Consider the following 56,189-nt stretch of genomic DNA (forward strand, 5'->3'; position numbering starts at 1 on the left):
CGCCCGACACCTTCGGCGCGCTGTACCAGGGCGGTGGCGGCATCGGAGACGCGGATGCTTCGCCCGCGGCCGAGGCGCCGCTGGTCCTTCCGCGCGGTCCGCGCACCGTCGTCGTCGCGGGTGCCGATTCGGGTCCGGCTGCGGAAGACCTCGCGCACCTCGGCGGCTGGCCGCTCGTCGCCGAGATCGTCAGCGGCGCCCGGTTCGGCCGGTACCTCGTGCACGGATACCGCGGGTTGCTGCGCGACCCCGACCTCGGAGGCGCGATCGAGCGGGTGGTCGTGTTCGGCCATCCGACGCTGAGCCGCGAGGTGACGCAGCTGCTCTCCCGCACCGACGTCGAGGTGGTGGCGCTGCGCGGACCCGGCGAACCTCTCAACCTCAACGGCGCGACGGTGACGGTCGACGCCGTCGGCGTCGATGCCGGCGACGCGGATCGCGAGTGGCTGGGACTCTGGATGCGCGCGTCCCGCGACGCATCCGTCGATCTCTCCCCGGCCGCCCCCGATGCCGAAGCCCTCGCCTCCAGCGTGCCGAGCGAACGGCGCGGCGCCCTCGCCTCCGAGGTCGCCGCGCTGCGCGCCCCCCTCGACAGGGAGGCGCTCGTCGATGCGGTGTGGCGCGCGACCTGGCCCCACGACCGCCTGATGTTCGGCTCCTCGCGGCTCGTGCGGGTGGCCGACGCGGTGCTCGGCGGAAAGAAGGTGCCGGTGCACGCGAACCGCGGTCTCGCGGGGATCGACGGCACGATCGCGACGGCCACGGGAATCGCGGCGGCGAGTCAGGCCGACGGACGACCCGGCGTCACCCGCGTGCTGCTGGGCGATCTGGCGTTCCTCCACGACGTCGGGGCGCTGCTCCTGCCTCCCGGCGAGACGGAGCCGCGACTGCAGATCGTCGTCGGCAACGACGGTGGAGGCACGATCTTCGACGGGCTCGAGGTGGCCGGAGTCGCCGAAGCGGAGGCGATGGAGCGCGTGCTGTACACGCCGCAGGCGGTGCGTCTCGAACAGCTCGCCCTCGCGTACGGGTGGGAGTACCACCGCGTCACGACCCGCTCTGCGCTCGACCAGCTGCTCACGGCGCCGGCCGGTGGACGGCAGCTGATCGAGGTTCCGCTCGCGCGATGACGAGGTGCCCGGACACCTCGGGTGTTCGTGTTGCGTAGTACTCTCCATTACGCGGTAGCATCGACTGCGCGTTAGGTAGCGTGCGAGAAGCGAACCGGTCCGAGGGGGACGACATGGGTGTTGCCAGGCGATGGGTCTTTCCCATCCTCCGAATCGTGCTGATCGCGGTCATCGCGATCGCCCTCGCGAAGCTCGCGTTCTTCCCGGACCGCGCAGTGGAGGCCGATTCCGCCATGCCGACCGGCGCCGTCATGGAGCCGACGATCCCCGTCGCCGTCGGGACGATCACCAACGACGTCGTGCTCGACGCGACGGTGTCGGCCGACCCCGCCGTCGCGGTGAAGTCGACGGCCGAGGGGACCGTCAACAAGATCTACACAGAAGTCGGGGCCACCGTGAACGCCGACCAGGCGATCTTCGACGTCAAGGTCGAGATCGTGCGCGACCCGTCGAAATCGGTCGACGCCGAGGGCAACCCCCTGCCGCCGATCTACCGGTACGTCGAGGTGACCGCCCCGACGTCGGGCACACTCAGCTCCCTCGACGTGATCGCCGGGCAGGCGGTGTCGATCGGCCAGGCCGCGGGGCAGGTCGCCCCGCCCACCTACTCCGTCACGGGCTCGCTGCAGCCCGCCCAGCAGTACCGGTTGCTGAATCAGCCCACCGAAGCATCCGTCGCCATCACCGGCGGCCCCGCGCCCTTCAGCTGCACGGGATTGCGCATCGTCACCCCGCTCGCCGGCGCGAACGCCGACGCCTCGACGGCGACGGGGGGCACGGCCGATCCGGGCTCCGGAACCACGACGACCGTCAGCTGCCCGGTGCCCGAGGGTGTCACGGTCTTCCCCGGCCTCGCCGCCGAGATGACGATCGCGGGCGGCCGCGCCGAAGGCGTGCTCGTGGTGCCGACCACGGCGGTGCGAGGAGCGGCGCAGAGCGGAGCGGTGTGGGTCGTCGCCGCCGACGGCGCCGTCGAGGAGCGCGCCGTGGGGCTCGGGCTGAGCGACGGCCGCCAGGTCGAGATCACGGGCGGTCTCGCCGACGGAGACGTCGTGCGCGAGTTCGCCCCCGGAGCCGACGCTCTCGTCCCGGGGCCCGACGGGTGCACGACGATGCCCGACGGCTCCATCGTCTGCGGGGACATGCCGTGACGCTGCTGCATCTGGAGGCGGTGACCCGCACGGTCCTGCCGCCCGACCAGCCCGCGCTGACGATCCTCAACGGTGTCGACCTGACCGTCGTCGAGAACGACCGCATCTCGGTCGTCGGGCGCTCCGGATCGGGCAAATCGACCCTCCTCAACATCCTCGGGCTGCTCGATCTGCCCACCAGCGGCATCGTCGAGTTCGCCGGACGCCCGGTGAAGGACTACTCCTCCAGGGAGCGGGATCGGGTACGCGGCCGCGAGATCGGCTTCGTCTTCCAGCAGTTCAACCTGCTTCCCGGGCGCACCGCCCTCGAGAACGTCATGATGCCGCTCTACTACGCCGAGGGCCGCCAATTCTGGCGACGGCGGGCGCTCGCGGCCGAGATGCTCGAGGAGGTCGGACTCGGCCACCGCCTCGAGAGCCTGCCCGACCGCCTGTCGGGCGGAGAGCAGCAGCGGGTCGCGATCGCGCGCTCCCTCGTGCGCGGGCCGCGCCTGATCCTGGCCGACGAGCCGACCGGTGCCCTCGACCTGGACACCGGCCAGTCGGTCATGGAGCTCATCGACGCCGTCGCCGCGCGCACGAAGGCCGCCCTCGTCGTGATCACCCACGACCCGGCCATCGCCGCCCGGTCGCGTGATCACTACCGCCTCGAAGCGGGGGTGCTGACCCGGGCGACCGATGCCTCCGCATCCGCCGCCTCCGAATCGCGGCGCCTCCTCGCCGCCGCGGAGCCGACGTCGTGAACCGGCTGCTCACCGGCTTCGTCGGCGCGCTCGCCGAGGCCTGGCAGGAGGTGCGCATCCATCGCACCCGAGTGCTGCTGTCGCTCGTGGGAGTCGCGGTGGCGGTCTGCTCGCTGACGACGGTCGTGGCGCTGGGCGGGATCATGCAGCAGGCGACCACCGAGCTCAGTGAGAGACAGAGCGGACGCCCGGCGAGCGTCTGGCTGAACGCTTATCGCAACGACGGTCAGGCCGTCGACACCGCCACGCTCGACGCCGCCTGGGAGACGGCGACCGCCCGGTACGGCATCTCGTACGCCAGTCGCAACGCGAGCACGCAGATGCCCGTCGATTCGCCTGCCGGGGTCGTGCAGGTCGGAACGCAGGGGGTCGACCAGCCCTACGGCGAGATGCACCGCGTGCGGATGCTGGAGGGGGAGTGGTTCTCGGCCGAGACCGCCGAGATGCTGGCGCCCCGGGTGATCGTCAACGAGTACTTCTGGAACACGCTCGGGCGTCCCGACCTCGCGCAGCATCCGACCCTCTCCCTCGGCGGGTTCGAGGGCACGGTCGCCGTGATCGTCGGGGTCACGCCGTCGCCCGACTGGGACACCTACCCGTCGATGTACATGCTCGCCGACCAGCTCGGCGCCTACCAGGCGGCCGACGCCGTCGCCGGTGCGGGTGCTGCCCCCGTCGACCCCTACGCGGGCTCGTCCGTGCAGTACGAGATGTGGTTGCCGCCCGAGAACTGGGAGGAGCTGTCCGATCTCGTGACACGCGACGTCTCCTCCGACCTCGGCGAGGGGACGAACGTCGACGTCTACCGGCAGGACGCCGCGTACTACGGCAACGACTCGTTCGTGGTGGTGCAGCTGGTGGTGTCGGGGATCGCCGTGCTGGTGCTGCTGCTCGGGGCGCTCGGACTCGTGAACATCGCGTTGGTCACCGTGAAGCAGCGGGTGCGTGAGATCGGCATCCGCCGCAGCTTCGGTGCGACCGCGGGGCGGGTGTTCTTCGCCGTCATGATGGAGAGCGTCGTGGCGACCGTCGTCGCCGGTGTCGTCGGCGTCGCCGCGGCGATCCTCATCGTGCAGAGCCCGTGGGTGCGCGACCTCATCGGTCAAGGCCTGATCGAGGACTTCCCGCCGTTCCCGGTCGACGCGGCCGTGCTCGGGCTCGTCGCGGCCTGCGCGGTGGGCGCTCTCGCCGGGCTCCTCCCGGCGCTGGTGGCCGTGCGCGTGAAGGTGATCGACGCGATCCGTTACTGACGCGGTGTCCGGCGGGCAAGGGATGGCGCCGCACGGACGGCGGGCGGAAGATGAACCGATGAGCGCACACGGATGGACCACTCCCGCCCGCGAGGCCCTGCGCGTCGGCGCCGGGTTCCGGCTGGCCGACCTCGACCCCCGCGAGACGCCGGGGTACGAAGGGTCGAAGACGACGGGGGCCGCCGACCTCGCCGACGGCGTGCCGACGCTCGACGATCTGCAGGAGCGCCTCTTCGCGCAGAGCGTGGCCGGCACGGCGTCGGGCTCTGTGCTGCTGGTGCTGCAGGGCATGGACACCTCGGGCAAGGGCGGGATCGTCCGCCACGTCGTCGGCGCCGTCGACCCGCAGGGCGTCGAGCTGGCGTCGTTCAAGAAGCCGACCGCCGAGGAGCTGCAGCACGATTTCCTCTGGCGCATCGCGAAACGCCTGCCCGCACGCGGCAAGATCGGCGTCTTCGACCGGTCGCACTACGAGGACGTGCTGATCGGCCGGGTGCGCAGCCTCGCCCCCGCCGATGAGATCGAACGACGGTACGGAGCGATCGAGCGCTTCGAGGCGGATGCCGCGGACCGCGGCATCCGGGTCGTGAAGGTCATGCTGCACATCTCGAAGGACGAGCAGAAGGAGCGACTGGCCGCGCGCCTGGACCGCCCGGAGAAGCACTGGAAGTACAACCCCGGCGACGTGGACGAGCGCGAGCTCTGGGACGACTACATGGCCGCGTACCAGGTCATGCTCGAGCGCACCTCGACCGACGTCGCGCCGTGGTTCGTGGTGCCCGCGGACCGCAAGTGGTTCGCGCGCCTGGCCGTGCAGCGGCTGCTGCTCGCCGCGCTCGATGACATCGACCCGAGGTGGCCGGTCGCCGACTACGACGTGGAGCGCGAGAAGGAGCGGCTCGCCTCCTCCTGACCCCCGGCCTCAGGCGAGGGCTTCGACGATCGGGCGGAACTTCACCCGCGTCTCGAGCAGCTCCGACTCCGGGTCGCTGCCGGCGACGATCCCCGCCCCCGCGTAGGCCGTCAGCGGGATCGCGTCGCGCGAGCCCGCGGGCGCGGCATCGATGTCGAACTGGGCGCAGCGAAGCGCGATCGCCCACTCACCGTCGCCCGCGCCGTCGACCCACCCGACGGCGCCGGCGTAGCGGCCGCGGTCGAACGGCTCGAGGCGATGGATCAGCTCGACGGCGTCGCGCGTGGGGGTGCCGGCGACGGCCGCCGTCGGGTGCAGGGCCTCGAGCAGATCGAGCGACGACGCCGCATCCGACAGCACGCCCTCCACGTCGGTCGCGAGATGCCAGACGTTCGGCAGCCGCAGCGTGAAGGGCTGCTCGGCGGCGGCGAGCGCACTCGTGTGCGGTCGGAGCGAGGCGAGCACGCTCTGCACGGCGAAGCGGTGCTCGTCCTGATCCTTCGGACTCGTGGCGAGGGCGACGGATGCGGCGGCATCCGCGTCGACGTCGGCCCCCCGTGCGGTGGTGCCGGCCAGCACGCGCGCGGTGACGGTGCCGGCCGAGACGGTGACGAGCGTCTCGGGGCTCGCGCCGATGAGACCGTCGACGGCGAAGATCCAGCAGTCGGGGTAGCCCGAGGCCAGCGACCGCACGAGCCGTCGCAGGTCGGCGCCGACCGGTGCGGTGCCGACGAGATCGCGGGCGAGCACGACCTTGTCGACCTCGTGTCGCTCGATGGCGCCGAGGGCTGCGCGCACCGCGCCCTGGTACGCGTCAGGATCCATCGCGCCGGGTCCGAGGGTGGCCGACCAGTGGGGGCCGTACGGCACGCGCGCGGGGAGCCCGAGGAGCTCGTCGTCGACCACCGAGTCGGCGTGGCTGATGCGCGTCACCCACGAGCGTCCTCCGCGGCGCCCGACCACGATCCACGGCACGGTCAGCGTGCTCGTCTTCGCCGAACGGGGGTCGAAGGTGAAGGAGCCGAGCGCGATCAGCCCCGTTCCGGGGAGCCCCACGGGGTCGTCGATCTCGGCCGCGGCGGCGATGGCCCGCCACCGTTCGGCGACGAAGCGCGCCGGGGACTCGACACCCCCCGCCGCGCGCAGCTCGTGGATCGACCCGAACGCCGCGAGCGAGGCATCGCGCCTGCTCCAGAACGCCGGGGCGTACGAGGGGGTGTACGACAGCACGTCTTCGACGGGGTCGATCTCCCGCGTCACCACGCGCAGGCGGGGGAGGGGGAGCGTGTCGGGCGTCACAGCATCCAGCCTACGACCGGGTTCCGCCGCCCGAGCGGCGAACGATCGGTGTCGAGACGACGCGCGGCCTGAGGGATGCGGGGGTCGATCTAGACTTCGGGCATGACGACCCGCCCCGCACCCGGCACCCGTCTCGTGTTCCGCTGGCGCAAGTGGGACGCCTCGCCGCACTGGGTGCACGACTGCGTCTACCTGGGTTCTGACGAGTTCGGCGACTGGTTCGGGCAGTTCGCCGGATGGCGCAGCCACCGTCCGGGGCGAGACGTGGTCGCGAGCACCGACAACGTCACCCTCCTGCCCCCGAGCGGCGAGTGGGTCTTCACGGCGAACGCCCCGGCCCATCGCACGCGGGTGTACATCGATCTGGCCTGGGATGCGCGCTGGGACGCGGGCGTGCCGACCGGCATCGACATGGACCTCGACGTGGTCGAGCAGGCGGACCGCGGCGTATGGATCGACGACCGGGACGAGTGGGAGGAGCACCGCGTGAAATACGGGTACCCCCTCGACGTCGTCGACCGGCTCGAGGCCGTCACGCTCGATCTGGAGGCGCGCGTGAGCCGTCGCGAGGCGCCCTTCGACGACGCCACGATCGACCGGTGGTTGGGTCGTATGACGCAGCTCCACGGATCGTTCGACGCCGAGGCACCACCGGCTGACCACTGACCGCGCCGCCTAGACTCGCGGTATGACCCCCGAGCCCAACCGCGCCGATCTCGCGAAGGATCCGGCCCGCGTGAGCGGCATGTTCGACCAGGTCGCCGCGAAGTACGACCGCACGAACACGGTGCTCAGCCTCGGGAACGACCGCTTCTGGCGCGTGGCGACGACCCGTGCCGTGGCGCCGCAGGCAGGACAGCGCATCCTCGATCTCGCCGCCGGCACCGGGGCCTCGAGCGTGGCGCTCGCGCGCAGCGGCGCCGACGTGGTCGCCGCCGACTTCTCGCCGGGAATGATCGCCGAGGGCGCCCGACGCTACGCCGACCTCCCGAACCTGTCGTTCGTGGAGGCCAACGCCACCGACCTGCCGTTCGACGACGACGAGTTCGACACGGTCACTATGTCGTTCGGCCTGCGCAACGTCGACCAGCCGAAGAAGGCGCTCCGCGAACTGCGACGGGTGACCAAGCCCGGCGGCCGCATCGTCGTGTGCGAGTTCTCGACCCCTCCGTCGGCGCTGTTCGGCGGCCTGTACCGCTTCTACAACGACCGCGTGCTTCCCCGGGTGGCGCGCGTGGTCAGCTCCAACTCCGAGGCGTACGACTACCTCAACGAGTCGATCCGCCACTGGCCCGACCAGCCGACGCTCTCGGCATGGATGCGCGAGGAAGGGTGGGTCGACGTGGCCTACCGCAATCTGTCGCTGGGCATCGTAGCGCTGCACCGGGGGACCAATCCCTCATGAAGCTCCTCCACCCCCGCACGGTAGGCTGACACGGTGACCCCGAGACCTTCTGCCGCGGGCTCCCGACTCATCGCGGGCAAGCTGGGGCTCGCCGACCGCATCTTCGCGGGCGCGCGCTCCCGCCGGTTGTTGTCGACGGTCGAAGAGGGTCTCGCGCGCGTCGAGACGAGCCTCGCCCACGAGCTGAGCATCGCCGACACCCTCGCCGACGCGACCAGCCGCTACCTCTACGAGGCGGGCGGCAAGCGCATCCGCCCCATGCTCACGATCCTCACCGCCCAGCTCGGCGACGGGGTCACCGACGACGTGGTCGAGGCCGCCGTCGCTCTCGAGATGACGCACCTCGGTTCGCTCTATCACGACGACGTCATGGACGGCGCGGACGTCCGTCGGGGCGTGCCCAGCGCGCAGACCGTGTGGGGCAACAACATCGCCATCCTCACCGGCGACCTCCTCTTCTCCCGCGCGAGCCAGATCATGGCCCGGCAGGGCGAGCGCGCCATCCGCCTGCAGGCCGACACCTTCGAACGCCTGGTGCTCGGCCAGATGCACGAGACGGTCGGCCCGGGCGAGGGCGACGACCCCGTCGCGTTCTACCTCGACGTGCTCGGCGACAAGACCGGCTCGCTCATCGCCACCGCCGCCGAGGCCGGAGTCATCTTCTCGCACGGGCCCGTCGGGCTCGAAGCCGCGATGCGCACCTTCGGCGAGAAGGCCGGTGTCGCCTTCCAGCTGCTCGACGACGTGATCGATCTCTCGGCCGACCCCGACGAGACCGGCAAGGTGCCCGGCACCGACCTGCGCGCAGGCGTGCCGACGATGCCGTACCTGCTGCTCGGCGAGCGCACCGATGCCGCGTCGCGGGCGCTCCGCGGCACGATCGACGACGGCGTCTCCCGCATCGCCGAGGGTGCCGATCCGGCGCTCCTCGACGGTCCTCTCGCCCAGCTCCGCGACCACGACGCCACGCGCGACACGCTGCGTCTGGCCCACCAGTGGTCGCAGGACGCCATCGACGCGCTCGAACCCGTCCCCGACGGAGCCGTGCGCGAGGCGTTGACGCGCTTCGCGCAGGCCGTCGCCGACCGCTCCAGCTGACCCCGTCGGCGGATCCTCAGCCTCGGGGCCGCCGACCCGCACCCAGAACGAGGGATTCCCATGACGAAGCTCAGGCTCGCCATCGTGGGCGCCGGCCCCGCCGGCATCTACGCAGCCGACATCCTCCTGAAGACCGAGCGCGCGTTCGACGTGTCGATCGACCTCTTCGAGCAGCTCCCCGCGCCGTACGGTCTCGTGCGCTACGGCGTCGCCCCCGACCACCCGCGCATCAAGGGCATCATCACGGCGCTGCGCGAGGTGCTCGACAGCGGCGACATCCGCCTGTTCGGCAACGTGCGCTTCGGCGAGGACATCACCCTCGACGATCTGAAGAAGCACTACAACGCCGTCATCTTCTCCACGGGCGCGATCCGCGACACCGCCCTGGAGATCCCCGGCATCGACGCCGAAGGGTCCTACGGGGCCGCCGACTTCGTCAGCTGGTTCGACGGACACCCGGATGTGCCGCGCGAATGGCCGCTGGACGCCGCATCCGTCGCCGTCATCGGCAACGGCAACGTCGCGCTCGACATCACGCGCATGCTCGCCAAGCACGCCGACGACCTCCTCCCCACCGAGATCCCCGAGAACGTCTACGAGGGGCTGAAGGCCTCGCCCGTCACCGACGTCCACGTCTTCGGTCGGCGCGGACCGGCGCAGGTGAAGTTCACCCCGCTGGAGCTGCGCGAGCTCGGCGAGCTGCGCGACGTCGACATGGTCGTCTACGACGAGGACTTCGACTACGACGAGGCGTCGAAGGCCGCGATCGCGAGCAACAAGCAGGTCATGGTCATCGACCGCGTGCTGCAGTCGTGGCGCAAGCGTCCCGGTGCGAACAACGCCGGCGGCGAAGCCTCGCGGCGCCTGCACCTGCACTTCTGGGCGAAGCCGGTCGAGCTGAAGACGGATGCTGACGGCCGGGTCTCGTCGTTCGTGTACGAGCGCACGCGGCCGAACGCCGAGGGCGGCGTCGAGGGCACCGGCGAGCTGCGCGAGGTGCCGATCCAGGCGCTGTACCGCGCGGTCGGCTACTTCGGTTCGCCGCTGCCGGGTGTGCCGTTCGACGAGCGCCACGGCGTGATCCCGAACCGGGAGGGCCAGGTGCTGCACCCCGACTCGAACGAGCCCGTCCCCGGCGTCTACGCGACGGGCTGGATCAAGCGCGGGCCGGTCGGCCTCATCGGCCACACCAAGTCCGACGCGATGGAGACCGTGCGTCACCTCGTCAACGACGCAGGCCAGTGGTGGCAGCCCGAAGACCCCTCGGAGGAGTCGGTCGTCGCCCTCCTCGCCGAGCGGGGCGTGCGCTGGACCGACCTCGACGGCTGGCACCGCCTCGACGAGCACGAGATCGCCCTCGGCGCCCCGCACGAGCGCGCGCGCATCAAGGTCGTCCCCCGCGACGAGATGGTGCGGGTCTCGCGCGGCGAGTAGTCCCGCGCACCGCGCCTCCCGTCTGAACACGATCTGCCGCGTCGAGCACTCCCGACCCTCGCTCTAGGCTGGGCGCATGAGCGAGGCGTGGGCGCCCGACATCCTCGGGGCGGGTTTCGAGCGGCTGACGCTGCCGCTCGGGGCCGACGATGACGGCGCCGAGCTCGTCGCGACGCTCGTGCGCAGCATCCCGCACCCCTTCGCCCGGCTGGGCGGGGCGCTGCGCGACGTCGACGTGCTCTACGTGCACGGCTGGTCGGACTACTTCTTCCAGACCGAGCTCGCCCGCTTCTGGACCGAGCGGGGCGCCCGCTTCCACGCGCTCGACCTGCGCGGCTACGGGCGGAGCCTGCGACCGGGGCAGGTCGCGGGCGACATGCGTTCGCTCGAGGACTACGACGTCGACATCGCCGCGGCGCTGGAGGCGATGGGGCGGGATGCGGCGCGCCGCCGCAAGCTCGTCGTGCTCGGCCATTCGACGGGCGGACTCGTGCTGACGCTCTGGGCCGCGCGGCACCCGGGGGTCGCGGACGCCGTCATCCTCAACAGCCCGTGGCTGGAGTTCCAGGTCGGCGCGGTGGGCCGACAGGCGCTCACGCCGATCGTGAACGCCCGGGCGCGTTTCGACCCGTACGGCTCTCACCCGGTGGTCGACCTCGGGTTCTACACCCGGGCGCAGCGCGAGGTGGGCTCGCTGCCGGACTCCCCGGAGGGGTGGCGTCCGCCCCAGGGGTTCCCGACGCATCCGGCGTGGCTGGCCGCGATCCTCGAGGGCCACCGCCGCGTCGCACTGGGGGTCGACGTCGGCGCTCCCGCCCTCGTGCTGCTGTCGGCGCGATCGATCCTGGCGGCGTCGTGGAATCCCGAGATGACCGAGGTCGACTCCGTGCTCGTGGTCGACGACATCGCCCGCCGGGCCACGCGCATCGCCGAGACCGTGACGATCGCACGCATCGACGGCGCCCTGCACGACGTGTTCCTCTCGCGGCCCCGACCGCGCGAGCGCGCCTACGCCGAACTGGAGAGATTCGCGCGCAGCGTGCTCGAGCGGTGAGGGCCCGCGCTCAGCGGGTGGCGCGGGCGAGGTTCGCCTCGAGCTCCTCGCGGTTCTGCGGGACGACGTATGCGGGCTGGTCGCGCTCGACGCGCCAGCTCTCCGACAGCGGCCCGATGTTCACCGTGTCGAAGCCGAACTCGTCGTAGATCGAGGCGACGAGGTCGGATGCTTCGGTGTGATCGCTCGCCGTGGCGAGCGCTCGGCGACCCGGGGTGCCCGCGGCGGTTCCGTCGGTGAGGATCGTGCCGCTCATGATGTGGTTGAACGCCTTCGCGACCTTCGAGGTGGGGAGGTGCTCCTGCAGCATCTGCGAGGTCGTCGTCTGCTTCTCCTCGAGCGCGGGGATGCGGCCGTCGCGCTCCCAGTAGTAGTTGTTCGTGTCGAGCACGATCTTGCCGGCGAGCGGCTCGACCGGGACCTGATCGAGCGCCTTGAGCGGCACCGTCACCACGACGACGTCGCCGAACGCAGCCGCTTCTTCCGCCGTGCCGGCGGTGGCGCGGTCGCCGAGTTCGGAGACGAGGTCCGCGAGGGTCTCGGGGCCGCGGGAGTTCGCGATCTTCACGTCGTAGCCGCGCTCGACGAACCCGCGTGCCAGGGTCGATCCGATGTGTCCTGCGCCGATGATTCCTACCTGTGTCATCTTCGGGACAACACGTCTCCCGACCTCGTATTCCCGGCGCCACGGGCCCGGTGAGGTCGCATAGCAGTCGTGCGGATGCGGCGTCAATGGCCTCGGAGCGGTCGTCTGCCAGCGCTAGCTTCGTGAGTGCTCCACCCCCGCGATTCAACGGCTCATCGGTCGGTGTTCGGGTCACCGATCTTCTGGCCGCGCGGGGATGACGACCCCCGGCGGAGAGGCTTTCCCGCCGGGGGTCGTATTCTTCCCGGGCGCCCGGCGTTCTCGACCGCCGAAACACGGCGGTAGTGTGGACGCGGCCCAGCCCGGGGCCGCGATCGAAGCGAGACGCATGACCTCTTCCACTGAGCCGCGGCGCGGCACCCGGTTCGTGATCACGTGCATCGGGGTGGGCCTGCTAGCGGGCCTGCTCTCGGGGCTGTTCGGGGTCGGCGGCGGAACGGTCATCGTGCCGCTGCTCGTGCTGATCCTCCGCTTCGACCAGCGTCTCGCCGCGGGCACGTCGCTCGCCGCCATCGTGCCGACCGCATCGGTGGGAGTGATCTCCTACGCGGTCCACGGCTCGGTGGCGTGGATCCCCGCGATCATCCTCGCGGTCGGTGCCGTGATCGGCGCGCAGATCGGCACCTGGCTGCTGCCGAAGGTGTCGCAGACGGCCCTGCGGTGGGCGTTCGTGGCGTTCCTCGTGGTCGTCATCGCGAGCCTGTTCTTCATCATCCCCTCGCGCGACGCCGAGCTCGAGCTCACCTGGCTCAGTGGAACCGGGCTCGCGGTGCTCGGTGTGATCACCGGCATCCTGGCGGGGCTCCTCGGCGTCGGGGGCGGCATCATCGTCGTCCCGGCGCTGATGCTGCTCTTCGGCACGAGCGACCTCATCGCCAAGGGCACATCGCTGCTCATGATGATCCCCACGGCCATCTCGGGAACCGTCGGCAACCTCCGCCGCAAGAACGTCGACCTGCGCGCCGCCGCCATGATCGGTATCGCCGCGTGCACGACCACGGCTCTGGGCGCGTGGATCGCCACGCTCGTCGACCCGTTCGTCGGCAACGTGCTGTTCGCGGCGTTCCTGGTCTTCATCTCCGTGCAGATGGCGATGAAGGCGATCCGCGGACGCCACCAGCGCTGACGTCGCGGGGGTCCCACGGCCCGGGGAGTGCGGACCGGGCTCGGTAGGATGGTCGGGTGCCCGTGAATCCCGATCTGGTCGGCCGTGTCTTCCCGCCGACCCCTCCCTACCTGGTCGGGCGAGAGAAGGTGCGCGAGTTCGCGCGCGCCGTCTTCGCCGAGGCCCCCCAGCACAGCGATGTCGACGCCGCCCGGGACCTGGGCTACGCCGACGTCGTCGCGCCGCCGACCTTCGCGATGGTCGTGCAGGACATCACGCTCCAGCAGCTGCTCGCCGAGCCCGGATCGGGCATCGAGCTCTCGCGCCTCGTCCACGCCGAGCAGCGCTTCCGCTACACCCGGCCGATCGTCGCGGGCGACGAGCTGACCGCGACCCTGACCGTCGGCGGCATCCGCACGCTCGGCGGGAACGCGATGGTCACCAGCGACGCCGAGATCGTCGACGCGACCGGTGCCCACGTCGTCACGGCCACGAGCGTGCTGCTCGTGGGGGAGGGGGCGGCATGACCGAACTCATCGTCGGCGACGTGATCGCCGAGCGCTCCGTGCACCTGACCCGCGAGTCGCTGGTGCGGTACGCGGGGGCCTCGGGAGACTTCAACCCCATCCACTACCGCGACGACGTCGCCGTGGCCGTCGGGCTCCCGGGCGTGCTCGCCCACGGCATGCTCACCATGGGGATCGCGATCGGAACCGTCGAGCAGTGGCTCGGCGACCCGGCGCGCGTCCTCGAGTACGGGGTGCGCTTCACCCGCCCGGTGCTGGTCGACCCCGAGACGGGCGCCGACGTGCACGTCTCGGCGAAGATCGGCGCGATCGACGACGACACCGCCCGTATCGATCTCACGGTCACCGCCGCGGCGACCACCGTCCTGGGCAAGGCCCAGGTGCGGGTGCGCCGGGCCTGACCATGCCCGAGATCGAACCGGTCGCGCTCGCCCGTCTGACCACGCTGCGCACGGGCGCTGCGCCCGCCCGCATGTTCGAGGCCGGCACGACCGACGAACTCGTCACCGAGCTGCGCGAACTCTGGGCGGCGGGCGAACCGTGGCTGGTGATCGGGGGCGGGTCGAACCTGTTCGTCGGGGACGAGCCGTTCGAGGGCACCGTCGTGCGGGTGCGCACGACGGGTATCGAACCCCTCCCCGGTTCGCGCCCCGGAACGATGCGGCTGCGCGTGCAGGCCGGCCACGACTGGGACGCCCTGGTCGCGTACACCGTGGCGCACGGTCTCGCCGGCATCGAGGCGATGTCGGGCATCCCCGGCACCGCCGGTGCCGCGCCCGTGCAGAACGTCGGCGCCTACGGGCAGGAGATCGTGCAGACCCTCGTCGAGGTCGAACTGATCGACGAAGCCACCGGTGACGTCTCGGTGGTCGCCGCGGACGACCTCGGTCTCGGCTTCCGCACGTCGGTGCTGAAGCACCACTACGGCTCGGTGCCGGAGCGTCCGGCTGTCGTGCTGTCGATCACCCTCGAACTCGCCGTCGTCGGCGCGGGGGAGATCCCGGTGGCGGGCGACCAGCTGAGAGCGGCGCTCGGGCTCGAGCCCGACGCATCCGTCTCGCTCTCGTGGATCCGCGATCACGTGCTCGCGACGCGCGCGCGCAAGGGCATGGTGCTCGACGACACCGATCCCGACACGTGGAGCGCCGGGTCGTTCTTCCAGAACGCGATCGTCTCGGAGGCGTTCGCCCGCACGCTTCCCGCGGAGTGCCCGCGCTGGCCGCTCGCCCCCTACGTCGACCCGGTGACGGTGATCCCCCTGGCCGCCTTCGACGGCGTCGTGCCACCGCCGATCACGGTCGCGACCGAGGTGAAGGTGAGCGCGGCGTGGCTGATCGAGCACGCGGGGCTCGGCAAGGGGTTCTCGCTGCCGCGGTCGCGGGCCGGGCTCTCGACGAAGCACACCCTCGCCGTCACCAATCGGGGCGGCGCGAGCGCCGGCGAGATCGCTCAGCTGGCGCGCTTCACCCAGCAGCGGGTGCAGGCCGAGTTCGGCCTGCTGCTGCAGCCCGAACCGGTGCTCGTCGGCGTCGACCTCTAGACGACGCCCACGGGCCGTCCGACGGGCTCGGGGATCGCGACGTCACCGGTCGCGCATCCGATGACGCGTCGTCGGATGCTACGCGAACAGGCGCTGCAGGCGACGGACGCCTTCGAGCAGCTGGGCGTCGCCCAGCGCGTAGGACAGGCGCAGGTAACCGCTGGGCCCGAAGGCCTCGCCGGGGACGACGGCGACCTCGGCCTCGTCGAGGATGAGGTCGGCGAGCTCGAGGGTCGTGGTCGGGGTCTTCCCGGCCCATTCGCGTCCGAGGAGGCCGGTGACGTCGGGGTAGACGTAGAAGGCGCCCAGGGGGTTCGGAACCGTGACGCCGTCGATCTTCGAGAGCTCCTCGACGATGAGCCGGCGGCGGCGGTCGAACGCGAGGCGGAACTCCTCCGCCTCGTCCTGCGGGCCGGTGAGGGCGGCGAGGGCGGCGCGCTGGGCGACGTTGTTGACGTTCGACGACAGGTGCGACTGCAGGTTGGCGGCGAGCTTCATCGCGTCGGCGGGGCCGACCATCCAACCCACGCGCCATCCGGTCATGGCGTACGTCTTCGCGACGCCGTTGACGAGGATCGTCTGCGCGGCGAGGGCCGGGACGGCCTCGACGATCGACACCGCGCGAGCACCGTCGTAGACCAGGTTCTGGTAGATCTCGTCGCTGACGACCCACAGGCCGTGCTCGAGAGCCCACTCGCCGATGGCCCTGGTCTCCTCGGGCGTGTAGACCGCGCCGGTCGGGTTCGAGGGCGAAACGAAGACGAGCACGGTCGTGCGGTCGGTGCGTGCGGCCTCGAGCTGCTCGACGGTGACCTTGTAGTCCTGGTCGGCACCGGCGAACACCTCGACGGGGACGCCGTCGGCGAGCGCGATGGCCTCGGGGTAGGTCGTCCAGTACGGTGCGGGCAGCAGCACCTCGTCGCCGGGGTTCACCACGGTCTGGAAGGCCTGGTAGACGGCCTGCTTGCCGCCGTTGGTGACGATCACCTGCGAGGGCGCGACCTCCCAGCCGGAGTCGCGCAGGGTCTTCGCCGCGATCGCCTCGCGCAGCACCGGGAGTCCGGCCGCGGGGGTGTACCGGTAGTTCGCAGGGTCGGAGAGCGCGTGGGCCGCGGCATCCACGATGAACGACGGGGTCTGGAAGTCGGGCTCGCCCGCGGCGTACGAGATGACGTCGCGGCCTGCGGCCTGGAGCGACTTCGCTTTGGCGTCGACCTTGAGCGTCGCCGACTCGGCGATCGAGCTCAGCTTGTTCGACAGGGCGGGCGTGCGGGGGGAGGGGGCGCTGGTCGTCACGCCCCGAGCTTATCCGTGCGGCCCGTGCGGTTTCTCGGGCTCGGCCGAACTCGGCATCGCCGACGACCGCGCTCCGGATGAGCCGGTCTTGCCGCGTGGGGCCCGCGGTGCGAGCCTGGGCGGATGGATGCGACGGTGACGAACGTCGACGGACTCGTCGTGCACGAGGTGCCCGGTGACGGGAGCGCGGTTCTGCTCTGGCACCACGGATCGCCGCAGACCGGAGCGGTGCTGCCGCCCGTGCTCGATGCGGCCCGCGCTCGCGGGTGGGGAGTCGTCTCGATCGCGCGGCCGGGCTACGGCGGTTCTTCGCGCGCCCCGGGCCGCACCTGCACGGACGTCGCCACCGGGATCGCGCGGGTGCTCGCGTCGCGTGGCGTGGAGCGCGTGGTCAGCGTGGGTGCCTCGGGCGGCGGCCCGCACGCCCTCGCGTGCGCTGCGGCGATGCCCGGGAGGGTCGTCGCCGTGGTGACATTCGCCTCACCTGCCCCGTTCGTCGATGACGACGGGTGGTTCCAGGGGATGCAGGCACCGGGCGCGCTGCGTGCGGCGGCGCGGGGCGAGGATGCCCGGGCGCTCTTCGCCGAGACCGACGAGTTCGACCCGGCCCAGTTCGTCGACGCGGACTACGCCGCCCTCGAGGGGCCGTGGGGGAGCATGGGCCGCGATGCGGGGCTCGCCGAGCGGGACGGACCGTGGGGTCTCATCGACGACGACCTCGCCTTCACCCGTCCGTGGGGGTTCGCTCTGTCCGACGTCGTCGTCCCCGCGCTGATCTACCAGGGCGGCGCCGATCGCGTCATCCCGCCGCACCACGCGGATGCGATCGCCGCCGCGGTGCCGGGCGCCGAGCTCCGAGCGGTCGCCGATGCCGGGCACGTCTCGATCCTGGAGCGTCTGCCCGAGGCGCTCGAGCGGGTGGCCCGCCGCATCCCGAGACCCTGAGAGGCTGGGGGGATGAGCCCCGCCGACCCCCGCACCTACGACCTCGAGGCGCTCCGCGAGCGCGTCCTGCCCGAGACGGGGGGAGCGGTCGACGAGAGCATCCCGCAGCTCGCCGAGGCCTCCCCCGACCTGTGCGGCATCGCGGTCGTCCTCGCCGACGGCACGGTGCGCGCGAGCTCGCAGGCCGATGTCGCGTTCAGCGTGCAGTCGGCGGTGAAGCCCTTCCTCTTCGCGCTCGCGCTGCTCGACACCGACGGCGAGGCGCTCGACCGCATCGGCATCGAGCCGACCGGTGAGGCGTTCGACGCGATCAAGCTCGAGAGTCACACCGGGCGCCCGCCGAACCCGATGGTCAATGCCGGCGCGCTCCTGACGGCGGCCCTGGTCGACGGCGACGACCCCGACGCCCGCACCGAGCGGATCGTCCGCGGCCTCTCGGCCTTCGCCGGTCGCGATCTCGAGATCGACGACGAGGTCGCGCGCTGCGAGCACCTGCTGGGCGACCGCAACCACGCCCTGGCGCACCTCATGCGAGCCGAAGGCACCCTCGAGGTCGGCGCCGACGACGCGGTCGCCGTCTACGCCCGGGCCTGCGCGGTGCTCGTCGACGCGCAGACGCTCGCGGTCATGGGCGCGACCCTCGCCCTGGGCGGGGTGAACCCCGTGACGGGCGAGAGGGTCGTGTCCGCTCGGGTCGCTCGCGACGTGGTGTCGGTGATGGCCACGTGCGGGGTCTACGACGGCTCGGGGCGGTGGATGCGCAGCGTCGGGGTGCCCGCGAAGTCGAGTGTGTCGGGGGCGATCGTGCTGTCGGCGCCCGGTCTGCTGGGGGCAGCGGTCGTCAGCCCGCCGCTGGATGAGCAGGGCACCAGTGTGCGGGGCCGCGTCGTCAGCGAACGGCTGTCGGCCGACCTCGGGCTGCACGTCTTCGGGGTTCCCGCCCACGCCTGATCCTCCCGCGCATCGTTACCGGTCCGTTGCGCCGGGCCTCCCGGGCCGCGTTTAGCGTGGAACGAGGGGGTGCGCTGATGCGTCGAGGATCGGTCATCGCTTCGGTCTGCGCCGTCGCGGGGATGCTGCTGCTGAGCGGATGCGGGGGAGCGCCGGGCGTCCTTCCCGAGCCCCGCGGCGAGGCGACCATCGTCGACGAGATGGTCTGCGCCGACCCCCTGGGCGAGGCCGAGGCGCCGGCGGCGGGCACCGTGCCCGACGGATTCGCTCCCGTCGCGGTCTACCGCTGCGGCCCGTTCGCGACACGCGAGCTCGACGGCGGCGCGGTCTGGTCGGGAACCCTCGTCGAGCGTTTCGAGGGAGACCTCGCGCCGTTCCTGTCGGCGATCGGCGCGCCGAGCGACCCGCGGTGGTTCGGGGCCTGCGCGGCGAACATGGTCGCCGCACCGGACCTGTGGGCCGAGGACGCCGCCGGCCGGTTCGTCCGCCTGTCGTACCCGTCGACCGGGTGCAGCCAGCCGAAGCTCGACGCCGTCGACGAGCAGTTCGCGCGACTCGCCCTCGCCGACGAGGTCTTCACGCCCCTGTCCCTACTGTCGACCCCCGAGGCCGTCGCCGCCGGCTGCGAGACGCGTGCGAGCGTCACCGTGCTGAATATCCTGACCTCCGGCGCCGAGACCCTGCGGTCTCAGCCGGCCGACGGGGGAAGCGGCGAGAGCGTTGCGACGATCCCCGACGACTCCGCGGTCCTCCCCGCGGCGGCGGACGTCGGGGGGCTGCGCGCGTGCGTCTACGCCTCCGATACGACCGAGGGCGGCGTGCGCATGGTCGGTGACGAGGGGATCTTCGCGGGCGTTCTCCATCTGGATGCGGCGGAGGCGGCGGCCGCGCTCGCCGAGGTCTCGGGGGCTGCCGAGGCGAGCGCCCACTGCCCGGAGGTCGCGTCGCGGTTCGTCGTCGCGCAGCCGCTCGGAGCGCGCAGCGGGGCCGAGGGGTTCACGGTCGAGCTGGACGGCTGCCGCCGGGTGGTCGATCCTGCGTTCCGTACCCTCGCAGCATCCGACGTGCTGATCTCGCTCGTGTCGCCTCGGTGACTTTACCTATAGCTTGTAGGCAAAGGCCTTAAGGGTGTAGGTTCAGTGCATGCCCCGAGCCCATCTCTCGACCGCGTCGGTGGTCGCCGATGCCGCTGCGCTCGCCGACAGCGACGGTCTCGCCGCCGTCACGATCTCGGCCGTCGCCCGTCGGCTCGGGGTCAAGCCCGCCAGCCTCTACGAACATGTCGCGGGGCTCGCCCCGCTTCTCGACGGAGTGCAGATCCTCGCGCTCGATGAGGTGGGGGAGCGGACGGGCGCGGCGGTGGCCGGCCGTTCGGGCCGCGATGCCCTCCGCGGCCTCGCCGACGCGCACCGCGATTACGCGAACACCCGGCCCGGAGCGTGGGCGGCGCTGCAGCGACCCGCCTCGTCGGCCGTCGCCGGGTCGCCCGAGGCGGCTCGGGTCGCCGGGCTGCTCCTCGCCGTCGTGCGAGGCTTCCGCGTCCCCGACGACGACCTCGTCCACGCCGCTCGGCTGGTGGGCGCGACGATCAACGGATTCCTCACCCTCACCCGCGCCGAGGCTTTCGCGCACCGCCCCGATTCCGAAGACGCCTCGTGGGCGGCGGCCGTCGATGCCCTCGACCGCGCCCTCGACTCCTGGCCCGAAAGAAGCGCCCCATGATCTCCACACCGTTCACCCCCGACCTCGTGCGCGGGGCGGCCGAGCTCGAGACCGTCGATCGGGGCGTCACCCCGCACCGCCTGCCCGCGTGGGTGGGGCGGCGGTTCCCCGACCCGCAGCTGCTCTCCATGGAGGTCCAGCCCTCCGGGGTGTGCCTGTCGTTCGAGACCACGGCGACGGTGATCGAGCTCGTCACCCACCCGTCGCGCGTCGCCTACCGGGGCATCGATCGGCCCCGGGGGCGCATCGACGTCGTGGTCGACGGTGTCCTGCGACGACGCGACGAGCTGGCCGGCGGCGACAGCGTCGAGGTCGACCTGCAGACCGGCGGCTCGACCGCGCACCGGGGCGAGGCCCACACGACGCGGGTCGACGGCCTGGGGGAGGGGTCGAAGGTCGTCGAGGTCTGGCTCCCCCACAACGAGGCGCTCGACCTCGTCGATCTCCGCACCGATGCGCCGATCGCGCCGCGCACCGATCGCCGGCGACGGTGGGTGCACCACGGCAGTTCGATCAGCCAGGGCTCCAACGCCGTCGCGCCGACCGAGATCTGGCCCGTGGCCGCGGCCCGGGCCGCCGGCGACGTCGAGCTGCGCAACCTCGGGCTGGGCGGCAGCGCCCAGGTGGATCCGTTCCTCGCGCGGGTGATCCGCGACGCGCCGGCCGACCTGATCAGCGTCAAGCTCGGCATCAACGTCGTCAACATCGACGGATTCCGCCTGCGCACCTTCGTGCCCGCGGTGCACGGATTCCTCGACACGATCCGCGAGGGCCATCCCGATACGCCCCTGCTCGTGGTCTCGCCGATCTTCTGCGGAATCCACGAGTCCACCCCCGGGCCCGGCGCGTTCGACCCGGCGAGCTTCACGACGGGCCGGGTGCGATTCGTCGCCACCGGCTCGCCGGCCGACGTCGCGCGGGGGAGTCTGACGCTCGAGGTGATCCGCGACGCTCTGCGCGCGGTCGTCGAGACGCGATCCGACGACCCGCGCCTGCACTACCTCGACGGTCTCGATCTCTACGGCGCGGCCGACGCGGAGGCGCTGCCGCTCCCCGACGCGCTGCATCCCGACACCGAGGCGCACGCCCTCATCGCCCGGCGCTTCGTCGAGCGCGCTTTCGGGGTCGACGCTCCGTTCGGTCGCTGAGAGCCCGAAACACCCGGAGCGCGCGGGCGCAGCATCCGGGTGTCTCGGACTCTCAGGAGTCGGCCGACCGCCCGCTACAGGTATTTCGCGTAGGCGGGCACCGTCAGGAACGCGGGGAACTCCTCGCGCAGAGCGACCTCGCGGAAGAGCTCGGCGGCGTCGTCGAAACGGTCGCCGGGGGAGCGTGACGCCCCGGCGAGCTCGGCGGCGATGAGCGCCTCGACGTAGTCCCGCGTGATCGGGGTGCCCTCGTCGGTCGTGCGGTCCTGGTGGATCCACTGCCACACCTGCGAGCGCGAGATCTCGGCGGTCGCCGCATCCTCCATCAGATTGTCGATCGCGACGGCTCCCTGGCCCCGCAGCCATGCCTCGAGGTAGCGGATGGCCACGGCGACGTTGCCGCGCACCCCCGCCGCCGTGATCGGCAGTCCGATGTGCACGTCGAGCAGGCGCTTCGCCGTCGCCTCCTCGCGCGCCCGGTCGACCGTCGCCGGGGCGCTGCGCCGACCGATCTGGTTCGGCCGATCGCCGAGCACCGCGTCGAATTCGGCGCGCGCCACGGGGATGAGGTCGGGGTGCGCGACCCACGTGCCGTCGAAGCCGTCGCCGGCCTCGCGCTTCTTGTCGGCCGCCACCTTCTCGAAGGCGCGGGCGGTCACCCCGGGGTCGCGGCGGTTCGGGATGAAGGCGCTCATGCCGCCGATCGCGTAGGCCCCGCGGCGGTGACAGGTCGTCACGAGCAGTTCGGTGTAGGCGCGCATGAACGGCACGGTCATGGTCACGTCGCTGCGGTCGGGGAGGACGAACCGTGCTCCGCGACCCCGGTAGTTCTTGATGATCGAGAAGATGTAGTCCCACCGACCCGCGTTCAGCCCCGCGCAGTGGTCGCGGAGGGCGTAGAGGATCTCCTCCATCTCGAAGGCGGCGGGCAGCGTCTCGATCAGAACGGTCGCGCGGATCGTGCCGTGCGCGATGCCGAGCGAGTGCTCGCTGAACGAGAACACGTCGTCCCACAGCCGAGCCTCCTCCGCCGACTCGAGCTTCGCGAGGTAGAAGTAGGGCCCCCGGCCGGAGTCGATGAGGGCCTGCGCGTTGTGGAAGAAGTAGAGCCCGAAGTCGACGAGCGAGCCGGATGCGGCGAGCTCGCGCCCCTCGCGGTCGGTGAACCGCAGGTGCTTCTCGGGCAGGTGCCAGCCGCGCGGGCGCATGACGATCGTCGGCGTGCGCTCGGCCGTCACCGCGTAGTTCCTGCCCTCCGCGCTGGTGAACCGCAGCTGCCCGCGGATCGCGTCGCGGAGCGTCAGCTGCCCCTCGACGACGTTCTTCCAGGTCGGCGAGGTCGCGTCCTCCTGGTCGGCGAGCCAGACCCGGGCGCCGGAGTTCAGCGCGTTGATCGCCATCTTCGGATCGGTGGGGCCGGTGATCTCCACCCGGCGGTCTTCGAGTCCCGGGCCCGCACCCGCGACCCGCCACGTGGTGTCCGCCCGGATGTAGGCGGTGTCGTCGCGGAAGCTCGGGTCGTGCCCGATGCCGATCTGGAAGTGGCGACGGAGACGGTCGGCGAGCCGGTCGAGGCGCCGGCCGCCGAACCGGGCGTGCAGCGCCGAGACGAAGGCGATCGCCTCGGGCGTGAGGATCTCGTCGTAGCGGTCGCCGAGGGGACCGGCGATCTCGAGGGCGGGTGGGGGTTCGGTGAGAAGGGTCATGGTCGTGTCCTGTCTGTGAGGTGAGAGTCCAAGACACCCGGGAGCGGGCGAGGCGTCGTCCGGGTGTCGTGGACTCTCGACGGGTGTTCAGTGGAACTGGGATGCTTCGGTCGAGCCCGCCAGCGCGAGGGTGGCGCTGTCGGGGTTGAGTGCGGTCGAGACGGCGTCGAAGTAGCCCGTTCCGACCTCGCGCTGATGCCTGGTCGCGGTGTAGCCGCGCGCTTCGGAGGCGAACTCCGCCTCCTGCAGTTCGACGTACGCGCTCATGGCGCGCTCGGCGTATCCCTTGGCGAGGTCGAACATCGCGTGGTTCACGGCGTGGAACCCGGCCAGGGTGATGAACTGGAACTTGTAGCCGAGCTCGGCGAGCTCGGCCTGGAACGAGGCGATCTGCGCGTCGTCGAGGTGGCGTTTCCAGTTGAAGCTCGGCGAGCAGTTGTAGGCGAGGAGCTTGCCCGGGAACCGTGCATGGACCGCCGCGGCGAACGCGCGGGCCAGCTCGATGTCGGGTTCGCCGGTCTCGACCCAGAGCAGATCGGCGTAGGGCGCGAAGGCGAGCCCTCGGCTGATCACGGAGTCGAGACCGGGCCGCACGCGGTAGAAGCCCTCGCTGGTGCGCTCGCCGGTGGTGAACTCCCGGTCGCGCTCGTCGACGTCGCTGGTGAGGAGATCGGCGGCCAGCGCGTCGGTGCGGGCGATGATGACCGTCGGCACGCCTGCGACGTCCGCGGCCAGGCGCGCGGCGTTGAGGGTGCGGATGTGCTGACGCGTGGGCACCAGCACCTTGCCGCCGAGGTGCCCGCACTTCTTCTCGCTCGCGAGCTGGTCCTCCCAGTGGATACCGGCGGCCCCGGCCTCGATGAGGGACTGCGCCAGCTCGTAGGCGTTGAGGGGCCCGCCGAAGCCCGCCTCCGCGTCGGCGACGATCGGTGCGAGCCAGTCGGCGGAGGTCCTGCCCTCGGCGTGCTCGATCTGGTCCTGCCGGATCAGCGCGTTGTTGATGCGCCGCACGACCGCGGGCACCGAGTTGGCGGGGTACAGGCTCTGGTCGGGGTAGGTCTGCCCCGACAGGTTGCCGTCGGCGGCGACCTGCCACCCCGAGAGGTAGATGGCCTTCAGGCCCGCCCGCACCTGCTGCACGGCCTGGCCGCCCGTGTAGGCGCCGAGGGCGCGGACGTACTCCTCGGTGTGCAGGAGGTTCCAGAGGTTCTCCGCGCCCCGGCGGGCGAGGGTGTTCTCCTCGCGCACGCTTCCGCGGATGCGCACCACGTCGTCGGCGGAGTAGGTGCGTTCGACCCCGTCCCAGCGGGGATCGGTGTCCCACAACTCGCGCAGCTCGGCCGCGGTCTGGGTCTGGTCGCCGGGGCGGAGGGGCGCCCTGCCGGGCGTGGCCTGGATCGTCATCGTCGTCTCCTCGGGGTGGGGCGGATGCTGCGGTGCATCGCCGGTTCTTCCTCCACGATCCGTGAAGAGTGACGGCTTCTGCGGAGGGATCTCGGCAGAAGAATCCCGAGAATTCTGTTTTCGTGACAGAATCCCCGGATGGACGACGTCGTTCGCCTCCCCGCAGCATCCGATCCTCCCGACGATGGAGGAGTGGACGCACTCACCATCGGTCGCCGTATCCGTCAGCTCCGCTCCGAGCGGGGGATGACCCTCGACGAGCTCGCTGCCGCGGTCGGTCGCGCGCCGAGCCAGCTGTCGGTCATCGAGAACGGGCGGCGCGAGCCCAAGCTCACCCTGCTGCAGTCGATCGCCCGAGCGCTCGGAACCACGCTCGACGCGATCCTCGCGTCGGAGACCCTCGACGAGCGCTCCACGCTCGAGATCGCCGTGGAGCGCGCGATGCGCGGGCAGACCTTCACCGCGCTCGGCATCGAGCCGTTCCGCGTGGGCAAGACCGTGCCCGACGAGGTGCTGCGGGCGATGCTCGCGCTGCAGGGCGAGATCGACCGCCTGCGCGACGAGCGCGCGGCCACCCCCGAGGAGGCGCGGCGGGCCAACGTGGCGCTGCGCCGCCTGATGCGCACGCAGGACAACTACTTCCCCGAGCTGGAGCGCCGGGCCGAGGAGATCCTGAACGCCGTCGACCACCCCGGCGGTCCTCTGACGCAGCGCACGGCGAACGACATCGCCGGGCACCTCGGGTTCACACTGCACTACGTGCCCGATCTCCCGCAGACCACCCGCAGCGTCGCCGACATCGCCCACGGACGCCTGTACCTCTCGAGCGGCCTCACGGCGAAGGGCGACCCGCGCACCGCCGTGCTGCAGGCGCTGTCGAGCCGGATCCTCGGGCACAGCGAGCCGACGAGCTACGCGGAGTTCCTGCGCCAGCGCGTCGAGACGAACTACCTCACCGGAGCCCTGCTGATTCCGCAGTCCCACGCCGTGCCGTTCCTCCGCGACGCGAAGGAGGCGCGCGCCATCAGCATCGAAGACCTCCGCGATGCCTACTCGGTGTCGTACGAGACGGCGGCGCACCGTTTCACCAACCTCGCCACGACGCACCTCGGCATCGCGGTGCACTTCCTGAAGGTGCACGAGTCGGGCACCATCACGAAGGCCTACGAGAACGACGACGTGAACTTCCCCGCCGATCGACTCGGGGCGATCGAGGGGCAGATGTGCTGCCGGCGCTGGACGAGTCGCGTGGTCTTCGACGTCGACGACAGGTTCAACCCGTACTACCAGTACACGGACACGGGCAACGGCACGTACTGGTGCACGGCCCGGGTCGAAGCATCCAGCGAGGGAGAGCACTCCGTGAGCGTGGGCGTGCGGTTCGACGACACCAAGTGGTTCCTCGGACGCGACACGCCCCATCGCGGGGTGTCGAAGCACTCGGTCGATGTGTGCTGCCGTCGGGCTCCCGCCGAGCTGGAGGCCGCGTGGCGGGAGAACTCGTGGCCGAACGTGCGGACGCCCCGCACGCTGCTCGCCACCCTGCCGACCGGGGCGTTCCCCGGCGTCGACGCGACCGACGTGTACGAGTTCCTCGAGGCCCACGCCCCGCGCTGATCGCCCGCCGCCGGTTCGGGGCGTCCTTCTCGGCTCGGGGCACGATATCCCGCGCCCCGAGCGGCACATCGCGCCCCGAACCGTCGTCGCCGGCGAGTGGGGCCGGTGCCGGTTGCGCTCGCCGCCGCCGCGACCTACTCTGTTGATCGCGCTGTTTAAGCGCATAAACGATTCGACGACGAAGCACGGGCCCCACCGGGGCGCGCACGTTCGAGGAGGAACATGATGAAACACCCACGACTGAGCGCGGTCGCCCTCATCGCCGCCGCAGCCCTCGCCCTCACCGGGTGCGGTCGCAGCGCCGACGAAGCAGCCGGCCCCGCCGACGCATCCACCATCGGTGACGCCGAGGCCACCGGCACCATCACGATGTGGGCCATGGGTGCGGAGGGCGAAGCCCTGCCCGACTTCGTCTCGGAGTTCGAGGAGGCCAACCCGGGCGTCGACGTCGAGGTCACCGCGATCCCGTGGGACGCGGCGTACAGCAAGTTCCAGACGGCGATCGCCGGCGGCAACACCCCCGACATCGCGATGGTCGGCTCGACGTGGATGGCCGACTTCGAAGGCGCGTTCCAGACGGTCCCGACCGACCTCGACACCGACGGCGTCTTCCCGGGAGCGGTCGACTCGACGATGATCGGCGACCGGGCCACCGGCGTGCCCTGGTACGTCGACACCCGCGTGCTCTACTACCGCACCGACATCGCCGCCCAGGCCGGATGGACCACGGCTCCCACAACGTGGGACGAGCTGAAGCAGATGGCCTCCGACATGCAGTCCAAGGGCGGCGCCGAGTACGGCCTCCGCTTCCCGGCCGGAAACGACTCTTTCCAGGGAACCCTCTGGATGCCGTGGTCCAACGGCGTCGAGCTCGAGAACGGCTCGGAGTGGACGCTCGACAGCCCCGAGGCGGTCGAGGCGTACGAGTACTACCAGAGCTACTTCACCGACGGCGTCTCGAACCCGGCCGCCGACCGCTCGGCAGGCGCCCAGGAGGCCGACTTCATCTCCGGCGCGACCCCGATGCTCATCGACGGCCCCTTCCTCATCGGTCAGCTCGAGGAGCTGGGCGGCGAGGGCTTCTCCGAGAAGTTCAGCACCGCCGTCCTCCCCACCCAGGAGTCCTCGACGTCGTTCAGCGGCGGCGCGAACCTCGCCGTGTTCGAAAACTCCGACAACGCCGCGAGCGCCTGGAAGCTCGCGCAGTGGCTCACCGAGCCCGAGACGCAGGTGAAGTGGTACGAGGCGACCGGCGACCTCCCGTCGGTGCAGGCCGCGTGGGACGACGACGCGCTCGGCGGGTCGGCGACGCTCTCCGCCTTCGGCACGCAGCTCGAGACGGCCAAGTCGGTTCCGGCGACCACCACCTGGGTGCAGGTCGCCGCCGCCGGCGACGCGATGCTCGAGAAGATCCGCCTGGGCCAGCTGAGCCCGGCCGACGGTCTGAAAGAGCTGCAGTCCACCGCCGACTCCCTCGGACTGGACTGACGATCATGACCCAGGCACTCGCGGGTGCGACCGGGCTCCGGTCCGGTCGCACCCCGGTGCGCGGCGGCGTGAGCCGTCGGCGCCGTCAGGGATGGATCGCGTGGGGCTTCGCCCTGCCCTTCGTCATCGTCTTCGCGCTCTTCATGGTCGTGCCGATCGTCGGGTCGTTCGCGATGTCGTTCACCGACTTCCGCGCCGCCGACATCCGCTCGCCCTTCTCCGTGAACTTCGTCGGGCTCGAGCAGTACGCGGCCGTGCTCGGCGACCCGGTGTTCCTCACCTCACTCACCGTCACCGGCACCTTCGTGATCGTCGGCATCCCCGTGACGATGGCGCTGGCCCTCGCCCTGGCGCTCGCGCTGAACTCCGGCCGCGGTCGCGTCGTCTCGGTGCTGCGTGTCGGTTTCTACGCCCCGGTCGTGACGAGCATCGTCGCGGTCTCGGTGGTCTGGCGCTACATCCTCCAGCCCGAGGGGCTGCTCAACTCGGCCCTGGCAATCGTCGGCATCCAGGGTCCCGACTGGCTCAACGACACCACGTGGGCCCTCCCGTCGCTCATCGCGATGGCGGTGTGGCGCAACGTCGGAACGCTCATGGTGATCTTCCTCGCCGGCCTCCAGGCGATCCCCACCGATGTGAAGGAGGCCGCGCTCATGGACGGCGCCTCCGCGTGGCGGCGCCTGACCTCCATCACCCTGCCGCTGCTGCGTCCGACGCTGCTGCTGGGCGCGGTGCTCATCTCCGTCGGGTTCCTGCAGTTCTTCGAGGAAGCGTTCGTGATGACGCAGGGCGGCCCGCTCAACTCCACCCTCTCGGTGGCCTACTACACGTTCAAGCAGTTCGGCTTCGGCGAGTACGGCGCCGCGTCCGCGGCCAGCTACATCCTGTTCCTGGCGATCGCGCTGCTGAGCCTCGTGCAGTTCCGACTGCTGCGCTCGAAGGACTGACGAGGAGATCGATATGGCTCTCACCACTGCGGCAGCCCCCGCCGCACTCACGCCCGAAGAACCCTCTCGTCCGCCGCGGCGCCCCCAGCGGCGCGGGATGTCGGGTCGCGTCCTCACCTACACGGTGCTGGTCGTCGGCCTGCTGGTCTGGTTGGTGCCGTTCGCCTGGATGCTGCTGGGCTCGGTCAAGACGCAACGCGAGATCCTGCAGCGCCCGCCCACCTGGTGGCCGCAGGAGTTCACGTGGGACAACTTCGCCGCCTGGTTCGGCGAGCTCGACTTCGGCCAGTTCTTCGGCAACAGCGTGCTGGTCGCGCTGTTCACCGTGCTCGGCAATCTCGTGTTCTGCTCGATGGTCGGCTACGCGCTCGCCAAGATGGACTTCCCCGGGAAGCGCGCGCTGTTCCTCGTCGTCATGCTGACGCTCATGGTTCCGGGCGTCGTCACGTTCGTGCCGCTGTTCGTCATGGTGTCCTCGCTCGGACTGGTCAACAGCTATGCCGCGCTCATCCTGCCGTTCGTCACCACCCCGCTGGGCGTCTTCCTCATGCGGCAGTTCATGCTCGGCATCCCCGATTCGCTCCTCGAGGCCGCGCGCATCGACGGCGCGGGGGAGTTCCGCGTGTTCGCCCGCATCGTGATGCCGCTGTGCGGGCCGCCGCTCGCGACCCTCGGCATCCTCACGTTCCTGGCGTCGTGGAACAACTTCCTGTGGCCGCTGGTCGCCGCGCAGAGCGAGGGCATGTACACCCTGCCCGTCGCGCTGTCGCTGTACTCGACCGGGCAGAACGCGACCGATTACGGGCTCCTGCTCGCCGGCTCCGTGCTGGTGATCGCCCCGATCATCCTGCTGTTCGTGTTCCTCCAGCGCTACTTCATCCAGGGCATCGCCTCGACGGGCCTGAAATGACGACTCCCGATCCGGTCGGAAAGGACCCGATGACTCCCGCCTCCTTCCTCCACGCCCCCGACGGCACGCGCTTCCGCGATCTCAACGGCAACGGTGTGATGGACCCATACGAAGACCCGCGCCTGGGCGTCGAGGAGCGCACCGCCGACCTCCTCGGGCGGCTCAGCCTCGAAGAGAAGTGCGGTCTGCTCTTCCAGACCGTCATCGAGGTCGGCGACGAGGGCGAGCTGCTCGAGGCGCCGGGTCGCATCTCGAAGTCGGCGACGACGGAGGTCGTCGTCGGCAAGAACATGACCCACTTCAACGTGCACGCCATCCGCACCGCGCGGCAGGCGGCGGAGTGGAACAACCGGCTGCAGGCCCTCGCCGAGACGACCCCTCACGGCGTCCCCGTGACGATCAGCACCGATCCGCGTCACGCCTTCGTCGAGAACACCGGCGTCGCATTCTCGGCCGGCCCCTTCTCGCAGTGGCCCGAAGGGCTGGGCCTGGCCGCTCTCGACGACGTGGAGACCGTCCGCGAGTTCGCCGAGATCGCCCGCCGCGAGTACCGCGCCGTCGGCATCCGCGCGGCTCTGCACCCTCAGATCGACCTGGCCACCGAGCCGCGCTGGGGGCGGCAGGCGCAGACCTTCGGGCAGGATGCTGCGCGGGTCTCGGAGTTCACCGCGGCCTATCTCGCCGGTTTCCAGGGAGACCGCCTCGGCCCCGACAGCGTGGCATGCACCACGAAGCACTTCCCCGGGGGCGGGCCGCAGCTGGACGGCGAGGACGCGCACTTCCCGTACGGCCGCGAGCAGGTCTACCCCGGCGGCATGTTCGACTACCACCTCGAGCCCTTCCGCGAGGCGATCCGTCGCGGCACCGCGGCGATGATGCCCTACTACGGCATGCCCGTGGGGCTCGAGCGCGACGGGGTGGCGATCGAGGAGGTCGGCTTCGGCTACAACCGCCAGATCATCACCGGCCTCCTGCGCGAGGAGCTGGGCTACGACGGGGTCGTGGTCACCGACTGGGAGCTCGTCAATGACAACCACGTGGGCGATCAGGTGCTGCCGGCGCGCGCGTGGGGGGTCGAGCAGCTGTCGGCGCCCGAGCGCATGGAGAAGATCCTCGACGCCGGTGCCGACCAGTTCGGCGGCGAGGAGTGCGTCGAGATGCTCGTCGACCTCGTGCGCGCGGGGCGCGTGACCGAGGCCCGCGTCGATGCGTCGGCGCGCCGCATCCTGCGGGTGAAGTTCCAGCTCGGGCTGTTCGACGACCCGTACGTCGACGTCGACGAGGCCGAGCGCATCGTCGGCAGCCCCGAGTTCCGCGCCCGCGGCGAGGAGGCCCAGTCCCGATCGCTGACGATCCTCGTCAACGAGGCGCGCGACGACGAGCCGATCCTGCCGCTCCGCCCGGTCTCCACGGTGTACGTCGAGGGGTTCCGCGACGACGACGTGGCAGAGCTCGGCCGCGTCGTGGCCGATCCGACCGACGCCGATGTGGCACTCGTGCGGATCGCCGCACCCTCCGAGCCTCGCGACGACCTCTTCCTCGAGGCGTGGTTCCACCAGGGGTCGCTCGAATTCGCGCCCGGCCTCGTCTACCGGCTGCGCCGGATCGCGGCCGCGTGCCCGCTCGTCCTGGTCGTCACCCTCGATCGCCCGGCGATCCTCACGCCGTTCGTCGGCCACGCGGCCGCGCTCGTCGCCGACTACGGCAGCTCGTCGGCCGCGGTGATCGACGGGCTGACGGGCCGTGTGCCACCGCGCGGGCGCCTGCCGATCGAGATCCCCCGGTCGATGGATGCCGTGCGCCGTTCCCGCGAGGATGTACCGTCGGACACCGGTGACCCCGTCTTCCCCGTCCACTTCGGACTTGATCTGACGGTGTCGCGAGCCCTCGACCTGAAGGAGAACGCCCGCTGATGAGCGATGGGGAGGCGAGCCGCCGGCCGACGGTGTACGACGTGGCCGAGGCTGCTCAGGTCTCCATCGCCTCGGTCTCGTTCGCCTTCCGTCGCCCCGACAAGCTCAGCGACGGAACGCGCCAGCGCGTTCTCGACGCGGCGCGGAGGCTGGGCTACGCCCCGAGTGCGGCGGCGCGCGGGCTCGCGCGCGGCCGCACCGGCACGCTCGGCCTCCACGCGTTCGATCTGCTGCTGGAGCGCGCCGACCCGCTCTCCGAGACGAGGCCGCTCGTGGGGTTGCAGAGCCCTCGCCTCGACACCGACAGCGTGATCGAGTGGGGCGAGACCGACGACGACGTGCTCGCCGACCCGCGGGCATTCCCGCTGTACGTCGACGAGGTGCAGCGCGGCTTCGAGCTCGAGTGCTGGTCGCTCGGGCGACCGGTGATGCTCAGCAGCGGGTCGAGCAGCGACGTCTCGGTCGCCGACACCGCCGGGCGCGTCGACGGCCTCGCGATCTTCCCCTCGCCCCAGACCGCACCGACCCTGGCCCGGTACGCCCCGACGATCCCGATCGTGCTCTTCAGCGTCGCTCCGGCCGACGATCCGCACCACCGGGTGCGTGTCGATAACGCCCGCGGGATGAGCGACCTCGTCGACCACCTCGTCGACGCGCACGGTGTCGACGACGTCGCCTTCGTGGGGCGCCCCGAGGCCTCCGACACCGTCGAACGCTTCGCGGGCCTCGTCGCGGCATCCGAGGCGCGCGGCATCCGTTCCCGTCTCGACCCGGTCGACGCGACCGTCCGCGGCGACGATGAGCTCGTGCCGCAGTTGCGCGCGATGATCGCCGAGGGGCGGATGCCGCGTGCTCTGGTGTGCGCGACCGACCAGCACGCCTTCGCCACGATGGACGCACTGGCGGCCGAGGGCCTGCGCGTGCCCGACGACGTCATCGTGACCGGCTTCGACGGCACGCTCGCCGCCCGCCTCACCGACCCCCCGCTGACCACCGTGCGCCAACCCATGGAGGCCATGGGCCGTGCCGCCGCGCGCATCCTGGCCGGCACAGCCGGGGCAGCTCCCGCAGACGGCCGCCCGTTCGACGTCGTCTTCGCGCCGCGTCTGGTCGTGCGCGCGACCTGCGGCTGCCGCTAGTCCATCCCCCCGCTGAGAGTCCACGACACCCGGAACACGCGAGGGCGTCGTCCGGGTGTCGTGGACTCTCGACGAGTGCCGTCGTCAGCCCTGCGCGACCCGCAGCGCCGCCCACAGCTCCGCGCGTGCCGGGAACGCGGTCAGGTCGGTGTTGAGGGTGCGCTCGACCAGCCCGATCCGCGCGCGCACCGTGTGGCGGTGCACCCCGAGGGCTGTCGCGGTCGCATCCAGTCGCGCGTCGTTCTCGAGCCACGCGCGGGCGGTGGCGACCAGTTCCGTGCCGTGGGCGCGGTCGTGGTCGACGAGGGGCGCGAGAGCGGATGCGGCGACCAGCCGGGCGACGTCGGTGTCGAGGGCGCCGAGGATGCCGGATGCGGCGACGTCGCCGAATCGCGAGACTCCGGCGCCGCCGCGCCGCAGCGCCGACCACGCCTCGTCGTGCCCCTGCGCGAACACCGCGTACGACACGGCGCTCGACAGGCCGACGCGCGCGCCGAAGCGATCGGCGAGCTCGGCGGCGAGGTTCTCGGCCGGCTCTGCCAGCGCGAAGACGAGCCCGTGCGGACCGCGGCCGAAGAGCACCGTTCCCGGCGCCTCGGCCGCGCGTCCTTCCAGCCATTCGGCGGCGGCGTCGGCGGCCGCCGGTGTCGCGTCGGCGATCCCGACGACGACCGGCGCCGAGGGGAGCCCGCCCCACAGCTCCCGTCCGAAGCGCCGCGCGAGCACGACGTCGCCGGCGAGGAGCGCGTGGACCACTCCTCCGCGCAGCAGCGCCCGTGCTCGGGCGACCCCGTCGTTCTGCTCGAGCGCGAGCCCGGCGAGGGCGATGACGGAGGTCACGACCGCGCGCCCCTCGGCGTCGAGCGCGCCGCCGGCGATCGCGATCACGCCGCGGAGGTGCCCGCCGCGGCCGAGGGTCTGCAGCGAGAAGGGCGTCGCGCCGATCTGCAGCGACGAGCCCGCGCGCGCCCCCCGTCGCAGCACCGCCCCGACCTCCGACTCGAGTGCGCGGCGCGTCTCGGCGTCGAGGGCGTCGGTCGGATGCTCGCGGCGCAGCGCCCCCGACGGATCGAAGAGGCCGACCCAGGCATCGAGCTGGCGGGCGAGTTCTGCCAGTGTCGCCGAGAGGCCGTCCGGGCGGAGAGCAGCGAGCGACACGGCCCGCTGCGCCGCGAGCGCCCAGCTGCGGCGGGCGTAGTCGCCGGCGGCGATGGTCTCGGCGTTCGCGCGCGCCACGGCGATGAACGGCGTGCGGTAGGGCACCTCGAACAGCGGCATCCGGTCACGACGACAGGCGGCGAGGAGGAGCGGCGGAATGCCGTCGCGCACGACCTCGGTGCCGAAACCGAGCGCGGCCACACCCCGATCGCGCAGCCGCCGGACGTACCCGTCGTACAGGGCGGCGTCATCGGGGGCGGCGACGAACTGGGTGCCCGTGGTCAGCAGCACGAGTCCCTCCGAGAGGAACGGCGTCGGATCGAGCAGGTCGGTGCTGTGCACCCACTGCACGGGGTGGTCGAGCGCGTCGGGTCCGAGATCGTCCTCGGTCGTCGCGAGGGTCAGGCGCAGATCGGTCCGCGCCAGCAGGGCGCGCACCGTCGGCCGGTCGATCGCTCGGTCCACAGGTCCTCCTCGACGGCGCTTCTTCACCAGCGCTTCTTCACCAGTGCTTCTTCGACACCGCCTCTTCGACAGTGCGTACACAACGACGCTGACGAATGTACACGGAGGCGATTCAGCGGTGCGCGGCCCGGTCCGTAGCATCCGACCATGAGCCTCACCGATCACGCCCCCCTCGTCGGCGGCCCGTCGCTTCCGCAGGAGCGCCGGCTCGTCACCCCCATCCCCGGACCCGCCTCGCAGGAGCTGCTGGCGCGCAAGGCCGCGGCCGTCGCATCCGGGGTCGGGCACACGGTGCCGATCCACGCGGTGGCCGCCGGTGGTGGTGTGGTCGTCGACGCCGACGGCAACTCGCTCATCGACCTCGGTTCCGGCATCGCCGTCACCACGGTCGGCAACGCGCACCCCGCGGTCGTCGCGGCCGTGCAGGCGCAGGTCGCGCAGTTCACCCACACGTGCTTCATGATCTCTCCGTACGAGTCGTACGTGGCCGTGGCCGAGGCGCTCAACCGCCTCACCCCCGGCGACCACGCGAAGAAGAGCGCCCTGTTCAACTCGGGTGCCGAGGCCGTCGAGAACGCGGTGAAGATCGCCCGCAAGGCCACCGGACGCCAGGCCGTCGTCGCCTTCGACCACGCCTACCACGGGCGCACGAACCTCACGATGGCCCTGACGGCGAAGAGCATGCCGTACAAGAGCGGGTTCGGCCCGTTCGCCTCCGAGGTGTACCGCGCACCGATGTCGTACCCGTTCCGCGACGGACTGAGCGGGGCGGATGCGGCGGCCAAGGCCATCTCGCTCATCGAGAAGCAGATCGGCGCCGACAACCTCGCCGCCGTGCTCATCGAGCCCATCCAGGGCGAAGGCGGCTTCATCGTCCCCGCCGACGGATTCCTCCCCGCACTGGTCGACTGGTGCCGCGCGAACGGCGTCGTCTTCATCGCCGACGAGGTGCAGTCGGGATTCGCCCGCACCGGCGCGATGTTCGCCAGCGACCTCTTCGGCATCGTCCCCGACCTCGTCACCACCGCGAAGGGCATCGCCGGCGGTCTCCCGCTCGCGGCGGTCACCGGGCGCACCGAGCTGATGGACGCCGCCCACGCCGGCGGCCTCGGGGGCACCTACGGCGGCAACCCGATCGCCTGCGCCGCCGCGCTCGCCGCCATCCAGGCGTTTGAGGACGAAGACCTCTCGGCCCGGGCGCGCGAGCTCGGCGAGGTTCTCGTCGGGCGACTGCGCAGCATCCAGTCGTCCGATCCGCGCGTCGGCGACGTGCGCGGGCGCGGCGCCATGATCGCCGCGGAGTTCGTCGACCCGGCCACCGGCCAGCCCGACGCCGCACTCGCCGGGGCGGTGGCGAAGGCGTGCATCGCGGAGGGCGTGATCGTGCTCACCTGCGGCACGTACGGCAACGTGATCCGCTTCCTCCCGCCCCTGTCGATCCCCGACCATCTGCTCGGCGAGGGCCTCGACGTCGTCGCGGCCGCCCTCGCCGCCGCATAGCAGGACCCATGCCCGGGGCAGCGCCCCGACCGACACCGTTCAGCGAAGAAAGGCAGACCCCATGACCGAGATCACCAGAGACGTCGTCATCGTCGGCGCGGGGGCCGCGGGCCTGACCGCCGCGAACGAGCTGCGCAAGGCCGGGCTGTCGGTCGCCGTGCTCGAGGCGCGCGACCGTGTCGGCGGGCGGCTGTGGACCGACGTCATCGACGGCGCGATGCTCGAGCTCGGCGGGCAGTGGGTCTCGCCCGACCAGGACGCCCTCATCGAGACCGTCGCCGACCTCGGGCTCGAGACCTTCAGCCGCTACCGCGAAGGGGAGAGCGTCTACGTCGGCCCCGACGGGGTCGCCCACCGCTTCACGGGAGAGATGTTCCCGGTCAGCGCCGACACCGAGCGCACCATCGCCGAGATCACCGAGCGCCTCGACGCGATGGTCGCGGAGATCGACCCCGATCGGCCGTGGGCGCACGAGAAGGCCGCCGAGTGGGACGCCGTGTCGTGGGACGCCTGGCTGCGTGCGCAGACCGACGACGACGAGGCGGTGCGCAACCTGGCGTTCGCGACCGGCTCGGCCATGCTGACCAAGCCCACGCACTCGTTCTCTCTGCTGGCGTCGCTGCTCATGGCGGCATCGGCCGGCTCGTACTCCCACCTCGTCGACGCCGACTTCATCCTCGACAAGCGGGTCGTCGGCGGGCTTCAGCAGGTGCCGCTCCTCCTCGCGGAGCGACTGGGCGACGACGTCTTCCTGGGGCAGCCGGTCCGCACCCTGGAGTGGGACGCTTCGACGAGCTCAGCGACCGGGGGAGGCGTCACCGCCGTCGCCGACGGTATGACCGTGCGGGCCCGCCACGCGATCCTGGCGCTCGCGCCGGTGCTCTACCCGCGCATCTCGTTCGTCCCTCCGCTCCCGCGTCTGCAGCACCAGATGCACCAGCACCTCTCGATGGGGTTCGTCATCAAGGTGCACGCGGTGTACGAGACGCCGTTCTGGCGCGACAAGGGCCTGTCGGGCACCGCGTTCAGCCCGTACGAGCTGTCGCACGAGGCCTACGACAACAGCAACCATGGCGATGAGCGCGGCACACTGGTCGGCTTCGTCTCCGACCGCACCGCCGACGACCTGTTCCGCCTCTCCGCGGAGGAGCGCAAGGAGCGCATCCTCGAATCGCTCTCGCACTATTACGGCGAAGAGGCGAAGAGCCCGGTGGTCTACTACGAGAGCGACTGGGGCACCGAGGAGTGGACCCGCGGGGCCTACGCCGCGAGCTTCGACATCGGCGGACTCGCCCGCTACGGCGAATACCTGCGCGAGCCGGTCGGTCCGATCCACTTCGCGTGCAGCGACATCGCCGGCCCCGGCTACCAGCACGTCGACGGGGCGATCCGCATGGGGCGGCACGCCGCATCCGAGATCCTGACCACGCGATCCGAGACCGCCGAGAGCGAGCCGGGCGCATGAGCGGTCCGATCGTCGTCGGCTACACGGCCACCGACGCCGGGGACGACGCCCTCGCCCTCGGCACACGCCTCGCGCGCGCCTCGGGCGCACCGCTCGAGGTCGTGCTCGTCCTCCCCGACGAGTCGCGCAACGCCATCGTGCCGCCCGACGCCGGGTACGTCCGGCACCTGCGCGAGCAGGCGGAGGCGTGGCTGGCGGGAGCGGGCGAGAAGATCGCGGATGCGGCGCGCCACCGCACGCACCTGAGATACGCCGAGTCGTTCGCCGAGGGCCTCATCGCCGCAGCGGACGAGCTCGGTGCCCGTTGCATCGTCGTGGGGGCGGCCAACGGGGGGATCCGGGGCCGGCACCGTCTCGGCAGCGTCGCGAGCGAGCTGTTGCACTCCTCCGACGTGCCGGTCGCGCTGGCCCCGGAGGGGTCGCGGTTGCTGGATCCGGAGACGGCGCTCACCCGCGTCACCACGTTCGTGGGCACCCGACCGGGCGCCGACGTGCTGCTGGAGGAGAGCGTCTCGCTCGCGACGGCGGCATCCGTGCCGCTGCGGCTCATCTCGATCGAGACGATCGACCTGCCCGCCGGACTCGACACCGCCGCGATCCGCGTCGCCGGCTCCGAGCACGCCGACGGCGTGCTGGGCCGGGCCCGGGAAGCACTGCCCGCGGGCCTCGCCGCCGACGCCGTCGTCGCCCGCGGCGAGAGCATCGAAGACGCCGTCGGCGCCGCGGCCTGGGACCCCGGCGAGATCGCCGTCGTCGGATCTTCGCGACTGGCGCAGCCGCGACGCCTGTTCCTCGGTTCCACCGCGGCGAAGATGCTGCACGAGCTGCCCGTGCCGCTCCTCGTCGTGCCCCGTACCCGCGCCACCGAAGGAGATCGACGATGACCGCTCCAGAAGGCACCCCGCTCGCTCCCGCCACCGGCGCCGAGGCCGGCGGCCTCTCCGGCAAGGGGCTCTCGGCCGGGACGGTGGGCCTCATCGGCGCCATCGTGATCGGTATCTCGTGCATCGCGCCGGCCTACACGCTGACCGCGGCGCTCGGTCCGACGGCGTCGGAGGTCGGCGTGCAGGTGCCCGCGATCATCCTCGTGGGCTTCATCCCGATGCTGCTCGTCGCCTTCGGCTACCGCGAGCTGAACAACCGCATGCCCGACTCGGGCACCTCGTTCACGTGGGCCTCGCGCGCGTTCGGGCCGTGGATCGGCTGGATGGCGGGCTGGGGCCTGATCGCGGCGACCGTGATCGTGCTGTCGAACCTCGCCGGCATCGCGGTCGACTTCCTATTCCTCCTCATCGCGCAGATCACCAACAACGCCGAGATCGCCGATATCGCCGCGAACCCCGTGGTCAACGTGATCGTCTGCCTGCTGTTCGTCCTGGGCGCGACCTTCGTCTCGTACCGCGACATGCAGACCACGCAGAAGCTGCAGTACGTGCTCGTCGGGTTCCAGGTGATCGTGCTCGTCGTCTTCGCCGTCGCCGCGATCGTGCACGTCGCGTCCGGCAACGCGTTCGACGCCACCCCGATCGACTGGAGCTGGTTCAACCCGTTCGCGGTGTCGTCGTTCAGCGCCTTCGCCGCGGGGCTCTCGCTGTCGATCTTCATCTTCTGGGGGTGGGACGTCACGCTCACCATGAACGAGGAGACGAAAGACCCCGACAAGACGCCCGGACGCGCGGCGACCATCACCGTCATCACGATCGTGGTGCTCTACCTGCTCCTGTCGATCGCGCTCATCATGTTCGCGGGCGTCGGCACGGGTGAGCTGGGGCTCGGCAACTCCGACATCAGCGACAACGTGTTCTTCCACCTGTCGGGGCCGATCATGGGGCCGCTGGCCTTCCTCGTCTCGCTCGCGGTGCTCACGAGCTCGGCGGCCTCGCTCCAGTCGACCTTCGTCTCTCCCGCCCGCACCCTCCTCGCGATGGGGCACTACGGAGCACTCCCGCCCAAGTTCGCCACGGTCAGCCCACGGTTCTTCACGCCGGGGTACGCCACGATCGCGGCGGCCATCGTCGCATCCGTCTTCTACGCGGTCATGCGCTTCGTATCGGTCAGCGTCTTGACCGACACGATCCTGACGCTCGGCATGATGATCTGCTTCTACTACGGCCTGACGGCTTTCGCGTGCGTCTGGTACTTCCGCAAGCAGTGGTTCGACTCGGTGCGCAACGTCTTCTTCACGTTCCTCTTCCCGCTGGTGGGCGGAGTGATCCTCGCCGTGCTGTTCGTGACGACGCTGATCGACAGCATGGACCCCGAGTACGGCAGCGGCTCGTCGGTCTTCGGCGTCGGGCTCGTGTTCGTGCTGGGCGTGACCATCATCGCTCTCGGCATCGTCATCATGGTGTGGCAGGCGATACGTCGTCCCGCCTTCTTCAAGGGCGAGACGCTCTCGCTCGACGCCCCGCCGAGCGCTCGTCGCCGGCGTCAGACCGCAGCCAACCGATCGGAGAAGCCATGACCGACTACGCCGTCGTGAACCCCGCCACGGGCGAGACCCTCGCCACCTACGACACCTTCGACGACGCGGCCGTCGACGACGCGGTGCGTCGGGCGGATGCTGCGGCTCGCACCTGGGCCGCGACCGCACCCGCCGAGCGCGCGGAGCTGCTGCGCCGCGCCGCTCAGCTGCACCGCGATCGGGCTGACGACCTCGCCGCGATCATCGTCCGGGAGATGGGCAAGGTGCACTCGGCGGCGCTCGAGGAGGTCGGCTTCGCCGCCGACATCACCGAGTACTACGCCGACCAGATCGACCGGATCACCGCCGACCAGCCGATCGACATTCTCGGCGACGGCACCGCGGTCATCCGTCGCTCCCCTCTGGGGGCGCTGCTGGGCATCATGCCGTGGAACTTCCCGTACTACCAGGTGGCCCGCTTCGCCGCGCCGAACCTGGCGATCGGCAACACGATCCTGCTCAAGCACGCGCCCCAGTGCCCCGAGTCGGCTCTTGCGATCGAGGCGATCTACCGCGATGCCGGCTTCCCCGACGGCGCCTACGTCGACCTGCGCATCACGAACGAGCAGGCCGCCGACATCATCGCCGATCCCCGCGTGCACGGCGTCTCGGTCACGGGGTCGGAGCGCGCCGGAGCCGCCGTCGCAGAGGTCGCAGGACGCAACCTCAAGAAGGTCGCGCTCGAGCTCGGCGGATCCGACCCCTTCATCCTGCTGTCGACCGACGACCTCGACGCGGCGGTGGAGGCCGCCGTCGGTGCGCGCCTGGACAACACCGGGCAGTCGTGCAACGGCGCGAAGCGCTTCATCGTCGTCGACGACCTCTACGACGCGTTCCTGGAGAAGTTCACCGCCGAGATGAGCGGCGCGAAGGTCGGAGACCCCGACGCCGACGACACCGTGCTCGGCCCGCTGTCGTCGCTGGTGGCCGCCGAGCGGCTCGCCGAGCAGGTCGACCGCGCCGTCGCGCAGGGCGCCACGCTGGTGACCGGCGGCACGCGCGACGGAGCGTTCTTCGCGCCGACCGTGCTCACCGGCGTCACCCGCGACATGGACGCCTACAGCGAGGAGTTCTTCGGCCCCGTCGGTGCGGTGTACCGCGTCGCCGACGAGGACGCGGCGGTCGAGCTCGCGAACGACACCCCGTTCGGCCTCGGGTCGTACGTGTTCACCACCGACGCCGAGCAGGCCGAGCGCGTGGCCGACCGCCTCGACGCCGGCATGGTCTACGTCAACCTCGTGCTCGCCGATTCGCCCGAGCTGCCGTTCGGCGGCGTCAAGCGCAGCGGTACGTCCCGTGAGCTGGGCCTTCTCGCCGCGGACGAATTCGTGAACAAGAAGCTGATCCGCATCGGCTGAGCGGCCCAGCATCCTGCCCTCCCTCCTGAGGTGCCTCGATCGGGTGCCTCCCGCACTGCGGTGGGCCCGGATCGCGGCACCTCGGCGAACGCGCGGCCTCCCGGTCAGCCGACGGCGACCGGGCGCAGGGGTGCGAGACGGAAGCCGGGGAGGCCCGAAGCGCCGAGGTTCTCGCGCAGCAGGGCGCCGAGCTCGTCGATGCGGTCGGGCGTCATGCGGCTGCTCGGGCCCGTGATGCTCACCGCGATGGGCAGGCCCGACGAGCGGCGCAGGGCGACGGCGACGCAGGAGATGCCCGCTTCGTTCTCCTCCTGCTCGGCGGCGTAGCCGCGCACCCGGGCGAGGGCGACGGCCTCGCGGAAGCGTTCGACGACGGCGTCGTCGGCTCCCGCGCCGTAGGCGTCGAGGCGGTCGTCGGGGGTGTCCTCGGCGGCGACCATCGCCCGGCCGAGCGCGGTGGTCAGGGCGCGCGCCTGACGACCGACGCGCGACCACACGCGCATCGTGCGGTCGGGTTCGACCTTGTCGAGGTAGAGCACGTTCGGAGCCTCGAGGATGCCGAGGTGCACGAGCTCCTGCACGTCGTGCGAGATCGACAGCAGGGTCGGTCGCAGGAGCGCGGGGAGATTCTCCTCGCGCAGGAAGGTGTCGACGAGAACGGCCGGGCGCGATCCGAACCGGTAGCGCTGCGCCGCATCCTGCTCGGCGAAACCGCGGTGCACGAGGGCCTGCAGCATCCGGTGAGCGGAGGGCTTGTTGAGCCCGCTCGCCTCGACGACATCGCGCAGGGCGAGACCGGCGGGGCCGGCCTCGGCGAGCAGCTCCACGAGCGCCAGGGCCTTGTCGACGCTGCCGACGGGAGAGGCGGCAGCGGGGTTCGTTGTCGAGTCCACGGTGTCTCCGATCGTTTGTCATCTTAGGCGGCGCCCGTCGGAGCGGACGGCTCCGGGTTGCGCTGCACCGCCCCGCTGGATAATCTGTTCCGCAGAGCGATCCGATCGGTCCATAATACGGAACGCTTCGAATCTTCCCCACCACCACGAACCGGAGCGCGACGATGCGAGCTCTCTCCCGCGACACCACGCCCGCGGGCGCCCTGATCGGCGCTTGCGCTCCCGACGCCACCGGCATCGTGCACCTCGGACTCGGCAACTTCCACCGGGCTCATGCCGCTGTCTTCACCGCGGAGGCGCTCGCCGTGGAGGGAGGCGACTGGGGCATCGCGGGCTTCGCGAACGCGTCCGACCGGGTCGCCGGCCCGATGCGCGCGCAAGACCACCGGTACTCGATCCTCGAGCTCTCGGGCGAGGGCACCCGCGCCGGCGTCGTCGACGTGCACCGACGCGTGGGGGTCGTCGCCGCGGACCCCGGCGCGTTCGTCGCCTCGCTCGTCGAGCCCGGGCACCGCATCCTCACCCTCACCGTGTCGGAAGTGGGCTACTCGCGCTCGCCGCGCACCGGCGCGCTCGACGTCGACCACGCCGACGTGCGCGCCGACCTCGATGCCCCGCAGAGTCCCCGCACCGCTGTCGGCCTCGTCGCGCGAGGGCTGACGCTGCGAGCCGAGACGGGCGAGCCCTTCACCGTGCTCTCGTGCGACAACCTGCAGTCGGCCGGTCGCGCGACCCGCCAGGTCGTGACCGAGTTCCTGCAGTCGTCCGGTGCGACCGGCGATGTTCTCGACTTCGTCGCGAACCGCGTCTCGTTCCCCAATGCGATGGTCGACCGCATCGTTCCGGGCACCACGCCCCAGACCTCCGACGAGGTCGCCGCGCTCCTGGGCGTCGTCGACCGGGCCCCGGTGCGCGCCGAGAAGTTCTCGATGTGGGTGCTCGAAGACGACTTCGCCGCCGGACGCCCGGCGTGGGATCGGGCCGGGGCGATCATGAGCGACGAGGTCGAGGCGTACGAGCTCGTGAAGCTGCGCCTTCTCAACGGCTCGCACTCGCTCATCGCCTATCTCGGCGGCCTCGACGGCCAGCCGACGATCCCCGACGCGTGGAGCCAGGACTTCGTCCGCGACGCGGTGCTCGCGGGCATCCGCGACGACTACCTCCCGAGCATCCGGCTGCCGCGCGGCTTCGACTCTGCGCCCTACGTCGAGCAGCTGACGCACCGCTGGGGCAACACTGCGCTGGGCGACCGCACCGCGCGCGTCGGCTCCGACGGATCGACGAAGCTGCTGCAGAGGATTCCGGATGCTGCGCTCCACGCGCTCGCGGACGGACGCGTGCCTCACATGCTCGCCCTGACGACGGCCGCGTGGATCGCCGCGGTGTCGGCCCCTCCCGGCTTCGACGCCGGGCCGGTGGCGGCGGAGATGAACGAACCCGCGCGCGAGCGCCTGGCGCAGGCCACGCGTGGCGCCCGCACTGCGCGAGAGCACGCGCGACGTGTGCTCACGGGCGGCTTCCTCCCCGACGCGCTCGTCGCCCACGAGTCTTTCGCCGGTCGCGTCGAGGAACTCGTCGACACGATCGTGCACCACGGAGCGCGCGCAGCCGCGCGCGAAGCGACGGCGGCCTCGGCCGCACGAACGGAGACACGATGAAGGTCCTCGCGATCCACGGCAAGGAAGACCTGCACTGGGAGGACCGCGAGGTCCCCGCGCCCGGGCCCGGCGACGTGCGGCTTCGCGTCCGTTACGTCGGCATCTGCGGATCCGACCTGCACTACCACTTCCACGGCGCGAACGGCGAGTACGCCGTCAAGGAGCCGCTGACTCCGGGCCACGAGTTCTCCGCGGTCGTCGACCTCGACCCCTCGGGTGTGCTCGAGCCCGGCACCCCCGTGACGGTGCACCCCGCGCGGTTCGGGCCCGACCGCCCGGGACTCGAGGAGCGCCCCCACCTTCGTCCGGGCGGCGACTATCTGGGCAGTGCGGCATCGTTCCCCCACCGCCAGGGTGCCGCATCCGAGTTCGTCGTCGTCGAGGCGCCGATGATCCGCGTGCTTCCCGCCGGTCTTCCCCTCGAGCGCGCGGCCCTGGCCGAACCGCTGGCCGTCGCGCTCCACGCGGTGTCTCTCGCCGGGGGAGTGGAGGGTCGTCGCGCGCTCGTGATCGGGGCGGGCCCGATCGGCCTCCTCGTCGTCGCCGCGCTCCGCCGTGCCGGAGCCTCGGACATCGGCGTCGCCGACGTGCGTCCCGAACCCTTGGACCGTGCCGTCGCGCTGGGCGCGTCGGAGCCGAGCCTCGTCGGGCGCGACGAGATCGCCGACGAGTCGTACGACATCGTGTTCGAGTGCTCCGGCGTCGCCTCGGCGCTCACCCAGGCGGTCCGCGCGGTCGGACGGGCCGGGCACATCGTGCAGGTCGGGATGCTGCCGAACGCCGAGATCGCAGTGAACCTCGCGCCGATCCTCGCGAAGGAGGTGACCATCCGCGGCGCCTTCCGGTTCTCGAACGAGATCGACGACGCGATCGCGATGCTGGCGGAGTCGGACGCCCTCGGCCCGGTCATCTCCCACGTCATCCCCGCCGCGGACGCGGTCGAGGCCTTCCGGATCGCTCGGAACTCGTCCGAGTCGGCCAAGGTCCTCCTGCAGCTCTGACCCCTGAACCCACCCCGCATCACCGACGACAGTCCGTACGAAGGAGTATCGATATGACCACACCGCAGCAGGCGGCGAGCACCGCCGCAGCCGATCCGGCCGCCAAGCGGTCCACGGGCGACCTCGTCCGCGCCGCCGTCTCGGGCTGGCTCGGCACGGCGCTGGAGTTCATGGACTTCCAGCTCTACTCCCTGGCCGCAGCCCTGGTGTTCAACCAGCTGTTCTTCGGTTCGACCGACCCGGCCATGGCGGTCGTGCTCGCCATGGCGACCTACGGCGTCGGCTACATCGCCCGCCCGATCGGCGCCGTCTACTTCGCCCGCATGGGCGACCGCATCGGTCGTAAGAAGGTGCTTTTCTACACGATCCTGCTGATGGGCGCGGCGACCACCCTCATCGGAGTGCTGCCGACCTACGCGCAGGTCGGCGTGCTGGCCCCGATCCTGCTGGTCATCCTGCGTCTGGCGCAGGGCTTCGGCGCGGGAGCGGAGATCTCCGGCGCCGGCGTCATGCTCTCGGAGTACGCGCCGACCAACCGCCGCGGCATCATCGCCTCGCTGGTGGCGCTCGGCACGAACTGCGGCACGCTGCTCGCCTCGGGCATCTGGGCGATCCTCCTCGCTGTGATGCTCGAGAGCGACGTCATCGCCTGGGGATGGCGCATCCCCTTCATCGGCAGTGCCGTCATCATGATCTTCGCCATCTGGGTGCGGATGAGCGTCAAGGAGAGCCCGGTCTTCGAGGAGCGCGTCGACGTCGTCGACGGCGTGGCGATGTCTCGCGAGCAGATGGTGGAGCAGGCCACGGCCACGAACGACGTGCGCACCCTCGAGTCGCTGGAGCGCAAGCCCGTCAAGGCGTTCCTGGTGTCCTTCTTCCTGCGCTTCGGCCAGGCCGGAAACTCGGGTCTGATCCAGACGTACCTGATCTCGTTCATCACGGTGACCCTCGCGGTGCAGAAGGGCGTCGGCGCCGAGGTCGTCATCGTCTCGTCGCTGGTCGGGTTCGCCACCATCCCGATCGTCGGCTGGCTCGGCGACCGCATCGGCCGCCGCCGGATGTACATCATCATGTCGTCGATCTCGCTGGTGCTGATCGTCCCGACGATGCTCGCGATCGCCTCGAAGGAGGTCGGCTGGATCTTCGTCGGCTACGTCGTGATCCACAACGTGTCGGTGCTCGGACTGGCGTCGATGGAGAACATCTCGATCCCCGAGATCTTCGGCGCCCGCAACCGCTACACCCTCACCGCGATCGTCCGCGAGATCGCCGCGATCATCGCGACGGGAATCGGACCGGTCATCGTCGCCGCCTGGGTCGCCGCCACCACGGGCAGCGTCGTGCCCATCATGATCCTCATGGGGCTGTTCACCGCATCCGCCCTCATCGCGGCCCTCGTCGCGAAGGAATGGACCGGTCGCGACCTGACCGACCCGCGCGCCGCCATGTGAGGTCGGCAGCACCCGTCACACCCCCTGGTGCGGCCGCCCACCCGGCGGCCGCACCACCGAACAAGGAGGATCGTCGATGACGATCGAGACCGTCACCGTCAATGTCACCAGCCCCGGCCGCAACTTCGTCACGCTGAAGATCGTCACGTCCGACGGCATCGTCGGCTGGGGCGACGCCACACTGAACGGGCGCGAGCTCGCGGTGGCCTCATACCTCGGCGATCACGTCGCCTCGACCCTCATCGGTCGCGACGAGGACCGCATCGAGGACACCTGGCAGTACCTCTACCGCGGGCCGTACTGGCGACGCGGCCCGGTCACGATGGCCGCGATCGCCGCCGTCGACATGGCGCTGTGGGACATCAAGGCCAAGAAGGCCGGGATGCCGCTCTACCAGCTGCTGGGGGGCGCCAGCCGATCGGGACTGCGCGTCTACGCGCACGCCTCCGGCACCGACTACGACGCGCTCGCGAACGCCATCACCGGCTACAAGGAGCTCGGCTACACGGCGGTGCGCGTGCAGACGGGGATCCCCGGGCTGGGCCAGATCTACGGCGTCTCGTCGTCGGGACCGGGCGTGCGCTACGACTACGAGCCCGCCAAGCGCGCCGCGGACGGGTCGGCCGCGTCGGCTCCGACCGAGGAGACCTGGGACACCCGCAAATACCTCTCGCACATGCCCGGCGTGTTCGCGCGCATCCGGGAGGACTTCGGCACCGATCTGCGCATCCTCCACGACGGTCACCACCGCATGACCCCGATCGAGGCGGCGCGGTTCGCGAAGGACATCGAGCCCTACGACCTGTTCTGGCTGGAGGACTGCACTCCCGCGGAGGACCAGTCGGCGCTGCGGCTCGTCCGCCAGCACAGCACCACCCCGCTCGCGATCGGCGAGGTGTTCAACTCGGTCTACGACTACCAGACCCTCATCACCGAGCGGCTCATCGACTACGTGCGATCGGCGGTCACGCACACCGGCGGCATCAGCGCGATGAAGAAGCTGCTCGACTTCGCCGGCATCTACGGCATCAAATCCGGCATCCACGGCCCGACCGACATCTCGCCCGTCGGCATGGCGGCGGCGCTGCACCTCGGCATGGCGATCCACAACTTCGGCATCCAGGAGTACATGCCCCACAACGCGCAGACGCTCGAGGTCTTCCGCACGTCGTTCACCTTCGACAGCGGGTTCCTGCACCCGAGCGAGCAGCCCGGCCTCGGAGTCGAGCTCGACGAGGATGCGGCGTCCGCCTACGAGTACACCAAGGCGTACCTGCCCGTGAACCGCCTCACCGACGGGACCATGCATGACTGGTGACACGGCCGTGCGCCTCGCCCTCCCCGCCCGTACCCGCGACACCCGACTGATCGTCGTGGTGCGTGCGCCCTCGGCCGACGACTACGACGGCGTGATCGAGGCTCTCCTCGACGCGGGGGTGCAGAGCGTCGAGCTGACCCTCACCACCCCCGGCACGATCGAGCGGCTCGCCGGCCTCGTCGACCGGTACGGCGACGGCATCGACCTGGGCGTCGGCACCGTCGTGGATGCCGACCAGCTCTCCCGCGCGGTCGACGCGGGTGCCCGCTACCTCGTCACGCCGGTGACGTCGGCGTCCCTGGTCGCCCAGGCGACCGCCGCCGGTGTCCCGATCGTCCCGGGAGGACTCACCCCCACCGAGCTGTTCGCGTCGTGGTCGGCGGGAGCGTCGGCGGTGAAGGTGTTCCCGGCGGGGCAGGTCTCGCCCGACTACGTCAAGGATCTGCGAGGCCCCTTCCCGGGGATCGACGTGGTGCCCTCGGGCGGCGTCGACCTGACGGGAGCGGAGGCATGGCTGCGCGCGGGTGCGGTCGCCGTCAGCGTCGGCGGGCCGCTCCTGGGCGACGCCCTGCGAGGCGGCGATCGCGCAGCCCTGCGCGCGCGGGCGGACGCCTTCGTCGAGGTCTGCGCGAGGGCGACCCCGTGACCGCGGCGGACGCCGCGGCACCTGCGCCGCGCGTCGTGACCCTCGGAGAGACCATGGCGCTGATGCGCACCCGTGAGATCGGATCGCTGCGTCACGCCACCGACCTCGCGCTCGGCATCGGCGGCGCGGAGAGCAACGTCGCCATCGGCCTGCGCCGCCTGGGGGTCGATGCGTCGTGGCTCGGCCGCGTCGGCGACGATCCTCTCGGAGAGCGCGTGCAGCGCGAGATCCGCGCGGAGGGCGTGGACGTGCGTTGCGTCGTGGACGCCGACGCCCCCACGGGCCTCATGCTGAAGGAGCGGCCGTCGGCCTCGTCCACCGCGGTGTTCTACTACCGCGCAGCATCCGCGGGGTCTCGTCTGTCGCCGGACGATCTTCCCGAGGGCTGGGTCGAGGAGGCCGACCTGCTGCACGTCACGGGCATCTCGGCCCTCGTCTCGGCATCCGCGCGCGACTGCGTGGCCGAGGCGATCCTCCGCGCGAAGAACGCCGGGGTCCGCGTCAGCTTCGACGTCAACTACCGTTCGGCGCTCGGCTCGCCCGCTGCCGATGACGAACTGCGCGCGCTCGCCGCCCGTGCCGACATCGTGTTCGGGGGCGACGACGAGCTGCAGTTCCTCCGGCCGGGGCACTCGGCCGAGGCGGCGGCCCGGCACCTGATCGACGAGGGGTGCGGCGAGGTCGTCCTCAAACGCGGGGCCGACGGCGCGACGGCCTACGTAGACGGCGATGTCGTGCACTCCCCGGGATTCGTCGTCGACGTCGTCGACACGGTCGGCGCGGGCGACGCCTTCGTGGCGGGCTACCTCAGCGGCCTGCTCGCGGGCCTCGATCCGCCGTCGCGGCTGGCCCGGGCGAACGCCTGCGGAGCCATGCTGTGCATGACCCCGGGCGACTGGGAGTCGAGTCCCACGCTTCGAGACCTGGCCCGTTTCTGCGACCCCGACGGCGACCCCGTCCTCCGCTGAGCGCTGAGGTGCCGCGACCGGGTGCTTCCCGCCCGGCGGAGACGCCGGAACGCGGCACCTCGGCGATCTCCGAGCCTCGGTTCGCCTCGGCCGGGGGCATGGCATAGACTGGATGGAGCAGTTGAAGTCTGCATTCTTTCGCCGTGCCCGCGGGTCGGGACGACAATCCCCGGTCAGGTCAGGGTGGAAGACTGTGGGCATCCCGGGCCGCAAGGCCTTAGGGCGGTAGCTCAATTGGCAGAGCAGCGGTCTCCAAAACCGCAGGTTGCAGGTTCGATTCCTGTCCGCCCTGCGCGTCAGCGCACGCTGACACACGGAAGGTACTCAGGTGAGTTCGATGGTCCAGGATGAGCCGGCGGGCGGCGACGTCGTCGCCAAGCGTGACGCGCCGCGCGAGAAGAAGCCCAACTTCTTCCTGCGCATCGTCATCTTCATCCGCCAGGTCTTCGCAGAGCTTCGCAAGGTCGTCACGCCGACCCGTCAGGAGCTGCTGAAGTTCACGGCAGTCGTGCTCGGTTTCGTCGTCGTGATGATGGCGCTGGTCTACGGACTCGACGTGCTTTTCGTCTGGGTCACGAGCGTCGTGTTCGGCGTACCGGGCGGCACCGTCCCCTGAGCGGCGCCTCTGCGCCCGCGGAGCGCGTCGAGCGCTCGCACCACGAACGGAAGAGAACACAAGTGTCAGAACGATTCACCGACGACGCCGACTGGGCGACCGCGGCCGAGCAGTCCAGCGAGGACGACGAAGCCCAGGAGGGCAACCAGCTCGCCGCCGAGGAGCGCTCCGTCGCACCCGCCGAGCAGGTCGCCCTGCACATCGAGGACGAGAACGGCTCCGATGAGAGCGACGGCCTCGACGAGATCGAGATCGATGACCCTGAGGCCGACGCGATCGTGAACGACGCGCTCGAGATCGACCAGGCCGCTGAGGCCCAGGCCGCCGCCGAGGTGCTCACCGAGTCGCTCGAGGACGAGGTCGCCGAGCGCGCCGCCGAGGCCGCCGACGACGTCACCCCCTACGACGGTCCCGACGTCAACGGCGAGCCCGACGCACCGGTGCTCGACGAGGACTTCGTCCAGGACGTGGATGCTGCGGCCTCCGTCGTCGACGATGTGGAAGCATCCGTCTCGCCCGCCGACGCCGCCGAGGCTCCGGCCGACGGCGAGAGCGACGAAGACGCCGACCCGTACGAAGAGTTCCGCATGGATCTGCGGATGCTTCCGGGCAAGTGGTACGTCATCCACTCCTACGCCGGGTTCGAGCGCAAGGTGAAGGCCAACATCGAGCAGCGCAAGTCGACGCTCGAGGTCGAGGACGACATCTACCAGGTCGAGGTCCCGATGGAGGACGTCGTCGAGATCAAGAACGGGCAGCGCAAGATGGTCACGCGTGTCCGGATCCCCGGCTACGTGCTGGTGCGCATGGAGCTCAACGAAGACACCTGGTCGGTCGTGCGTCACACGCCCGGCGTCACGGGCTTCGTCGGCAACGCGCACAACCCGACCCCGCTCCGCTTCGAAGAAGCCTTCAACATGCTGAAGAGCCTCGTCGAGGTCAAGGAGGTCGCTCCCGCGAAGGCCGGCGCCACGAAGGGCGGCCAGCCGCTCGCGCGCAGCGTCGTCACCGAGGTCGACTTCGAGATCGGCGAGACGATCACGATCAAGGAGGGCTCGTTCGCGGGTCTTCCCGGTTCGATCAGCGAGATCAAGCCCGAGAGCGGCAAGCTCACGGTGCTCGTGTCGCTCTTCGAGCGCGAGACGCCGGTCGAGCTGTCGTTCGACCAGGTCACCAAGCAGTAACAACAGACTTCCCGAGGGGTGCGCTCGTCGCACGGCCCCGGGGGAACCGCTGTCCGGAGATGCCGGACGTGCGGGAGAACGGATTCGGTCCCCGAGCCTGTCGACGGGCCCGAATCGTTCGATGAAAGGAAAAGGAAATGGCACCCAAGAAGAGGGTTACCGGCCTGATCAAGCTCCAGATCAAGGCCGGCGCCGCCAACCCCGCGCCGCCGATCGGTCCGGCGCTGGGTCAGCACGGCGTCAACATCATGGAGTTCTGCAAGGCGTACAACGCGGCGACCGAGGCCCAGCGCGGCAACGTCATCCCCGTCGAGATCACCGTCTACGAGGACCGCAGCTTCACGTTCATCCTGAAGACGCCCCCGGCCGCTGAGCTCATCAAGAAGGCCGCCGGTCTGTCCAAGGGCTCGCCGACGCCGCACACCACCAAGGTGGGCAAGCTCACCAAGGAGCAGGTGCGCGAGATCGCGACCACCAAGCAGCCCGACCTCAATGCGAACGACATCGAGGCCGCGTCGAAGATCATCGCCGGCACCGCCCGTTCCATGGGCATCACGGTCGAGGGCTGAGGGGAATACGAATATGGCTACCAAGTCCAAGGCCTTCCAGGCCGCTGCCGCCAAGATCGAGGCGGACAAGTTCTACACCCCCACCGAGGCTGTCGCCCTCGCGAAGGAGACCGGTTCGGCGAAGTTCGACTCGACCGTCGAGGTCGCGCTGAAGCTCGCCGTCGACCCCCGCAAGGCCGACCAGATGGTTCGCGGAACGGTCATCCTGCCCCACGGCACGGGTAAGACCGCCCGCGTCATCGTGTTCGCGACCGGTCCCGCGGCCGAGGCTGCGATCGCTGCCGGCGCCGACGAGGTCGGCGGAGCCGAGCTCATCGAGAAGGTCGCCGGCGGCTACACGTCGTTCGACGCCGCCGTCTCGACCCCCGAGCTCATGGGCCAGGTCGGTCGTCTCGGCAAGGTGCTGGGCCCCCGCGGCCTGATGCCGAACCCGAAGACCGGCACCGTGACCCCCAACCCGGCCAAGGCCGTCGAGGAGATCAAGGGCGGAAAGATCGAGTTCCGCGTCGACAAGCACGCCAACGTGCACTTCGTCGTCGGCAAGGCATCGTTCTCGGCCGAGCAGCTCGACGAGAACATCGCCGCGGCTCTCGAAGAGGTCGTTCGTCTGAAGCCGTCGAGCTCGAAGGGCCGCTACATCCAGAAGGGTGCGGTCTCGACCACGTTCGGCCCCGGCATCCCGCTGGACGTCAACGCCATCGTCTGACGCATCGCGTACGAAGAGGGCCTCACCGGTTTCCGGTGGGGCCCTCTTCGCGTCTGCCGTCAGACGGTGTCGCGGATCTCGAAGCCGTGCTCTCCGGTGACGGGGACGTCGCTGACTTGCACGTCGTCGACGCGCGCGCCCGGTGGGCCGTGCGCCATCCAGGCCAGCACCGCGTCGACCTGGTCGGGCGAGCCCTCCACCTCGGCCTCGACGGAGCCGTCGGCTCTGTTGCGCACCCATCCCGTCACTTCGGCACGCCGCGCGAATCGGCCGGCCGTATAGCGGTAGCCGACCCCCTGGACCAGACCTCGGACGACGATGTGGATGCGGCGCATCTGCCCATCGTGCCGCACGCTCGGCGCCGTGTCAGTGCGGAAGCACCAGGGTGATCGCCAGCACGATCATCACGACCGCGATCATCCCGTCGAGGATCCGCCACGCGCGAGGGGTCGCGAGCCACCGGCTGAGGTAGCGCGATCCGAACGCGAGTGCGAGGAACCAGGCCACGCTCGCCAGCATGGCGCCCGCCGCGAAGACCCACCGGGCATCGCCGTGGGTGGTCGCGACCGAACCGAGCAGGAACACCGTGTCGAGATACACGTGCGGATTCAGCCACGTGAGCGCCAGGCACGTCAGCACCACCGGAGCCAGGCGCGGTCGTGTCACCAGCGCTGTCGCTGCGGGCGCAGCATCCGACATCCCTCGCGTCGGTGCGGCGTCGACCTGCAGCGTCGCACCGGCCGGGTGCCAGGCGCGGCGAGCGGCGAGGAGGCCGTAGCCGAGGAGGAACGCCGCACCGGCCCATCGCACGACGTCGATCAGCCAGGGCACGGCCGCCAGCACGAGTCCGATACCCGATATGCCGACCGCGATGAGCACCGCATCCGAAGCGGCGCACACGAGCGCCACGGTGAGGACGAACTCGCGACGGAGTCCCTGACGCAGGACGAACAGGTTCTGCGCCCCGATCGCGACGATGAGCGAGAGGCCGAGTCCGATGCCGGCGAGGAAGGAGGTGAGCACGGATCCGACGCTAAGTGCGCGCTTCTATCAAGTACAGCTCAATATTCTTCGTTGCCATTAGCGTTGCTTCATGCAGATTCCTCTCGACCTCGCCCGCACCCTCGCCGTGGTCATCGATGAGGGCACCCTCGACGCGGCCGCTCACCGTCTGCACATCACGGCGTCGGCCGTGAGTCAGCGCATCCGCGCGCTCGAGAATCGGCTCGGCCGCGTGGTGCTGGTGCGCTCCAAGCCCGTCCGGGCGACCGACGCGGGGGAGGCGGTGGTGCGTCTGGCCCGTCAACTCGCCCTCATCGAGCACGACGCTCTGGCCGAGATCGGCGACGGAGACGAGGGGGCGACGGCGGTCGTGCCGCTCGCCGTCAACGCCGACTCGCTCGCGACCTGGTTCCTGGCGCCGCTCGCCCGCCTCGCCGAGCGCCGGCGCATCGTGTTCGAGCTGCACCGCGACGACCAGGACTTCACCGCGGGGCTTCTCGAATCGGGCACCGTGATGGGGGCCGTGACCTCGCGTGCGGCCCCGGTCGGCGGATGCCGCGTCAGCGCACTCGGCGTGCTCCGCTACGAAGCGGTCGCGGGCGCCTCGTTCGCGGCCCGGTGGTTCGCCGGAGGCGTGGATGCTGCGTCTCTGGCCGTCGCCCCGGTGGTCGACTTCGATCGGCGCGACGACCTGCAGTCGCAGTGGCTGGCGGCGAACGGCGTCGACCCCGCGGCGCCCCCGCGGCACCTGGTGCCGGCGTCGAGCGAGTTCGCCGAGGCGGTCGTCCTCGGACTGGGATGGGGGCTGCTGCCGCGCTTCCAGTCGGAGGGGCACCTGCGGACGGGCGCGCTCGTGCCGCTGGGCGGCCCGCCGATCGACGTCGCGCTCTACTGGCAGCAGTGGAACCTGACCTCCGACCTGCTCGACGCCATCGCCGACGAGGTGGTCGCCGAGGGGCGGCGGGTGCTCGCTCACTGAACGCCCGCCGCCCGGTGCGAGTCGTCAGGCCGCCGTGATGTACCCGTTCGGGTTCAGCACGTACTTGCGCGCGGTGCCGCTGTCGAAGTCGGCGTACCCCTGGGGCGCCTCGTCGAGGGTGATCGGGGTCGCGTGCACGGCGTCGGCGATCTTCACCTTGTCGTGGAGGATCGCCATCATGAGCTGACGGTTGTAGCGCATCACCGGGCACTGACCGGTGGTGAACGCGAGCGACTTCGCCCAACCGAGTCCGAGGCGGAGCGAGAGCGATCCGACCTTCGCGGCCTCGTCCACGCCGCCGGGGTCGCCCGTCACGTAGAGCCCGGGGATGCCGAGAGCGCCTCCGGCCGCGGTCAGATCCATCAACGAGTTCAGCACCGTCGCCGGTGCCTCGTGGCTCGAGTCGGCACCATGACCGCGGGCCTCGAAACCCACGGCGTCGACGGCGCAGTCGACCTCCGGCACGCCGAGGATCTGGGCGATCTGCTCCTTGGGGTCGCCTTTCGACACGTCGACCGTCTCGCTGCCGAACGACCGGGCCTGCGCGAGGCGTTCCTCGATCAGATCGCCGACGATGACCACGGCTGCGCCCAGGAGTTGGGCCGAGACCGCGGCGGCGAGACCGACGGGCCCGGCACCCGCGATGTACACGGTCGATCCCGGACGCACCCCCGCGGTGTAGGCGCCGTGGAACCCCGTGGGGAAGATGTCGGACAGCATGGTGAGATCGAGGATCTTCTCCAGCGCCTGGTCGCGGTCGGGGAAGACCAGCAGGTTCCAGTCGGCGTAGGGGACGAGCACGTACTCGGCCTGGCCTCCCACCCATCCGCCCATGTCGACGTAGCCGTAGGCGCTCCCCGGCCGGTCGGGGTTCACGTTGAGGCAGATGCCCGTCTTCCCCTCCTTGCAGTTCCGGCAGCGCCCGCACGCGATGTTGAACGGGACGGAGACGATGTCACCGACCTTGACGAACTCCACATCGGGTCCGACCTCGATGACCTCGCCGGTGATCTCGTGGCCGAGCACCAGTCCCTCGGGAGCGGTCGTGCGTCCGCGGACCATGTGCTGGTCGGACCCGCAGATGTTGGTCGCGACGGTGCGCAGGATCGCTCCGTGAGGAACCTTCCGCCCCACGTTCGCGGGATTCACCCCCGGCCCGTCCCTCAGCACGAACTCCGGATAGGGGGTGTCGATGACTTCCACGACACCAGGACCCTTGTACGCAACCGCTCGGTTCGTCGACATCTTCGTCGCTCCTTCGTGAGGGGCGCGCGTCGTCACGCGCCGGTGGCCCCACCCTCCCACCGGGGCACCCGTTGCGCGACCCCCCTCCGCGCGAGGGTCGTTGCGATCAGTCGTCGCTGACGCGGAGGACGAGCTTGCCCCGTGTGTGCCCGCGTTCGAGCTCGCGGTGCGCGTCGGCCGCCTCATCGAGCCCGAACACCCGATCGACGTAGACCTGCACGGCGCCCGACTCCAGCAGACGTGCCACCGTGGCGAGCGTCCCGCCGTCGGGCACGACCTTGAAGCTCGTGGCGCGGAACCCCTCGGCGGTCGCGGCCTCGTGGAACCCCGGCCAGGCGCCGGTCGGCACTTCGATCAGCAGCCCGCCCGGGCGCAGAACCCGGAGCGAGCGTGTTCCCGTGTCATCCATGACGTTGCCGACGAGATCGATCACCACGTCGACGTCGGAGACCTGATCCTCGAAGCGCTCCGTGGCGTGGTCGATGACGGTGCGGGCGCCCAGTTCGCGCAGCCAGTCGGCATTGCGGGCCGAGCCCGTGGCGATCACCTGCGCTCCGAAGTACGACGCGAACTGCACCGCGAAATGACCCACGCCGCCGCTGCCCGCGTGGATGAGGATGCGCTGACCCTCGTGCGCGAGGGCGGTCTCCACCACGAGGCCCCACGCGGTCAGAGCTGCCAGCGGCACGCCCGCCGCTTCGACGTGCGAGAGCGACGCGGGCTTGCGCGCGAGCGAGAGCGAGGGCACCGTGACGTACTCCGCGTAGGTGCCTCCGGTGCGGGGGAAGCCCGCCATGCCGAACACCTCCGTGCCGACCGGGAAGGCGTGCGCCTCGTAGGGGGACTTCACGACGACGCCGCTGAAGTCGAACCCGAGCGCCGTCGGGAACGAGCCGATCGCGCCGGACACCCCCGAGCCCGATCGGGTCTTGGCGTCGATCGGATTGACGCCGGCGGCGACGACCCGCACGAGCACCTCGCTCAGGATCGGCGCGGGGGTGTCGATCGTCGCCAGGTGCAGCTCCGCAGCATCCCCCGTCCGATCGATCACGGCGGCGCTCA

At 71.1% G+C, this 56,189-nt stretch carries 52 protein-coding genes and 1 tRNA gene (2 of these 53 running past the window's edge); 42 read left to right on the forward strand and 11 right to left on the reverse strand.

The annotated features are described in order from the left end of the window. The 5 genes from menD to FVP77_RS00840 form a co-directional block, all read left to right on the forward strand. On the forward strand, positions 1–1,130 hold the 3' portion of the coding sequence (menD, locus tag FVP77_RS00820; protein ID WP_147892815.1) for a 2-succinyl-5-enolpyruvyl-6-hydroxy-3-cyclohexene-1-carboxylic-acid synthase. It extends 643 nt beyond the left edge of the window; only the last 1,130 of its 1,773 coding nucleotides appear in the window; the start codon falls outside the window, past its left edge; its stop codon occupies positions 1,128–1,130. A gap of 155 nt (positions 1,131–1,285) precedes the next feature. Beyond that, positions 1,286–2,281, forward strand: a complete 996-nt coding sequence (locus FVP77_RS00825; protein WP_147892816.1) for a permuted SH3 domain-containing protein — start codon at positions 1,286–1,288, stop codon at positions 2,279–2,281. Next, positions 2,278–3,024: an ABC transporter ATP-binding protein gene (locus FVP77_RS00830; protein ID WP_147892817.1), complete on the forward strand. Its 747-nt coding sequence runs from the start codon at positions 2,278–2,280 to the stop codon at positions 3,022–3,024. Before FVP77_RS00825 ends, FVP77_RS00830 begins: the two co-directional genes overlap by 4 nt. After that, entirely contained in the window at positions 3,021–4,274 is a 1,254-nt protein-coding gene (locus FVP77_RS00835; RefSeq protein WP_147892818.1) for an ABC transporter permease, read from the forward strand. Before FVP77_RS00830 ends, FVP77_RS00835 begins: the two co-directional genes overlap by 4 nt. Positions 4,275–4,332: 58 nt before the next feature. Next, the gene (locus FVP77_RS00840) at positions 4,333–5,187 is read left to right on the forward strand and encodes a polyphosphate kinase 2 family protein (RefSeq protein WP_147892819.1); all 855 of its coding nucleotides are present in this window, start codon (positions 4,333–4,335) and stop codon (positions 5,185–5,187) included. A gap of 9 nt (positions 5,188–5,196) precedes the next feature. On the opposite strand, the gene FVP77_RS00845 is transcribed toward FVP77_RS00840, so the two are convergent. Next, the gene (locus FVP77_RS00845) at positions 5,197–6,486 is read right to left on the reverse strand and encodes an isochorismate synthase (protein WP_147892820.1); all 1,290 of its coding nucleotides are present in this window, start codon (positions 6,484–6,486) and stop codon (positions 5,197–5,199) included. A 102-nt stretch (positions 6,487–6,588) separates the two neighbouring features. Between FVP77_RS00845 and FVP77_RS00850 the strand changes: the two genes are divergently transcribed. From FVP77_RS00850 to FVP77_RS00870, 5 genes are all read left to right on the forward strand, one after another. Beyond that, the gene (locus FVP77_RS00850) at positions 6,589–7,152 is read left to right on the forward strand and encodes a DUF402 domain-containing protein (RefSeq protein ID WP_147892821.1); all 564 of its coding nucleotides are present in this window, start codon (positions 6,589–6,591) and stop codon (positions 7,150–7,152) included. Between the two features lie 22 nt (positions 7,153–7,174). Further along, positions 7,175–7,891 carry a class I SAM-dependent methyltransferase gene (locus FVP77_RS00855; RefSeq protein ID WP_147892822.1) on the forward strand — a complete coding sequence of 239 codons (717 nt, stop codon included), beginning with the start codon at positions 7,175–7,177 and terminating at the stop codon, positions 7,889–7,891. Positions 7,892–7,924: 33 nt separating this feature from the next. Beyond that, the gene (locus FVP77_RS00860; RefSeq protein WP_147892823.1) at positions 7,925–8,989 is read left to right on the forward strand and encodes a polyprenyl synthetase family protein; all 1,065 of its coding nucleotides are present in this window, start codon (positions 7,925–7,927) and stop codon (positions 8,987–8,989) included. 60 nt (positions 8,990–9,049) lie between these two features. Continuing rightward, positions 9,050–10,423 (forward strand): FAD-dependent oxidoreductase, encoded by a 1,374-nt coding sequence (locus tag FVP77_RS00865; RefSeq protein ID WP_147892824.1) that lies wholly within the window; start codon positions 9,050–9,052, stop codon positions 10,421–10,423. A 76-nt stretch (positions 10,424–10,499) separates the two neighbouring features. Further along, positions 10,500–11,477 (forward strand): alpha/beta hydrolase, encoded by a 978-nt coding sequence (locus FVP77_RS00870; protein ID WP_147892825.1) that lies wholly within the window; start codon positions 10,500–10,502, stop codon positions 11,475–11,477. Between the two features lie 10 nt (positions 11,478–11,487). On the opposite strand, the gene FVP77_RS00875 is transcribed toward FVP77_RS00870, so the two are convergent. Then, the gene (locus FVP77_RS00875; RefSeq protein ID WP_147892826.1) at positions 11,488–12,123 is read right to left on the reverse strand and encodes an NADPH-dependent F420 reductase; all 636 of its coding nucleotides are present in this window, start codon (positions 12,121–12,123) and stop codon (positions 11,488–11,490) included. Positions 12,124–12,451: 328 nt separating this feature from the next. Between FVP77_RS00875 and FVP77_RS00880 the strand changes: the two genes are divergently transcribed. Genes FVP77_RS00880 through FVP77_RS00895 form a run of 4 tightly spaced genes read left to right on the forward strand, consistent with a single transcriptional unit; the run spans position 12,452 to position 15,295 of the window. Continuing rightward, the gene (locus tag FVP77_RS00880) at positions 12,452–13,249 is read left to right on the forward strand and encodes a sulfite exporter TauE/SafE family protein (RefSeq protein ID WP_147892827.1); all 798 of its coding nucleotides are present in this window, start codon (positions 12,452–12,454) and stop codon (positions 13,247–13,249) included. A 56-nt stretch (positions 13,250–13,305) separates the two neighbouring features. After that, on the forward strand, positions 13,306–13,755 hold the full coding sequence (locus FVP77_RS00885) for an FAS1-like dehydratase domain-containing protein (RefSeq protein WP_147892828.1): 450 nt from the start codon (positions 13,306–13,308) through the stop codon (positions 13,753–13,755). Then, positions 13,752–14,156 carry a MaoC/PaaZ C-terminal domain-containing protein gene (locus tag FVP77_RS00890; protein ID WP_147892829.1) on the forward strand — a complete coding sequence of 135 codons (405 nt, stop codon included), beginning with the start codon at positions 13,752–13,754 and terminating at the stop codon, positions 14,154–14,156. Before FVP77_RS00885 ends, FVP77_RS00890 begins: the two co-directional genes overlap by 4 nt. A 2-nt stretch (positions 14,157–14,158) precedes the next feature. Further along, positions 14,159–15,295, forward strand: a complete 1,137-nt coding sequence (locus FVP77_RS00895) for a UDP-N-acetylmuramate dehydrogenase (protein WP_147892830.1) — start codon at positions 14,159–14,161, stop codon at positions 15,293–15,295. A 78-nt stretch (positions 15,296–15,373) separates the two neighbouring features. Here FVP77_RS00895 and FVP77_RS00900 read toward each other — a convergent pair whose 3' ends face one another. Next, complete coding sequence (locus FVP77_RS00900; protein WP_147892831.1) at positions 15,374–16,591, reverse strand: pyridoxal phosphate-dependent aminotransferase; 1,218 nt, start codon at positions 16,589–16,591, stop codon at positions 15,374–15,376. A 123-nt stretch (positions 16,592–16,714) separates the two neighbouring features. On the opposite strand from FVP77_RS00900, the gene FVP77_RS00905 reads away from it, so the two are divergent. The 5 genes from FVP77_RS00905 to FVP77_RS00925 all read left to right on the forward strand — a co-directional run bounded on the left by FVP77_RS00905 (position 16,715) and on the right by FVP77_RS00925 (position 21,357). Next, positions 16,715–17,536: an alpha/beta fold hydrolase gene (locus FVP77_RS00905; protein ID WP_147892832.1), complete on the forward strand. Its 822-nt coding sequence runs from the start codon at positions 16,715–16,717 to the stop codon at positions 17,534–17,536. A gap of 12 nt (positions 17,537–17,548) precedes the next feature. Next, on the forward strand, positions 17,549–18,487 hold the full coding sequence (gene glsA, locus FVP77_RS00910; RefSeq protein WP_147892833.1) for a glutaminase A: 939 nt from the start codon (positions 17,549–17,551) through the stop codon (positions 18,485–18,487). A 77-nt stretch (positions 18,488–18,564) separates the two neighbouring features. Continuing rightward, positions 18,565–19,581, forward strand: a complete 1,017-nt coding sequence (locus FVP77_RS00915) for a hypothetical protein (RefSeq protein WP_147892834.1) — start codon at positions 18,565–18,567, stop codon at positions 19,579–19,581. 49 nt (positions 19,582–19,630) lie between these two features. Further along, positions 19,631–20,209 carry a TetR-like C-terminal domain-containing protein gene (locus FVP77_RS00920; RefSeq protein WP_147892835.1) on the forward strand — a complete coding sequence of 193 codons (579 nt, stop codon included), beginning with the start codon at positions 19,631–19,633 and terminating at the stop codon, positions 20,207–20,209. Further along, positions 20,206–21,357 (forward strand): GDSL-type esterase/lipase family protein, encoded by a 1,152-nt coding sequence (locus FVP77_RS00925; RefSeq protein ID WP_147892836.1) that lies wholly within the window; start codon positions 20,206–20,208, stop codon positions 21,355–21,357. Before FVP77_RS00920 ends, FVP77_RS00925 begins: the two co-directional genes overlap by 4 nt. Positions 21,358–21,431: 74 nt before the next feature. Here FVP77_RS00925 and aceB read toward each other — a convergent pair whose 3' ends face one another. Together aceB and aceA are read right to left on the reverse strand one after the other, a co-directional pair. Next, positions 21,432–23,063 (reverse strand): malate synthase A, encoded by a 1,632-nt coding sequence (gene aceB / locus FVP77_RS00930; RefSeq protein WP_147892837.1) that lies wholly within the window; start codon positions 23,061–23,063, stop codon positions 21,432–21,434. 87 nt (positions 23,064–23,150) lie between these two features. Further along, a complete protein-coding gene (gene aceA / locus FVP77_RS00935) occupies positions 23,151–24,467 on the reverse strand; it encodes an isocitrate lyase (protein ID WP_147892838.1) in 1,317 nt (438 codons plus the stop codon). A 138-nt stretch (positions 24,468–24,605) separates the two neighbouring features. On the opposite strand from aceA, the gene FVP77_RS00940 reads away from it, so the two are divergent. The 6 genes from FVP77_RS00940 (at position 24,606) to FVP77_RS00965 (ending at position 32,481) form a co-directional block, all read left to right on the forward strand. Further along, entirely contained in the window at positions 24,606–26,084 is a 1,479-nt protein-coding gene (locus FVP77_RS00940) for an XRE family transcriptional regulator (protein ID WP_147892839.1), read from the forward strand. A gap of 225 nt (positions 26,085–26,309) precedes the next feature. Further along, on the forward strand, positions 26,310–27,572 hold the full coding sequence (locus FVP77_RS00945) for an extracellular solute-binding protein (RefSeq protein WP_147892840.1): 1,263 nt from the start codon (positions 26,310–26,312) through the stop codon (positions 27,570–27,572). A 5-nt stretch (positions 27,573–27,577) separates the two neighbouring features. Then, positions 27,578–28,519, forward strand: coding sequence for a carbohydrate ABC transporter permease (locus FVP77_RS00950; protein WP_147892841.1), 942 nt, complete (start codon positions 27,578–27,580; stop codon positions 28,517–28,519). A 13-nt stretch (positions 28,520–28,532) separates the two neighbouring features. Further along, the gene (locus FVP77_RS00955; RefSeq protein ID WP_147892842.1) at positions 28,533–29,429 is read left to right on the forward strand and encodes a carbohydrate ABC transporter permease; all 897 of its coding nucleotides are present in this window, start codon (positions 28,533–28,535) and stop codon (positions 29,427–29,429) included. Between the two features lie 29 nt (positions 29,430–29,458). After that, positions 29,459–31,342, forward strand: a complete 1,884-nt coding sequence (locus tag FVP77_RS00960; protein ID WP_147894381.1) for a glycoside hydrolase family 3 protein — start codon at positions 29,459–29,461, stop codon at positions 31,340–31,342. After that, complete coding sequence (locus tag FVP77_RS00965) at positions 31,342–32,481, forward strand: LacI family DNA-binding transcriptional regulator (RefSeq protein ID WP_147892843.1); 1,140 nt, start codon at positions 31,342–31,344, stop codon at positions 32,479–32,481. Before FVP77_RS00960 ends, FVP77_RS00965 begins: the two co-directional genes overlap by 1 nt. A gap of 84 nt (positions 32,482–32,565) precedes the next feature. On the opposite strand, the gene FVP77_RS00970 is transcribed toward FVP77_RS00965, so the two are convergent. Beyond that, positions 32,566–34,104, reverse strand: coding sequence for a PucR family transcriptional regulator (locus FVP77_RS00970; protein WP_246133923.1), 1,539 nt, complete (start codon positions 34,102–34,104; stop codon positions 32,566–32,568). A gap of 147 nt (positions 34,105–34,251) precedes the next feature. Here FVP77_RS00970 and gabT point away from each other — a divergent pair, with 147 nt between their 5' ends. The 5 genes from gabT to FVP77_RS00995 all read left to right on the forward strand — a co-directional run bounded on the left by gabT (position 34,252) and on the right by FVP77_RS00995 (position 40,891). Next, a complete protein-coding gene (gene gabT, locus FVP77_RS00975) occupies positions 34,252–35,604 on the forward strand; it encodes a 4-aminobutyrate--2-oxoglutarate transaminase (protein ID WP_147892845.1) in 1,353 nt (450 codons plus the stop codon). A 61-nt stretch (positions 35,605–35,665) separates the two neighbouring features. After that, a complete protein-coding gene (locus tag FVP77_RS00980; protein ID WP_147892846.1) occupies positions 35,666–37,069 on the forward strand; it encodes a flavin monoamine oxidase family protein in 1,404 nt (467 codons plus the stop codon). Next, complete coding sequence (locus FVP77_RS00985) at positions 37,066–37,953, forward strand: universal stress protein (protein WP_147892847.1); 888 nt, start codon at positions 37,066–37,068, stop codon at positions 37,951–37,953. Before FVP77_RS00980 ends, FVP77_RS00985 begins: the two co-directional genes overlap by 4 nt. Beyond that, positions 37,950–39,533, forward strand: a complete 1,584-nt coding sequence (locus FVP77_RS00990) for an APC family permease (protein WP_147892848.1) — start codon at positions 37,950–37,952, stop codon at positions 39,531–39,533. The genes FVP77_RS00985 and FVP77_RS00990 overlap by 4 nt, the downstream gene beginning before the upstream one ends. Then, positions 39,530–40,891: an NAD-dependent succinate-semialdehyde dehydrogenase gene (locus FVP77_RS00995; protein WP_147892849.1), complete on the forward strand. Its 1,362-nt coding sequence runs from the start codon at positions 39,530–39,532 to the stop codon at positions 40,889–40,891. The genes FVP77_RS00990 and FVP77_RS00995 overlap by 4 nt, the downstream gene beginning before the upstream one ends. Before the next feature lie 104 nt (positions 40,892–40,995). Here FVP77_RS00995 and FVP77_RS01000 read toward each other — a convergent pair whose 3' ends face one another. After that, positions 40,996–41,784, reverse strand: a complete 789-nt coding sequence (locus tag FVP77_RS01000) for an IclR family transcriptional regulator (protein WP_147892850.1) — start codon at positions 41,782–41,784, stop codon at positions 40,996–40,998. Between the two features lie 164 nt (positions 41,785–41,948). Here FVP77_RS01000 and FVP77_RS01005 point away from each other — a divergent pair, with 164 nt between their 5' ends. The 11 genes from FVP77_RS01005 to rplA all read left to right on the forward strand — a co-directional run bounded on the left by FVP77_RS01005 (position 41,949) and on the right by rplA (position 51,901). Continuing rightward, a complete protein-coding gene (locus FVP77_RS01005) occupies positions 41,949–43,442 on the forward strand; it encodes a mannitol dehydrogenase family protein (protein WP_147892851.1) in 1,494 nt (497 codons plus the stop codon). Beyond that, complete coding sequence (locus FVP77_RS01010; protein WP_147892852.1) at positions 43,439–44,443, forward strand: L-idonate 5-dehydrogenase; 1,005 nt, start codon at positions 43,439–43,441, stop codon at positions 44,441–44,443. Before FVP77_RS01005 ends, FVP77_RS01010 begins: the two co-directional genes overlap by 4 nt. Positions 44,444–44,496: 53 nt before the next feature. Continuing rightward, positions 44,497–45,894: an MFS transporter gene (locus FVP77_RS01015; RefSeq protein ID WP_147892853.1), complete on the forward strand. Its 1,398-nt coding sequence runs from the start codon at positions 44,497–44,499 to the stop codon at positions 45,892–45,894. A gap of 76 nt (positions 45,895–45,970) precedes the next feature. After that, entirely contained in the window at positions 45,971–47,212 is a 1,242-nt protein-coding gene (gene manD, locus FVP77_RS01020; protein ID WP_147892854.1) for a D-mannonate dehydratase ManD, read from the forward strand. Then, positions 47,202–47,858, forward strand: coding sequence for a bifunctional 4-hydroxy-2-oxoglutarate aldolase/2-dehydro-3-deoxy-phosphogluconate aldolase (locus FVP77_RS01025; RefSeq protein ID WP_147892855.1), 657 nt, complete (start codon positions 47,202–47,204; stop codon positions 47,856–47,858). The genes manD and FVP77_RS01025 overlap by 11 nt, the downstream gene beginning before the upstream one ends. Positions 47,859–47,911: 53 nt before the next feature. Beyond that, positions 47,912–48,826: a sugar kinase gene (locus tag FVP77_RS01030; RefSeq protein WP_222707708.1), complete on the forward strand. Its 915-nt coding sequence runs from the start codon at positions 47,912–47,914 to the stop codon at positions 48,824–48,826. A gap of 219 nt (positions 48,827–49,045) precedes the next feature. After that, positions 49,046–49,118: transfer RNA gene (locus FVP77_RS01035), tRNA-Trp, on the forward strand. A 45-nt stretch (positions 49,119–49,163) separates the two neighbouring features. Further along, positions 49,164–49,442 carry a preprotein translocase subunit SecE gene (gene secE / locus FVP77_RS01040; RefSeq protein ID WP_116647801.1) on the forward strand — a complete coding sequence of 93 codons (279 nt, stop codon included), beginning with the start codon at positions 49,164–49,166 and terminating at the stop codon, positions 49,440–49,442. 62 nt (positions 49,443–49,504) lie between these two features. Then, a complete protein-coding gene (gene nusG / locus FVP77_RS01045) occupies positions 49,505–50,626 on the forward strand; it encodes a transcription termination/antitermination protein NusG (protein WP_147892856.1) in 1,122 nt (373 codons plus the stop codon). 137 nt (positions 50,627–50,763) lie between these two features. Further along, complete coding sequence (gene rplK, locus FVP77_RS01050) at positions 50,764–51,195, forward strand: 50S ribosomal protein L11 (protein WP_116647803.1); 432 nt, start codon at positions 50,764–50,766, stop codon at positions 51,193–51,195. Positions 51,196–51,208: 13 nt separating this feature from the next. Then, complete coding sequence (rplA, locus tag FVP77_RS01055; RefSeq protein ID WP_121149939.1) at positions 51,209–51,901, forward strand: 50S ribosomal protein L1; 693 nt, start codon at positions 51,209–51,211, stop codon at positions 51,899–51,901. A gap of 59 nt (positions 51,902–51,960) precedes the next feature. On the opposite strand, the gene FVP77_RS01060 is transcribed toward rplA, so the two are convergent. Both FVP77_RS01060 and FVP77_RS01065 read right to left on the reverse strand, forming a co-directional pair. Beyond that, a complete protein-coding gene (locus FVP77_RS01060; RefSeq protein WP_147892857.1) occupies positions 51,961–52,236 on the reverse strand; it encodes an acylphosphatase in 276 nt (91 codons plus the stop codon). 31 nt (positions 52,237–52,267) lie between these two features. Continuing rightward, entirely contained in the window at positions 52,268–52,924 is a 657-nt protein-coding gene (locus tag FVP77_RS01065; RefSeq protein ID WP_147892858.1) for a LysE/ArgO family amino acid transporter, read from the reverse strand. A gap of 70 nt (positions 52,925–52,994) precedes the next feature. Between FVP77_RS01065 and FVP77_RS01070 the strand changes: the two genes are divergently transcribed. After that, on the forward strand, positions 52,995–53,882 hold the full coding sequence (locus FVP77_RS01070; RefSeq protein WP_147892859.1) for a LysR family transcriptional regulator ArgP: 888 nt from the start codon (positions 52,995–52,997) through the stop codon (positions 53,880–53,882). 24 nt (positions 53,883–53,906) lie between these two features. On the opposite strand, the gene fdhA is transcribed toward FVP77_RS01070, so the two are convergent. Together fdhA and FVP77_RS01080 are read right to left on the reverse strand one after the other, a co-directional pair. Further along, complete coding sequence (gene fdhA, locus FVP77_RS01075) at positions 53,907–55,127, reverse strand: formaldehyde dehydrogenase, glutathione-independent (protein ID WP_147892860.1); 1,221 nt, start codon at positions 55,125–55,127, stop codon at positions 53,907–53,909. A 106-nt stretch (positions 55,128–55,233) separates the two neighbouring features. Continuing rightward, on the reverse strand, positions 55,234–56,189 hold the 3' portion of the coding sequence (locus tag FVP77_RS01080; RefSeq protein ID WP_147892861.1) for an NADP-dependent oxidoreductase. Its footprint extends 76 nt past the window's final position; only the last 956 of its 1,032 coding nucleotides appear in the window; the start codon falls outside the window, past its right edge — the gene reads right to left on this strand; its stop codon occupies positions 55,234–55,236.

The organism is Microbacterium hatanonis (genome assembly GCF_008017415.1).
In the GTDB taxonomy this organism is placed as follows: Bacteria; Actinomycetota; Actinomycetes; order Actinomycetales; family Microbacteriaceae; genus Microbacterium; species Microbacterium hatanonis.

Excerpts from the sequence above, each read along its gene's own strand:
- FVP77_RS00840 (WP_147892819.1), top strand. The coding sequence starts at position 4,333 with ATGAGCGCACACGGATGGACCACTCCCGCCCGCGAGGCCCTGCGCGTC.
- FVP77_RS00850 (WP_147892821.1), top strand. The coding sequence starts at position 6,589 with ATGACGACCCGCCCCGCACCCGGCACCCGTCTCGTGTTCCGCTGGCGC.
- FVP77_RS00855 (WP_147892822.1), top strand. The coding sequence starts at position 7,175 with ATGACCCCCGAGCCCAACCGCGCCGATCTCGCGAAGGATCCGGCCCGC.
- FVP77_RS00865 (WP_147892824.1), top strand. The coding sequence starts at position 9,050 with ATGACGAAGCTCAGGCTCGCCATCGTGGGCGCCGGCCCCGCCGGCATC.
- FVP77_RS00870 (WP_147892825.1), top strand. The coding sequence starts at position 10,500 with ATGAGCGAGGCGTGGGCGCCCGACATCCTCGGGGCGGGTTTCGAGCGG.
- FVP77_RS00875 (WP_147892826.1), bottom strand. The coding sequence starts at position 12,123 with ATGACACAGGTAGGAATCATCGGCGCAGGACACATCGGATCGACCCTG.
- FVP77_RS00880 (WP_147892827.1), top strand. The coding sequence starts at position 12,452 with ATGACCTCTTCCACTGAGCCGCGGCGCGGCACCCGGTTCGTGATCACG.
- FVP77_RS00890 (WP_147892829.1), top strand. The coding sequence starts at position 13,752 with ATGACCGAACTCATCGTCGGCGACGTGATCGCCGAGCGCTCCGTGCAC.
- FVP77_RS00895 (WP_147892830.1), top strand. The coding sequence starts at position 14,159 with ATGCCCGAGATCGAACCGGTCGCGCTCGCCCGTCTGACCACGCTGCGC.
- FVP77_RS00905 (WP_147892832.1), top strand. The coding sequence starts at position 16,715 with ATGGATGCGACGGTGACGAACGTCGACGGACTCGTCGTGCACGAGGTG.
- glsA (WP_147892833.1), top strand. The coding sequence starts at position 17,549 with ATGAGCCCCGCCGACCCCCGCACCTACGACCTCGAGGCGCTCCGCGAG.
- FVP77_RS00915 (WP_147892834.1), top strand. The coding sequence starts at position 18,565 with ATGCGTCGAGGATCGGTCATCGCTTCGGTCTGCGCCGTCGCGGGGATG.
- FVP77_RS00920 (WP_147892835.1), top strand. The coding sequence starts at position 19,631 with ATGCCCCGAGCCCATCTCTCGACCGCGTCGGTGGTCGCCGATGCCGCT.
- FVP77_RS00925 (WP_147892836.1), top strand. The coding sequence starts at position 20,206 with ATGATCTCCACACCGTTCACCCCCGACCTCGTGCGCGGGGCGGCCGAG.
- aceB (WP_147892837.1), bottom strand. The coding sequence starts at position 23,063 with ATGACCCTTCTCACCGAACCCCCACCCGCCCTCGAGATCGCCGGTCCC.
- aceA (WP_147892838.1), bottom strand. The coding sequence starts at position 24,467 with ATGACGATCCAGGCCACGCCCGGCAGGGCGCCCCTCCGCCCCGGCGAC.
- FVP77_RS00940 (WP_147892839.1), top strand. The coding sequence starts at position 24,606 with ATGGACGACGTCGTTCGCCTCCCCGCAGCATCCGATCCTCCCGACGAT.
- FVP77_RS00945 (WP_147892840.1), top strand. The coding sequence starts at position 26,310 with ATGAAACACCCACGACTGAGCGCGGTCGCCCTCATCGCCGCCGCAGCC.
- FVP77_RS00950 (WP_147892841.1), top strand. The coding sequence starts at position 27,578 with ATGACCCAGGCACTCGCGGGTGCGACCGGGCTCCGGTCCGGTCGCACC.
- FVP77_RS00955 (WP_147892842.1), top strand. The coding sequence starts at position 28,533 with ATGGCTCTCACCACTGCGGCAGCCCCCGCCGCACTCACGCCCGAAGAA.
- FVP77_RS00960 (WP_147894381.1), top strand. The coding sequence starts at position 29,459 with ATGACTCCCGCCTCCTTCCTCCACGCCCCCGACGGCACGCGCTTCCGC.
- FVP77_RS00965 (WP_147892843.1), top strand. The coding sequence starts at position 31,342 with ATGAGCGATGGGGAGGCGAGCCGCCGGCCGACGGTGTACGACGTGGCC.
- gabT (WP_147892845.1), top strand. The coding sequence starts at position 34,252 with ATGAGCCTCACCGATCACGCCCCCCTCGTCGGCGGCCCGTCGCTTCCG.
- FVP77_RS00980 (WP_147892846.1), top strand. The coding sequence starts at position 35,666 with ATGACCGAGATCACCAGAGACGTCGTCATCGTCGGCGCGGGGGCCGCG.
- FVP77_RS00985 (WP_147892847.1), top strand. The coding sequence starts at position 37,066 with ATGAGCGGTCCGATCGTCGTCGGCTACACGGCCACCGACGCCGGGGAC.
- FVP77_RS00990 (WP_147892848.1), top strand. The coding sequence starts at position 37,950 with ATGACCGCTCCAGAAGGCACCCCGCTCGCTCCCGCCACCGGCGCCGAG.
- FVP77_RS00995 (WP_147892849.1), top strand. The coding sequence starts at position 39,530 with ATGACCGACTACGCCGTCGTGAACCCCGCCACGGGCGAGACCCTCGCC.
- FVP77_RS01005 (WP_147892851.1), top strand. The coding sequence starts at position 41,949 with ATGCGAGCTCTCTCCCGCGACACCACGCCCGCGGGCGCCCTGATCGGC.
- FVP77_RS01010 (WP_147892852.1), top strand. The coding sequence starts at position 43,439 with ATGAAGGTCCTCGCGATCCACGGCAAGGAAGACCTGCACTGGGAGGAC.
- FVP77_RS01015 (WP_147892853.1), top strand. The coding sequence starts at position 44,497 with ATGACCACACCGCAGCAGGCGGCGAGCACCGCCGCAGCCGATCCGGCC.
- manD (WP_147892854.1), top strand. The coding sequence starts at position 45,971 with ATGACGATCGAGACCGTCACCGTCAATGTCACCAGCCCCGGCCGCAAC.
- FVP77_RS01025 (WP_147892855.1), top strand. The coding sequence starts at position 47,202 with ATGACTGGTGACACGGCCGTGCGCCTCGCCCTCCCCGCCCGTACCCGC.
- FVP77_RS01030 (WP_222707708.1), top strand. The coding sequence starts at position 47,912 with ATGGCGCTGATGCGCACCCGTGAGATCGGATCGCTGCGTCACGCCACC.
- secE (WP_116647801.1), top strand. The coding sequence starts at position 49,164 with ATGGTCCAGGATGAGCCGGCGGGCGGCGACGTCGTCGCCAAGCGTGAC.
- rplK (WP_116647803.1), top strand. The coding sequence starts at position 50,764 with ATGGCACCCAAGAAGAGGGTTACCGGCCTGATCAAGCTCCAGATCAAG.
- rplA (WP_121149939.1), top strand. The coding sequence starts at position 51,209 with ATGGCTACCAAGTCCAAGGCCTTCCAGGCCGCTGCCGCCAAGATCGAG.
- FVP77_RS01060 (WP_147892857.1), bottom strand. The coding sequence starts at position 52,236 with ATGCGCCGCATCCACATCGTCGTCCGAGGTCTGGTCCAGGGGGTCGGC.
- FVP77_RS01070 (WP_147892859.1), top strand. The coding sequence starts at position 52,995 with ATGCAGATTCCTCTCGACCTCGCCCGCACCCTCGCCGTGGTCATCGAT.
- fdhA (WP_147892860.1), bottom strand. The coding sequence starts at position 55,127 with ATGTCGACGAACCGAGCGGTTGCGTACAAGGGTCCTGGTGTCGTGGAA.